General features: G+C 56.7%; 50 protein-coding genes and 1 pseudogene (2 of these 51 only partly in view). 24 read left to right on the plus strand and 27 right to left on the minus strand.

The window, feature by feature from the left end; all coding sequences use genetic code 11:
• The 6 genes from ACP2AU_RS00255 to ACP2AU_RS00280 all read right to left on the minus strand — a co-directional run.
• On the minus strand, positions 1–372 hold the 5' end (the start) of the coding sequence (locus ACP2AU_RS00255) for a sulfate/molybdate ABC transporter ATP-binding protein (RefSeq protein WP_426373764.1). 750 nt of this gene lie to the left of the window's left edge; only the first 372 of its 1,122 coding nucleotides appear in the window; its start codon is at positions 370–372; its stop codon lies off the left edge, out of view.
• A 1-nt stretch (position 373) separates the two neighbouring features.
• On the minus strand, positions 374–1,231 hold the full coding sequence (gene cysW / locus ACP2AU_RS00260) for a sulfate ABC transporter permease subunit CysW (protein WP_426373765.1): 858 nt from the start codon (positions 1,229–1,231) through the stop codon (positions 374–376).
• On the minus strand, positions 1,232–2,104 hold the full coding sequence (cysT, locus tag ACP2AU_RS00265; protein WP_426373766.1) for a sulfate/thiosulfate ABC transporter permease CysT: 873 nt from the start codon (positions 2,102–2,104) through the stop codon (positions 1,232–1,234).
• A gap of 8 nt (positions 2,105–2,112) precedes the next feature.
• Entirely contained in the window at positions 2,113–3,117 is a 1,005-nt protein-coding gene (gene cysP / locus ACP2AU_RS00270) for a thiosulfate ABC transporter substrate-binding protein CysP (protein WP_426373767.1), read from the minus strand.
• A 114-nt stretch (positions 3,118–3,231) separates the two neighbouring features.
• Positions 3,232–4,200 carry a beta-ketoacyl-ACP synthase III gene (locus ACP2AU_RS00275; RefSeq protein ID WP_426373768.1) on the minus strand — a complete coding sequence of 323 codons (969 nt, stop codon included), beginning with the start codon at positions 4,198–4,200 and terminating at the stop codon, positions 3,232–3,234.
• Positions 4,201–4,356: 156 nt separating this feature from the next.
• Positions 4,357–5,412 (minus strand): NAD(P)-dependent alcohol dehydrogenase, encoded by a 1,056-nt coding sequence (locus ACP2AU_RS00280; protein ID WP_426373769.1) that lies wholly within the window; start codon positions 5,410–5,412, stop codon positions 4,357–4,359.
• A gap of 124 nt (positions 5,413–5,536) precedes the next feature.
• Here ACP2AU_RS00280 and ACP2AU_RS00285 point away from each other — a divergent pair, with 124 nt between their 5' ends.
• Positions 5,537–6,118 (plus strand): hypothetical protein, encoded by a 582-nt coding sequence (locus tag ACP2AU_RS00285; RefSeq protein ID WP_426373770.1) that lies wholly within the window; start codon positions 5,537–5,539, stop codon positions 6,116–6,118.
• 17 nt (positions 6,119–6,135) lie between these two features.
• Here the strand turns inward: ACP2AU_RS00285 and ACP2AU_RS00290 are convergent, their stop codons facing one another.
• From ACP2AU_RS00290 to ACP2AU_RS00310, 5 genes are all read right to left on the minus strand, one after another.
• On the minus strand, positions 6,136–6,987 hold the full coding sequence (locus ACP2AU_RS00290; protein WP_426373771.1) for a peptidoglycan-binding protein: 852 nt from the start codon (positions 6,985–6,987) through the stop codon (positions 6,136–6,138).
• 244 nt (positions 6,988–7,231) lie between these two features.
• Positions 7,232–9,076: a protein kinase domain-containing protein gene (locus ACP2AU_RS00295; protein WP_426374405.1), complete on the minus strand. Its 1,845-nt coding sequence runs from the start codon at positions 9,074–9,076 to the stop codon at positions 7,232–7,234.
• 9 nt (positions 9,077–9,085) lie between these two features.
• Positions 9,086–10,672 carry a dihydrolipoyllysine-residue acetyltransferase gene (locus ACP2AU_RS00300; protein ID WP_426373772.1) on the minus strand — a complete coding sequence of 529 codons (1,587 nt, stop codon included), beginning with the start codon at positions 10,670–10,672 and terminating at the stop codon, positions 9,086–9,088.
• Positions 10,673–10,698: 26 nt separating this feature from the next.
• Positions 10,699–11,676 (minus strand): alpha-ketoacid dehydrogenase subunit beta, encoded by a 978-nt coding sequence (locus tag ACP2AU_RS00305; RefSeq protein WP_426373773.1) that lies wholly within the window; start codon positions 11,674–11,676, stop codon positions 10,699–10,701.
• Position 11,677: 1 nt separating this feature from the next.
• Positions 11,678–12,862, minus strand: coding sequence for a thiamine pyrophosphate-dependent dehydrogenase E1 component subunit alpha (locus tag ACP2AU_RS00310; RefSeq protein WP_426373774.1), 1,185 nt, complete (start codon positions 12,860–12,862; stop codon positions 11,678–11,680).
• A 276-nt stretch (positions 12,863–13,138) separates the two neighbouring features.
• Here ACP2AU_RS00310 and ACP2AU_RS00315 point away from each other — a divergent pair, with 276 nt between their 5' ends.
• Positions 13,139–14,593, plus strand: a complete 1,455-nt coding sequence (locus ACP2AU_RS00315; RefSeq protein WP_426373775.1) for a malate:quinone oxidoreductase — start codon at positions 13,139–13,141, stop codon at positions 14,591–14,593.
• Positions 14,594–14,637: 44 nt separating this feature from the next.
• Here the strand turns inward: ACP2AU_RS00315 and ACP2AU_RS00320 are convergent, their stop codons facing one another.
• Entirely contained in the window at positions 14,638–14,889 is a 252-nt protein-coding gene (locus ACP2AU_RS00320) for a hypothetical protein (RefSeq protein ID WP_426373776.1), read from the minus strand.
• A 395-nt stretch (positions 14,890–15,284) separates the two neighbouring features.
• On the opposite strand from ACP2AU_RS00320, the gene ACP2AU_RS00325 reads away from it, so the two are divergent.
• The 3 genes from ACP2AU_RS00325 to ACP2AU_RS00335 all read left to right on the plus strand — a co-directional run bounded on the left by ACP2AU_RS00325 (position 15,285) and on the right by ACP2AU_RS00335 (position 17,136).
• Positions 15,285–15,590: a hypothetical protein gene (locus tag ACP2AU_RS00325; protein ID WP_426373777.1), complete on the plus strand. Its 306-nt coding sequence runs from the start codon at positions 15,285–15,287 to the stop codon at positions 15,588–15,590.
• Positions 15,591–15,724: 134 nt separating this feature from the next.
• The gene (gene trxA, locus ACP2AU_RS00330; RefSeq protein WP_426373778.1) at positions 15,725–16,048 is read left to right on the plus strand and encodes a thioredoxin; all 324 of its coding nucleotides are present in this window, start codon (positions 15,725–15,727) and stop codon (positions 16,046–16,048) included.
• Between the two features lie 134 nt (positions 16,049–16,182).
• Positions 16,183–17,136 carry a LysR family transcriptional regulator gene (locus tag ACP2AU_RS00335; RefSeq protein WP_426373779.1) on the plus strand — a complete coding sequence of 318 codons (954 nt, stop codon included), beginning with the start codon at positions 16,183–16,185 and terminating at the stop codon, positions 17,134–17,136.
• Here the strand turns inward: ACP2AU_RS00335 and ACP2AU_RS00340 are convergent.
• Positions 17,087–18,007, minus strand: a complete 921-nt coding sequence (locus tag ACP2AU_RS00340; RefSeq protein ID WP_426373780.1) for a LysR substrate-binding domain-containing protein — start codon at positions 18,005–18,007, stop codon at positions 17,087–17,089. The genes ACP2AU_RS00335 and ACP2AU_RS00340 overlap by 50 nt on opposite strands.
• Before the next feature lie 30 nt (positions 18,008–18,037).
• Between ACP2AU_RS00340 and ACP2AU_RS00345 the strand changes: the two are divergent.
• A pseudogene (locus ACP2AU_RS00345) lies at positions 18,038–18,724 on the plus strand (BCCT family transporter); the annotation flags it as partial.
• Between the two features lie 202 nt (positions 18,725–18,926).
• Positions 18,927–19,619, plus strand: a complete 693-nt coding sequence (locus tag ACP2AU_RS00350; protein ID WP_426373781.1) for a pirin family protein — start codon at positions 18,927–18,929, stop codon at positions 19,617–19,619.
• Positions 19,620–19,663: 44 nt separating this feature from the next.
• Here the strand turns inward: ACP2AU_RS00350 and ACP2AU_RS00355 are convergent, their stop codons facing one another.
• Together ACP2AU_RS00355 and ACP2AU_RS00360 are read right to left on the minus strand one after the other, a co-directional pair.
• Complete coding sequence (locus ACP2AU_RS00355) at positions 19,664–20,932, minus strand: tyrosine-type recombinase/integrase (RefSeq protein WP_426373782.1); 1,269 nt, start codon at positions 20,930–20,932, stop codon at positions 19,664–19,666.
• 115 nt (positions 20,933–21,047) lie between these two features.
• Positions 21,048–21,509, minus strand: a complete 462-nt coding sequence (locus ACP2AU_RS00360) for a DUF1499 domain-containing protein (protein ID WP_426373783.1) — start codon at positions 21,507–21,509, stop codon at positions 21,048–21,050.
• A 237-nt stretch (positions 21,510–21,746) separates the two neighbouring features.
• On the opposite strand from ACP2AU_RS00360, the gene ACP2AU_RS00365 reads away from it, so the two are divergent.
• Both ACP2AU_RS00365 and ACP2AU_RS00370 read left to right on the plus strand, forming a co-directional pair.
• Complete coding sequence (locus tag ACP2AU_RS00365) at positions 21,747–22,949, plus strand: MFS transporter (RefSeq protein ID WP_426373784.1); 1,203 nt, start codon at positions 21,747–21,749, stop codon at positions 22,947–22,949.
• 374 nt (positions 22,950–23,323) lie between these two features.
• Complete coding sequence (locus tag ACP2AU_RS00370; RefSeq protein WP_426373785.1) at positions 23,324–24,742, plus strand: TrkH family potassium uptake protein; 1,419 nt, start codon at positions 23,324–23,326, stop codon at positions 24,740–24,742.
• Here the strand turns inward: ACP2AU_RS00370 and glgP (ACP2AU_RS00375) are convergent, their stop codons facing one another.
• From glgP (ACP2AU_RS00375) to glgC, 5 genes are all read right to left on the minus strand, one after another.
• The gene (gene glgP / locus ACP2AU_RS00375) at positions 24,743–27,247 is read right to left on the minus strand and encodes an alpha-glucan family phosphorylase (protein ID WP_426373786.1); all 2,505 of its coding nucleotides are present in this window, start codon (positions 27,245–27,247) and stop codon (positions 24,743–24,745) included.
• 77 nt (positions 27,248–27,324) lie between these two features.
• On the minus strand, positions 27,325–27,687 hold the full coding sequence (locus ACP2AU_RS00380; RefSeq protein WP_426373787.1) for a PilZ domain-containing protein: 363 nt from the start codon (positions 27,685–27,687) through the stop codon (positions 27,325–27,327).
• A gap of 103 nt (positions 27,688–27,790) precedes the next feature.
• Complete coding sequence (malQ, locus tag ACP2AU_RS00385) at positions 27,791–29,248, minus strand: 4-alpha-glucanotransferase (RefSeq protein WP_426373788.1); 1,458 nt, start codon at positions 29,246–29,248, stop codon at positions 27,791–27,793.
• A complete protein-coding gene (locus ACP2AU_RS00390; RefSeq protein ID WP_426373789.1) occupies positions 29,245–30,957 on the minus strand; it encodes a glycoside hydrolase in 1,713 nt (570 codons plus the stop codon). Before ACP2AU_RS00390 ends, malQ begins: the two co-directional genes overlap by 4 nt.
• Positions 30,947–32,212, minus strand: coding sequence for a glucose-1-phosphate adenylyltransferase (gene glgC / locus ACP2AU_RS00395; protein ID WP_426373790.1), 1,266 nt, complete (start codon positions 32,210–32,212; stop codon positions 30,947–30,949). Before glgC ends, ACP2AU_RS00390 begins: the two co-directional genes overlap by 11 nt.
• Before the next feature lie 144 nt (positions 32,213–32,356).
• Here glgC and glgB point away from each other — a divergent pair, with 144 nt between their 5' ends.
• Genes glgB through glgP (ACP2AU_RS00410) form a run of 3 tightly spaced genes read left to right on the plus strand, consistent with a single transcriptional unit; the run spans position 32,357 to position 38,300 of the window.
• Positions 32,357–34,252, plus strand: a complete 1,896-nt coding sequence (gene glgB / locus ACP2AU_RS00400; protein WP_426373791.1) for a 1,4-alpha-glucan branching protein GlgB — start codon at positions 32,357–32,359, stop codon at positions 34,250–34,252.
• A complete protein-coding gene (glgA, locus tag ACP2AU_RS00405) occupies positions 34,249–35,715 on the plus strand; it encodes a glycogen synthase GlgA (protein WP_426373792.1) in 1,467 nt (488 codons plus the stop codon). Before glgB ends, glgA begins: the two co-directional genes overlap by 4 nt.
• 32 nt (positions 35,716–35,747) lie before the next feature.
• Entirely contained in the window at positions 35,748–38,300 is a 2,553-nt protein-coding gene (gene glgP / locus ACP2AU_RS00410) for an alpha-glucan family phosphorylase (RefSeq protein ID WP_426373793.1), read from the plus strand.
• Between the two features lie 2 nt (positions 38,301–38,302).
• Here glgP (ACP2AU_RS00410) and ACP2AU_RS00415 read toward each other — a convergent pair whose 3' ends face one another.
• The gene (locus ACP2AU_RS00415; RefSeq protein ID WP_426373794.1) at positions 38,303–39,508 is read right to left on the minus strand and encodes a 1-acyl-sn-glycerol-3-phosphate acyltransferase; all 1,206 of its coding nucleotides are present in this window, start codon (positions 39,506–39,508) and stop codon (positions 38,303–38,305) included.
• Between the two features lie 168 nt (positions 39,509–39,676).
• On the opposite strand from ACP2AU_RS00415, the gene recQ reads away from it, so the two are divergent.
• Positions 39,677–41,554: a DNA helicase RecQ gene (recQ, locus tag ACP2AU_RS00420; protein WP_426373795.1), complete on the plus strand. Its 1,878-nt coding sequence runs from the start codon at positions 39,677–39,679 to the stop codon at positions 41,552–41,554.
• Here recQ and ACP2AU_RS00425 read toward each other — a convergent pair.
• A complete protein-coding gene (locus ACP2AU_RS00425; protein WP_426373796.1) occupies positions 41,538–42,092 on the minus strand; it encodes a YiiD C-terminal domain-containing protein in 555 nt (184 codons plus the stop codon). The two genes, recQ and ACP2AU_RS00425, sit on opposite strands and share 17 nt — an antisense overlap.
• A gap of 178 nt (positions 42,093–42,270) precedes the next feature.
• Here ACP2AU_RS00425 and ACP2AU_RS00430 point away from each other — a divergent pair, with 178 nt between their 5' ends.
• Positions 42,271–43,197, plus strand: coding sequence for a hypothetical protein (locus ACP2AU_RS00430; protein ID WP_426373797.1), 927 nt, complete (start codon positions 42,271–42,273; stop codon positions 43,195–43,197).
• A 23-nt stretch (positions 43,198–43,220) separates the two neighbouring features.
• On the opposite strand, the gene ACP2AU_RS00435 is transcribed toward ACP2AU_RS00430, so the two are convergent.
• On the minus strand, positions 43,221–45,107 hold the full coding sequence (locus tag ACP2AU_RS00435; protein WP_426373798.1) for a methyl-accepting chemotaxis protein: 1,887 nt from the start codon (positions 45,105–45,107) through the stop codon (positions 43,221–43,223).
• Positions 45,108–45,322: 215 nt separating this feature from the next.
• Here ACP2AU_RS00435 and ACP2AU_RS00440 point away from each other — a divergent pair, with 215 nt between their 5' ends.
• The 3 genes from ACP2AU_RS00440 (at position 45,323) to ACP2AU_RS00450 (ending at position 48,062) form a co-directional block, all read left to right on the plus strand.
• Entirely contained in the window at positions 45,323–46,843 is a 1,521-nt protein-coding gene (locus ACP2AU_RS00440) for a GNAT family N-acetyltransferase (protein WP_426373799.1), read from the plus strand.
• A 159-nt stretch (positions 46,844–47,002) separates the two neighbouring features.
• Positions 47,003–47,401 (plus strand): hypothetical protein, encoded by a 399-nt coding sequence (locus ACP2AU_RS00445; protein WP_426373800.1) that lies wholly within the window; start codon positions 47,003–47,005, stop codon positions 47,399–47,401.
• A gap of 43 nt (positions 47,402–47,444) precedes the next feature.
• The gene (locus ACP2AU_RS00450) at positions 47,445–48,062 is read left to right on the plus strand and encodes a helix-hairpin-helix domain-containing protein (protein ID WP_426373801.1); all 618 of its coding nucleotides are present in this window, start codon (positions 47,445–47,447) and stop codon (positions 48,060–48,062) included.
• 44 nt (positions 48,063–48,106) lie between these two features.
• Here the strand turns inward: ACP2AU_RS00450 and senB are convergent, their stop codons facing one another.
• Positions 48,107–49,165: a selenoneine biosynthesis selenosugar synthase SenB gene (gene senB / locus ACP2AU_RS00455; RefSeq protein WP_426373802.1), complete on the minus strand. Its 1,059-nt coding sequence runs from the start codon at positions 49,163–49,165 to the stop codon at positions 48,107–48,109.
• Positions 49,166–49,246: 81 nt separating this feature from the next.
• On the opposite strand from senB, the gene ACP2AU_RS00460 reads away from it, so the two are divergent.
• From ACP2AU_RS00460 to ACP2AU_RS00475, 4 genes are all read left to right on the plus strand, one after another.
• Positions 49,247–50,125: a putative selenate ABC transporter substrate-binding protein gene (locus tag ACP2AU_RS00460; protein ID WP_426373803.1), complete on the plus strand. Its 879-nt coding sequence runs from the start codon at positions 49,247–49,249 to the stop codon at positions 50,123–50,125.
• Complete coding sequence (locus ACP2AU_RS00465; protein WP_426373804.1) at positions 50,125–50,775, plus strand: ATP-binding cassette domain-containing protein; 651 nt, start codon at positions 50,125–50,127, stop codon at positions 50,773–50,775. Before ACP2AU_RS00460 ends, ACP2AU_RS00465 begins: the two co-directional genes overlap by 1 nt.
• Positions 50,776–50,793: 18 nt before the next feature.
• The gene (locus tag ACP2AU_RS00470; protein WP_426373805.1) at positions 50,794–52,260 is read left to right on the plus strand and encodes a PhnE/PtxC family ABC transporter permease; all 1,467 of its coding nucleotides are present in this window, start codon (positions 50,794–50,796) and stop codon (positions 52,258–52,260) included.
• A gap of 147 nt (positions 52,261–52,407) precedes the next feature.
• The gene (locus ACP2AU_RS00475; protein WP_426373806.1) at positions 52,408–52,995 is read left to right on the plus strand and encodes a hypothetical protein; all 588 of its coding nucleotides are present in this window, start codon (positions 52,408–52,410) and stop codon (positions 52,993–52,995) included.
• Here ACP2AU_RS00475 and ACP2AU_RS00480 read toward each other — a convergent pair.
• Together ACP2AU_RS00480 and ACP2AU_RS00485 are read right to left on the minus strand one after the other, a co-directional pair.
• On the minus strand, positions 52,988–53,281 hold the full coding sequence (locus tag ACP2AU_RS00480; RefSeq protein ID WP_426373807.1) for a hypothetical protein: 294 nt from the start codon (positions 53,279–53,281) through the stop codon (positions 52,988–52,990). The genes ACP2AU_RS00475 and ACP2AU_RS00480 overlap by 8 nt on opposite strands.
• Positions 53,282–53,321: 40 nt before the next feature.
• Positions 53,322–53,804 carry a hypothetical protein gene (locus tag ACP2AU_RS00485; RefSeq protein ID WP_426373808.1) on the minus strand — a complete coding sequence of 161 codons (483 nt, stop codon included), beginning with the start codon at positions 53,802–53,804 and terminating at the stop codon, positions 53,322–53,324.
• A 101-nt stretch (positions 53,805–53,905) separates the two neighbouring features.
• On the opposite strand from ACP2AU_RS00485, the gene ACP2AU_RS00490 reads away from it, so the two are divergent.
• The 3 genes from ACP2AU_RS00490 to ACP2AU_RS00500 are packed head-to-tail and all read left to right on the plus strand — an operon-like array spanning position 53,906 to position 56,103.
• The gene (locus ACP2AU_RS00490; protein ID WP_426373809.1) at positions 53,906–54,826 is read left to right on the plus strand and encodes an ABC transporter ATP-binding protein; all 921 of its coding nucleotides are present in this window, start codon (positions 53,906–53,908) and stop codon (positions 54,824–54,826) included.
• Between the two features lie 24 nt (positions 54,827–54,850).
• Positions 54,851–55,612, plus strand: a complete 762-nt coding sequence (locus ACP2AU_RS00495) for an ABC transporter permease (RefSeq protein WP_426373810.1) — start codon at positions 54,851–54,853, stop codon at positions 55,610–55,612.
• Positions 55,609–56,103 carry a DUF192 domain-containing protein gene (locus tag ACP2AU_RS00500; RefSeq protein WP_426373811.1) on the plus strand — a complete coding sequence of 165 codons (495 nt, stop codon included), beginning with the start codon at positions 55,609–55,611 and terminating at the stop codon, positions 56,101–56,103. The genes ACP2AU_RS00495 and ACP2AU_RS00500 overlap by 4 nt, the downstream gene beginning before the upstream one ends.
• Here ACP2AU_RS00500 and ACP2AU_RS00505 read toward each other — a convergent pair whose 3' ends face one another.
• Positions 56,104–56,687: the 3' portion of an enoyl-CoA hydratase gene (locus ACP2AU_RS00505; RefSeq protein ID WP_426373812.1), read on the minus strand. It continues 208 nt past the right edge of the window; only the last 584 of its 792 coding nucleotides appear in the window; the start codon falls outside the window, past its right edge; the stop codon is at positions 56,104–56,106. It lies immediately after the preceding gene.

The following is a 56,687-nucleotide window of genomic DNA, read 5'->3' on the forward strand; positions in this document are numbered from 1 at the left end:
GATCATTTCTAACAGTTTTTCGACACGCTGTCGGATTTCAGACTTTGACGGACGCTGCTTCCTGGGAAGAGACTCCAGGCCGAACGCAATGTTTTCGGCCACGGTCAGATGCCTGAACAGCGCATAATGCTGGAACACAAAACCGATATTTCGGTCCCGAACGTGCAGTTGGCTGACATCGTCGCTACCAAAGAGTATGCGACCTGCGTCTGACGACTCGAGGCCTGCAATAATTCTCAGCAGAGTGGTTTTCCCCGAACCCGAGGGGCCGAGCAGGGCGGTGAGTTGACCCTCGGGAATGTCCAGAGACACATTGTTCAGGGCCTTGAAACGCCCGAAACTTTTGTTGATCTGATCAATGGTGATACTCATGTCACGCACCTCCTTCTGTCGGCGTCTCGTGTTCGGCTCGGGACTGACGCCACTCCACGAGCGCCTTGGCAATCAGGGTCAGAATGGCAATGCCCGCCAGTAAAGAGGCGCTGGCGAAGGCTCCGACGATATTGTAATCCTGATAAAGTAGTTCAACATGAAGCGGTAACGTATTGGTTTCTCCGCGAATATTCCCTGAAACCACTGATACTGCACCAAATTCGCCAACGGCACGTGCGTTGGTCAGAACGACTCCGTAGATCAGGGCCCACTTGATGTTGGGTAACGTAATTTTCCGGAAAATCCGCCAGCCGGATGCGCCCAGCACCACGCCGGCCTCTTCCTCTTCGCTGCCCTGTTGTTGCATTAACGGGATCAATTCACGGGCCACAAACGGGCAGGTTACGAAAACGGTAACCATTACGATGCCTGGCCAGGCGAACATCAGCTGAACGTCGTATTCGCTTAACCAGCCACCAAGCCAGCCGTTACGACCATAGAGCAACAGGTACAGCAAACCGGCCACTACCGGCGAAACAGCAAATGGAATGTCGATCAGCGTGATCAGTAGTTTCCTCCCGGGAAAACGGAAGCGGGTGACTGACCAGGCCAGGGCGGTGCCGAACACCAGGTTCAGCGGCACGGTGAGTAACGCGACAAACAGCGTCAGGCCAATGGCATCCAGCGTATACTGGTTCAGCACATTTTCGGTGAACGTGCTCCAGCCAGCCCCCAGAGCCTCGGTGAAAATAATAACGACGGGAATGACCAGGATAACCAGTGTCAGCAACAGGGCCAGGCCGATCAGGCTGTTACGCACCCAGGGTTGATCGCCAATCCGGCGGTTGTGCGCTGCCATCTAGCGTCCCTCCAGCCGGCGCAAATACCGGCCTTGCCAGAGGTTGATCGAAAACAGCAGCACCAGAGATACCAGAAGAACCAGAGAGGCAATGGCGCTGGCGGCGGCGTAATCGTATTCCTGAAGTCGGATAAAGATCATCAGGCTGGTTACCTCACTGACGTACGGGGTGTTGCCTGCGATAAAGATGATCGCGCCAAACTCCCCGAGGCTTCGGGTGAACGACAAAGCCACTCCGGTCACCAGTGCCGGCCACAAAGAGGGAAAAATAACCTTACGAAAAACGCGACTGTCGGAAGCGCCAAGGCTGACCGCCGCCTCTTCATCGGCCGGTGAGAGTTCCTCCAGTACCGGTTGAACGGTACGCACCACGAACGGAATGCTGGTAAAAGCCATGGCAACAACAACGCCCAGCGGGGTAAAGGCGACCTCCAGCCCGATTTTGGCCAGCCATTGGCCGTACCAGCCGTTCTGGGAAAACAGTGTCGCCAGAGTGATGCCTGCCACTGCGGTGGGCAATGCAAAGGGCAGGTCGACAACGGCGTCTATCAGCCGTTTACCCGGGAACTTGTAGCGAACCAGGACCCAGGCGAGCAACAGACCGAACAGGCCATTGAACAGGGAGGCGGCCAGGGCCGTCCACAACGTGACCTTGTAAGACTCAACCACTCGGGGGTCGGTGATGGTGAACCAGAACTGATCCCAGGTCATGCCCGAGGTTTCAACCACCAGCCCGGTCATCGGCAGTAGCAGAACCAAGCTGACAAAAAAAAGGGAAATGCCGAGGCTCAGACCGAACCCCGGCAAAACCCGTTTGTTACGACGACCGAGGCGCCGCACGGGGGCGACGCCTGCTTGAGCGGAGGTAGCCATTACCTGCCTTACCGGCGCCGCTGCAACTGGTCAAGCTTGCCACCACTGCTGAAATGCGTGCCCATGGCGTTTTCCCAGCCACCGGCAATTTCGTCGATGGAGAGCAGTTTCAGTGAAGGGAAGCGGTCAGCCGTTTCTGCTTTCACCGTGTCGTTGTGAACGCGGTAGTTGAAGCCGGCCAGCAGTCGCTGGGACTCTTCGCTGTAAAGGTGTTCCAGGTATTCCTTCGCCAGTTCCGCCGTGCCGTTCTGCTCAACGTAATCATCAATCCAGGTTACCGGGAACTCGGCCAGAAAGCTGACTTTCGGGGTGACCGCCACGTATTCTGCATTTTCAAAGCGGTCGGCGATGTTCAGGACTTCGGATTCGAACGTCAGAAGCACGTCACCAATGCCGCGTTCCACAAACGTGGTAGTGGCACCCCGACCGCCGCTGTCGAACACCCGCACCTGGCCGAGCAGGCTGGCCATGAACTGGTCAATCTTTTCCTGGTCGTCGCCAAACTGGTCCTGGGCATAACCGAGGGCGGCCAGGTAGGTGTAACGGCCGTTGCCAGAGGTTTTCGGGTTGGGCATCACCAACTGGACGTCTTCACGTACCAGGTCGTCCCAGTTCTGGATGTTTTTGGGATTACCCTCGCGAACAAGGAATGCCATGGTCGAGTAGTAGGGTGAACTGTTGTTTGGCAGACGGTCTGCCCAGTCTTCCGGAATGAGACGACCGCGCTGGTGCAGAATGTCGATGTCGGTGACCTGGTTGAAGGTTGCTACATCGGCTTTCAACCCCTGAATAATCGCTTGCGCCTGCTTTGAGGAACCGGCGTGGGATTGTTTGATTTCCACAGTCTCACCGGTTTTTTCAAGCCAGTGAACCTTGAATTGGTCGTTGTAGGCGGCGAACAGTTCCCGGGCAATGTCGTAGGAGGTGTTGAGCAACTCCCGGTCTGCCGCCAGGGCGGGTTGCGCGGAGAGCAGGGCGGCGCCGAGTGCGATTCCCTTGAACAGTTGCTTCATACGGTACTCCTCAGAATATGGTTTCCAATCTGAGGAGCAATCTAACAAAAGGTTTTAAGAACTAAAAATATTAAAAATAAATATTGAAAGTCTTTTTGAGAATATAGCAAGGGATCAGTAACGCAACAGCGCGGACCCCCAGGTAAAGCCGCCACCGAAGGCCTCAAGGAGCACAACCTGGCCCCGCTGGATACGGCCGTCACGAACGGCTTCGTCCAGCGCGAGGGGAATCGAGGCGGCCGAGGTGTTGCCGTGTCGGTTAACGGTCATAACCACCTGATCCATTGGCATCTCCAGTTTGCGGGCTGTGGCGGCAATAATCCGCAGGTTAGCCTGGTGCGGAACCAGCCAGTCAATGTCGGACTTTTGCATGGAATTGGCTTCGAGGGTCTCATCAACAATCCGCCCCAGGGTATTTACGGCCACCTTGAACACTTCGTTGCCCTTCATTTCTACAAAGGCCTTGCCCGCTTTTACCTCATCGAAATCATTGGCGATGCCGCAGGGAACGTGCAGAAGCTCCTCGTACCGGCCATCGGCATGCAGATGCGTGGAGAGTATGCCGGTCTCTTCACTTGCCTCCAGCACGACCGCCCCGGCACCGTCGCCAAAGAGCACGCAGGTGGCACGATCTTCCCAGTTAAGAATGCGGGAAAAAACCTCGGCGCCGATGACCAGGGCCTTTTTGCTTGACCCCGTGCGAATAAATTTCTCTGCCGTACCCAGCGCATAAACAAAGCCGCTGCAGACCGCCTGAATGTCAAACGCGGGACAGCCCTGAATGCCCAACCGGGCTTGCAGGATGCAGGCACAGCTGGGGAATACTTTATCCGGGGTGGTTGTGGCAACAATAATGAGGTCTATGTCAGTTGCCTGAATGCCCGCCGCTTCGATTGCTTTTAACGCTGCCTGTTCGGCCAGGTCGACGGTGGTTTGCCCCGGGAGGGCTATGTGCCGTTGCTCGATACCGGTTCGTTCGCGAATCCACTGGTCAGAGGTGTCTACCCGTTGCTCCAGGTCGCGGTTGGTAACGATGTTGTCCGGCAGGTAGGAACCGGTTCCGGCGATGCGCGCAAAGGTCATGGACAAATTCCAGTGGTCTGTAAGGTAACGATAGACCCATGCTAACCCTTTGCAACCGGATTGGTTATTAGCGGATTGTCAAAGACCGCCGGGGCGAAATTTCTTTACCCCGGCGTTTTCGGGCGAGGCCGGCCAGATTGCCGGCCCCGCTAAACGTTATTCGCCTTTCAGCGACTTCATATCAATCACAAAACGGTATTTAACGTCGCCCTTTTTCATGCGTTTGTAGGCTTCGTTAATGTTCTGGATGTCGAGCATTTCGATGTCACAGGTAATGTCATGTTCGGCACAGAAATCCAGTACCTCCTGCGTCTCAGGCATACCGCCGATCAGCGAGCCGGCAACCACGCGACGTTTTGTTACCAGCAGCCCTGCCTGCAGAGCCGGTTCTACCGGAGTCAGCAGGCCCACCAGAATATGGGTGCCGTCATATTTCAGACACTTCAGGTACGGGTTGAGGTCGTGGGCGACCGGGATGGTGTCTAGCAGAAAGTCGAAGGAATCCGCTGCTGCCTTCATCTGATCTTTGTCGGTGGAAATGATGACGTGGTCTGCGCCCTGTTTTTTGGCTTCAGCCACTTTGGCTTCCGAGCGGGTAAATATGGTGACTTCAGCCCCCAGTGCTTTGGCGAGTTTTACCCCCATGTGACCGAGACCGCCCATGCCAAGCACACCCACTTTGTGGCCTTTGCCGACCTTGAAATGCTTGAGCGGGGAGTAGGTGGTAATGCCTGCGCACAGAATTGGCGCTGCGCTGGCAGGATCGAGCTTTTCCGGCACCCGCACGACGAATCGCTCGCTGACGACGATACGCTCGGAATAGCCGCCGTGGGTAACGGAGCCGTCATGCCGGTCCAGGCTACCGTAAGTCATGGTCGAGCCTTCGATGCAGTATTGCTCAAGGCCGGTCTCACACGCGGAGCAGGCGCGACAGCTGTCCACCATGCAGCCAACCCCAACCAGATCACCCGCCTTGTAGCCGCGAACGTCGGGGCCAACGGCAGTCACGCGGCCGACAATTTCATGACCCGGAATAACCGGATAGTTCGAGCCGCCCCAGTCATTTTCAACTGTATGGAGGTCACTGTGACAGACACCGCAGTAATCAATTTCGATGGCCACATCGTCTGCCCTGAGTTCGCGGCGCTCGATCGGATAGGGTGCGAGGCCGGAATCCGGGGCTGTCGCGGCGTAAGCTTTGGTATTCGCCATTTGTACACTCCTTTTCCAGTTTTAGAACAAGGATCACGGATCTGGCGCTCGAGTGCCGTTACCTTGTGTTACTCAATACAATCAGATTGTAACCTACGTATACCACTCCATCAGGGATGACCAGATGACAAACTCGCAATCTCTCAAAGCAGCGCTACTGTCGGCCTTCATCGGGCTTGGTGCAGGCCTGGCCGGTGGCTGTATGCCCGGGACCATTGCCACAGGCGTAGGCACAGGCTTCGTGTACGAGCAAAAACAGGACCACAAACATCGACATGAGGTTGAGAGAGCGGTTGATCGCTACGTTGAGGATCACTCGAATTCGCCTTGCACGCATGGGGAGGATCGAGTGATGGAGTCTGCCGCCGAGATTCTGAAAGAGTATCGCTTGACCGGCCTGAACGAAGTGCTTGGGCGGCTTGACAGCATTTACCAGGACGAGAGCCAGCCCCGTAAGATCCGGGCCGGTGCACTCTACAACATGGCGGTACTGCAGTCCCGCCGCAAGGTGCCCAACAAGGTGTTGGCCCGCGAGTACTTCAAGCGTTTGTACGTCGAGTTTCCGAGCGAGTACCGCTGCATTTTCGAGGCCTCTGACTGGCGCGACTCCATGATTGAGCAGCAACTGTTATTGCCTGGAGAGACGGTTGAGTCCTTCCTGAGGGATGCAAAAGCGGATGTAGAGCGTATGCAGCGGCAGGACTGACCCTGCCGCGGTCAAGATCAGGCCATCCAGCCGAAGAAGAAATCAAACAACCAGGAGAAGAAGCCGCCGCTGCTTTCAGGACGGGCCTCGTCTTTGTCCTTTGATACATCCTGTTCGCCCGCAACGGCGAGAGGCGCCGCAGGGCCCGACGCCGTGGGCTCGTCAGGCAGCCGGGCGAGCAGCTCTTCCTGGCTGGCCGTTTCTGACGCTGTGGTTTTTGGGAGCATCTCGGGCTTCACCGGCTCCTGAGGGCCGGGGTTAGACTCTGATAATTCAATTGAGATATCGTCTCTATTATCTTGATTTTTGGCGATTTCACGACCTTCAGTCGTGACGATATCATCGGAAGGCAGCGCTGGAGTTGTCTCGACAGCGACCGTGGGAGGGGCCGATTCCGTGGCCGGTTCAGCATCAGATTTTGCCGCCGATTGCTTGGGCTGTGCGTCATCCGGTGCCTTATCGACTGGCGGAACCGCAACGATAACCGCACGCTCTGGAGGCCTGGAGGTTTCCTTGAGCCCCAGTTGAGCCCGGGTTTCAGCCCTGGAAGCCAGCGTATTGCCCTTGATGGTGACAGCGGAAACCGACTCAATGCCGAGGGATTCAAGTGTGCCGGCGTCGAGATTTCCACTGGGCGAGAGCCCGGGATGCTCTGATTGATATTGTCGAAGACCTGCCCGGAGTTCCGCGTCGATCCAGCCATCGGCTTTTCCGATATCGTAACCGGCACCATAGAGCGCGTTTTCAGCGGAAAAAACCGTGTGCACGGGTGCCGAGGCTTCGGCAGTTCCCCAGATGACAAGGCTGCAGGCGAGAGCGAGCCTTTGAAATGACGCTTTCCGGCGTTCGAGTGTTGCTGGGCGTTTCATGGCGAGTCCCTCCGCAGGCGGGCTGGCATTCTTGTTTACATATTGTTACCAAGTAGCGTCAGCGTATCAGGGAAGGCCAGGCCCGCACAGGAAGTGGTTAACAACTTGGCCAGGCTCAGGTGGGGCCGAGAACAGGTTGCCCGGGTGCCGTCAGAGCACGATGTGAGCCCGGAAGCCGTTGCCTGCCAAACCATAAAACTGGTTTGCCGTGATTGGCGCTCGAATCGCATTCTGATGCTGAAGCTCAGCCTGAAGAGCTAGCCATCCTGGGATTCCGGGGATAGAAGCGATCAGGTAACCGCTCGATATGGGGGAAGAACCGGGTGTCTTTGTAGGGCATTTTCATGTAGCCAGACACACCAAGCCCGGTTATCTGCTCCACAGCGGAGAGGATCTCATCCAGCAGCGCCCGGAATTCCGTTTCCCGTTCCGGGTCGAGCAGCCGGTAGTGGCTGTGGATTTTGAGATGCCGGGGCAGGGCCTCGAAGATAATCATGCCGGTATGGTGAATGTCGTTCAGCCGCTCCAGGGCCCGAATAATGGTTTCCGGCAACACCAGGAACTCGTCCGGATCCGGCCCGTCCTCGAAGTAGGAGTGTATGCGGCTCTCGTCGTCCACCTCGGGCGCCGCACTAACCTCGTAATGCAGGCTCATGCCCGGCGAGACCCGGAACGGCTGGCCGGGGTCCTCACGATCAATGTGCAGGGTGTTGCGCGCGTTGAACAGACAACTCTTGAATATGCCTTTCCGGTAGATGGCCTGGGCCAGGTACACCATGTTATTGACGGCCTGGACGAAGGCTGATTTCAGAGCCGGATCATGCAGGTTTAAAGAGGTATCAATATAGACCCCGTCGGCCTCCCAGTGCACTGCCAGGCCACCCTCAACCGGGTAGCGGCCGAGCCGGCTGACGGCCGCCAGGAAGGCTTTTTCAGTTTCGCCCATACCCTGCATGAAGTTCTTGTAGTAGCGGTCCAGTTGCACGTCGTTTACATCACTCAGGGTTTCCGGCGCACCTTCTTCCCGCAGAAACGACTTTCGGGAGCTGTACACAACGGTATCGATTTCCTGTCCGGATGCCCGCACCCATACCGGTACCTGGGAAATGGCAGGCTGCGCCGGCAGGTCAAGCATGACCGTGCGTGCCATTCGTGGCATCTCTCGTAAGTAGTAATCACCCGCCCTGCGGCGGGTCTCGGGATCAGGCGACAGCATACCATCAAGCATTCGCGCAAATTCCATGGGCAGCCCCAGCGCAGTAGCCGGAATGGCGCGATGACCGAACCGGCAGGATTGCGCAGAGGCGAGGGCGTACAGGGTACCTGCCGCGCCCTGTTCATCAAATCTGGGGGAGGAAAGCCCGCCGTTGAGTTGTTCTTCACCGATAAAGTAGACGTCTCCCAAACGGGCATTCGTCTGCTGCAGGTTGTCTGACATCAGCTCCATGACATTTGAGGTGACAAACTGCTGGTTTGCATCCAGCTGAGCGAACACGGAGGATCCCCAGTCAATCAGGGCAACATTTTCGGTGCGGGCATCGAACACCAGGTTGGAGGGCTTGATGTCACCGTGAACAATGGGGCGCCCGGCCGGGCCATTTTCCTGCCGCAGACAGCGCAGAATATCGGCAAGCTGGTCAGCGATGCGCATAATGAGCCGGGGCTTCAGTCGCCCCTGTTGCAGTGAGAACTCCTCCAGATTGAGTCCGGCGGCCCGCTCCATCACCAGGATCGGCTGGTTATTGGCGCGCTGAAACGCAATGAGCCGCGGCACCCTGGGGTGGTGGACCTGCTCCAGAATAAAGGCTTCGTCTTCCAGACGATCCTGCAAATGCTGGGGCAAGTTGATGCGAGTGAACTTGAAAACGTGCTCCGGCCCCGGCGTGTCCAGCCCCGGAAACCGGCCGGAAAACACAAAGCCATAGGCACCTTTGCCAATCAGTTCGACATCGCGATAGCCCAGTTGGCGGAGCTGAGCGACGCAGAGCGCCACCCAGTCCTTGAGCTTTTTGGCATCGTCGTGGCTGAGCAGGTAAATCGACTGCTCTTCCGGTATGTAGAATTGCTGAAGGTGTTTTTCCTGCTCCATCACGACCCATTAGCCCATTTGCAACAGCATGGTCTGGGGGTTCTCCAGACAGTGCTTCCAGAGATTGCAGAACCGTGCAATGGTGCCGCCATCAATAATCCGGTGATCGCCGGCCCAGCTGATGGTCATGATCGCCCGCTCCACTACCTGTCCGTCCGCATTGAATCGCGGCAGCTTCTGGGTGCGGCCCAGGGCGACAATTGCCACTTCCGGTGCGTTAATGATAGGCGCGGCGTAGGTGCCGCCCAGCGCACCAATATTGGAAATGGTGATGGTGCCGTCTTTGAGATCGTCCGGGCTGACCCGGCCGGAGCGTGCGGCCTCTGTCAGCCGCGCGATTTCTTCGGCGATGCCCAGCAGGGTTCGCTGCTCAACGTGCTTGATGTTGGGCACCACCAACCCGGCCTTGCCATCCACGGCCATACCGATGTTGCAGTGGGGCAGGTAGTGGATTTCGGTAACATCCTGGTTTAACCGGCTATTCAGCACCGGATATTCCTGGATTGCCAGAGCCATGGCTTTCATAAAGAACGGCATCAGCGTCAGCCTTGTACCCTTGGCTTCGGCCTCCGGCTTCAGCTGTTCCCGCAGCTTGAGCAAGTCGGTCACATCAATATCCTCACTGTAGATAAAGTGAGGAATGGTGGTAGCCGACTGCACCATCGCCTTGGCCATAGCGGCTTTCATGCCTTTGATCGGTTCCACGCGCACGTGTTGATCGGCTTCGGCGTGGCGGCGAGACGCCGCGCTGCGTTCAGCCTGACGATCAGTAGTGCTGGAATCGGCTTTGGGCTGCTCCAGGTGCGCCAGAACATCGGCTTTCAGCACCCTGCCGTCCTTGCCGGAACCGGGAATGTCACTCAGGTTCAGTTCGTGCTCGCGTACCAGCCGGCGAACCGCGGGGCTCGCCGGAATCCGGGGGCGGTTGCCGGTTGTCACCGGTGCGGTTTTTGCCGGCGTGGTGTCCGCCGACGGCCTGGATTCGGCCTGTGGCTGAGGGGCGTCTTCACGATCCCGCGGGATGAAGGCAAACAGCGGTGAATGCACCCGCGCCATGGATTGCTGCCCGTGGTAGAGCCTGGTAATGCGCCCGGCTTTGGGCGCGGTGATTTCAACCATGGCTTTGTCGGTCATCACGTCCACAACCGGCTGATCTTCTTCAATCTCATCGCCTTCGGCCACGCGCCATTCGACCACCTCGCACTCGACAATGCCTTCACCGATGTCCGGCAAAATAAAGTCCTCGGTCGCATTATCTTCCCCGCTGTGTGCGGGTTCCGGCGAGGCTTCCGTTTCCGGCGCAATGTCTACCTGCGATGCATCTTCGGTGCCGGCTTGCGCCTGCGCAACGCCATCGTTGCTTTCTTCGACCAACTCAAACAGCGGCGCGTGCACTTTCGCGATGTCGCCTTCCTTATGGTACAGGCGGGTCACGCGCCCCTTGTAGGGTGCGGGAATCTCCACCAACGCTTTATCGGTCATCACTTCGGCCACCGGCTGATCCTCTTCGATTACATCACCCTCAGCCACCAGCCATTTAACCAGCTCACACTCCACGATACCTTCGCCGATATCGGGCAGAATAAAATCACTCATTGTTGTTCTCCTGTCCTGATATCCGCCTAGAATTCCACGCTTTCCCTGATGGCCTCGTAGACCTTCAGGTGATTGGGCAAGTGCTCTTTTTCCAGCACCAGGGGGAAGGGCGTGTCCATCCCGGTAACCCTCGCAATGGGAGATTCCAGGTACAGGAAACAGCGTGCCTGAATGGTTGCTGCGATTTCGCTGGCAAAGCCGCCGGTGAGGGGGGCTTCGTGCGTCACAACCAGGCGCCCGGTTTTGAACACAGACCTGGCCACGGTTTCTACGTCCCAGGGCAGGATGGATCTAAGATCGATTACTTCACATGAAATACCTTCTTTTTCTGCGCGCTCAACCGCCTGGTCAATGACTTCCATTTGGGCACCCCAGCCGAGAACCGTCACATCGGTACCTTCTTTGATGATTTCGGCTTCACCCAGGGGCAGGCGGTAGTCCTCATCGGGCACCTCGCCAACCGAGGCCCGATACAGGCGCTTGGGTTCAAAAAACAACACCGGGTTGGGGTCGTGAATGGCGGCCAGCAACAGCCCCTTGGCCTGGTGCGGGTTACGAGGCACTACAATCTTCAGGCCCGGTGTGTGGGCAAAATAAGCTTCCGGCGATTGCGAGTGGTACAGGCCGCCGGCAATGCCGCCGCCATAGGGCGCGCGAATGGTCAGGCCGCCGACGTTAAAGAGGTTGCCGGAACGATAGCGGAACTTCGCCGATTCGTTCACGATCTGGTCGAAGGCCGGGAAAATGTAGTCAGCGAACTGAATTTCCGCCACGGGCACGGAGCCCTGGGCAGCGAGACCATTGGCAAAGCCGATAATGCCTTGCTCTACCAGTGGCGTGTTAAAGCACCGGGATTTGCCGTATTTCTGCTGAAGATTACTGGTCGCCCGGAAGACGCCGCCAAACACACCTACGTCTTCGCCGAAGCACAAGACCTTTTCGTTCGCCGCCATCGCGGTATCCAGGGCATTGTTGATGGCCTGGAGCATATTCATTGTTGTCATTTCACGCTCCCCCTTTGGCGTGGCTGGCGCTCTTTGGATACTCATCGGGATGTCGACGGATGTGGGCTTTCAGTTTTTCAAACTGCTCAGCCAGCACAGGCGGCACTTCGTCATAGACATCAGAAACCAACGTATCGAGGGCAGGGGGCGGCCGCTTCTGAGCACGCTTCATGGTTTCGAGCACTTCCCGGCGCATGGTTTCCTGAAACTCCTTTTCGTCGTCTTCACTCCACCATTTCTTGCTTTCAAGCCACAGGCGCATTCGCAGAATCGGGTCTTTCTCGCGCCAGACCGCTTCCTCATCTTTGCTGCGGTAGCCAGAGGGATCGTCGGAGGAAGAGTGAGCGGCCAGCCGGTAACTCATGGCTTCAATCAAAACCGGGCGGTTGTGCTCCACCGCCAGGCCTCGGGCGGCCTTGGTGGCTTCATACATGGCCAGCACATCATTACCGTCTACGCGAATGACATCCATTTTGTAGCCATAAGCCCTTGGCGCCACACCGTCCGCCGCGAACTGCTCCGCTGCGGGTGTGGAAATCGCGTAGCCGTTGTTCCTGCAAAGGAAGATGACAGGCACACGATGCACAGCGGCCATATTCAGAGCCGCATGAAAATCCCCCTCAGAAGCCGCACCTTCACCAAAATAGGTGATGGTGCAGTGGCCGTCGCCCGCCAGTTTCTGGCCGTAGGCGTACCCGGTAGCCTGGGGAATCTGGGTAGCGAGGGGTGATGAGATAGTCATGTAATTCAGCTCTTTGGAGCCGTAATGCACGGGCATCTGTCGCCCCTTACCGTAATCGAGCTCGTTGCCGAACAGCTGATTCATGAATTCATCGATGCTGAAGCCCCGGTAGGCGAGGGCGCCCTGTTCGCGGTACTGGGCCATGATCATGTCGGCGTCATCCAACGCGGCGGTGCTGCCGACCACCGCGGCTTCCTCCCCGGTGCATTGCATATAAAAGCTCAGACGACCCTGGCGCTGAGCCGCCAGCATTCGTTCATCGAGTATTCGGGTGGTGAGCATGGCCCGATAGATTTTGAGCGCTTTTTCTTTGCCGAGATCCGGCTCTCTGGCGCTCTTGTAGAGCTTGCCGTCCTGCTTCAAAAGCTTGAACGTGGGAATGCGGAATTCCGCGCCGTCAGTAAACGAGGGAGAATATACAACGGTTGATTTTGTTGTTGTCATAGTCCTCTTCCTGGGATGTTGGCCTGAGGAAACAAAGCGCGCCTTTTGGGCGTGCCGTTCATGTCATTGTAGACAACCTGGCGCAATCCGGTGAGGATCACACCAAGACAATCTTTACCTTAACGTAAACTGCAGGGCTCGGGTACCCCTTGACCGGGTATTTTATCCAGCCCGTTCTGGCAGGCAGGTTTTCCGTGCCCGGCGGAAGCGTGCTAACGTCTTCGCAAACACCCTATTAAACCGTTTACACAAACAGACTCCGGCGGATAAACCATTATGAGTGTGATCATCATCGGTGCAGGTATCATGGGAACCACGTTTGCCACACTGGCGAAAGAACTGGCTCCCGAACTGGACATCACGATTCTCGAACGGCTGGATGGCCCGGGAGCAGGCAATTCCTGGGCGTTTAATAACGCCGGGACCGGGCACGAAGCCAACTGTGAGCTGAACTACACCCCGGTAGACGGAGAGGTGATTTCGGTAGACAAGGCGCTGAAAATCCATGCCCAGTTCAATGTGGCCAAGCAATTCTGGGCCTACCTGGTTGAAAATGGCGCGATCAAAGATCCGAAAACGTTCATTAACCAGACAAAACACTGCACGCTGGTGTCAGAGCCGTCCATTGAGGAACTGAAACTGCGATTCAAGGAAATGTCGGCCCACCACTTCTTCGAGCAGATGCGGTTCTCCGACGACTCTGAAGAGATTGAACGCTGGATTCCTTACACGATGGAGGGGCGGCCACGGCATGAGAAGATGGCCGCCACGGTTATTGAAACCGGCACCGACGTTAACTTCGGCGCGCTGACCGAGCAGATGGCTTCTTACGCGGTGAATAACCTAGGCGTGAAAATTGAGTATGGCGTACACGTGCAGCGCGTACATCGCAGCCCGGCCGGGAGCTGGCTGGTGGAAACCCAGAGCCGGGGCAAGCCCGTGCAGTACAAGGCGGATGCGTTATTCGTCGGGGCTGGCGGCGGAGCCTTCCCAATCCTCAAGAAGAGCCACCTTCCGTTTGCGAAGCGATTCACCGGCTTTCCGGTCGGCGGGCGTTTTCTGCAGGCTGAAATCACCGAAGAGCAGGCCGAACAGTATCGGGCGAAAACCTACGGCAAAGCGGAAGTCGGCGCGCCACCCATGTCTGTGCCGCATCTGGATCTTCGGGTTGCTGACGGGCGCCATTACCTGCTGTTTGGCCCCTTTGCGTCCTTCAAACCTGTTCTGGAAAAAGGGCGGGGGCTTCTGGATTATCTGATGGCAATGCGCCTGCACGATATACCCGGGCTTTTGAATGTAGCGATGGAGCATTTCCCGCTGGTGAAGTATCTGGTGTCGGAAACCTTTAAAGGTGAAAGGAGTATGCTGGAATCGCTCGAGAAGTTTGCCCCCGGCTTGAGCACCCGCTTCAACTGGAAGCCGGTTGAGGCCGGTCAGCGTGTTCAGATCATCAAAGACGGTGATCTGCAAATGGGCACTGAAATCATTGTTTCAACAGACAAAAGCTACGGTACCCTGTTGGGCGCTTCGCCTGGCGCATCGGTATCACCCGAGGTAATGTTGCGTGCCCTGGAACAAATGTTTCCGGAGCTGCTTGCCAGAGAGACAGCCGTTGCAAAGCTGAAGAAGATATTCCCGGAACAGGATCTGGAGACGCTGATTGCCAGCCCGGACCGTTACCGGGAGGTTCGGGATGCGGCCAACGCCGCTCTGGGTATCCAATCAACGTAAAACGCACCCTCCCTGGTGCCAAGACGCAAATGAAATAGGTGGGTTTAGCCGTGGCTTGAGGTTTGTACCTCGCCACGGATAACCATTTGACCGCTGTAAGGTGCGGGTTCTGCCTCGCTGCCTTTGATTTCGCGCTCCTGAATCTCCCCACGAATCACCATGTGGCCGCTATAAGGGGCAAGCTCTGCGTTTTCGAAATGGGTTTCGTCGGATTTTCGGTCTGCCAAAGTAGCGTTTGCGGGCAGGGCGGCGACGGCAAACAAGGAAGTTAGTGTAATCAGTGCAAGTTTACGCATTATAAGATCTCCGATTTCGTTCAGGTGTGAACTCATGTCGGCATCGGCAAGCGACTCGACATCAGATGCGGCGAATTATGCGGCTCACCCCCTGCGGTTGAATAATTTGCAAACGGTATAGCCCACATCACGCTGAGTGATGTGGGCTTGAAATCTGGACAGCTTTTCCCGGGCTGCAGCCGATACATGATTGGCGATGCCATCGACTGGCCCACCGCGATCCTGATGCCAACTGCTGGTGCACACATTCGGCCAATGCCAGAAATTGGCGCATGGTCAGGCTTGTGCCATGGATTGGCATCACTATAATGGCCCGCCTCCAGTCACCCTGAGTGCCAGTTTGTGGCATGGGTGTTTTCCTGTGCCAGAACTTGGCCTATGCCCGAAGAGCCCCTATGTACCGCGACTTCAAGACCACTCTTGAACTCATTGTTGCCGTTCTCGATAACGCCAACCTGACATCAGAGCAGCTAAGAACGCGTTTTGGTGAAATGCCGGACCGAACACTCAAACGGCACATGGCTATTGCCCGCAAACACGGGGCGCAGATGGAATGCCAGCCAGATCGCCACGGCCGTTATGGGTGGGTATGTCGAAACCGGCGCCAGGTTGAAAGCCGCGTTCGAACCTGGCTGGTATTCGAGCGTGAGCGAACACTGGTGGGCGAATCGCAGCTCGACCTTTTGCACCAGTCGCTGTGAGGCGCGGGGTAGTTTCGATCGCCCGCACTGCGACTCATCACCTCTGAAAATATGACGTATACAAACCCGCAATTGGTTTTAAAGCTTCGGCGGCTGCAATGTGTGTGGCACTAAACCAATTGGGGGATAGATTGATGAGCCATATAATTGAAGTCACTGACGCGAATTTTGAGCAAGCTGTGGTACAAAGCGACCGTCCGGTGCTGGTGGATTTCTGGGCGCCCTGGTGCGGGCCGTGCAAAACGGTTGCACCGATGCTCGAGGATATTGCCGATGAATTTGGCGATGACCTTACCATTGCCAAGGTGAATGTCGACGACAGCCCCGAGATCACCGCCAAAATGAGAATTCGGGGTATCCCCACGCTGGCGCTGTTTCAGAGTGGCGGCGTTGTTGCCCAGAAAACCGGCGCGGGCAGCCTCAGTGAGCTGCGCACATTTGTGAAAGGCAACCTGTAAAACACGTCGAGCTCCGGCTGCAAAAAACTCCGTTGGCACATAACTCGCTCCAACTTGAGGTCTCGGCATATCGCCATTGCGGCCGGAGTGTTCGCCCGCCAGACTGATCGGGATCTGACCATCAGGGACATGACATGAAAACGCACGAACTGCAGTTGCTGTATATTTTTGACGCGATTATGACTGAGCGGTCCGTCACCCGCGCTGCAGAGCGGCTCGCCATGACCCAGCCAGCCGTATCCAACGCCATATCCCGGATGCGCCAGATCTGGAACGACCCGCTATTCGTGCGCAAAGGCCGCAATATCGAACCGACATCCTATGCTCTCAGCCTGTGGGATCAGGTGGGCGATCACATGTACGCGCTGACCAATGCCGTGAGTGCCACGCAGTTCGACCCGGGCACATCAAAGCGTAAGTTCCGGATCGCGGTTACGGATGTGGTTGTCGAGATGGTCTGGCAACAGGTGATTGAGCTGCTGGAGCGCGAAGCCCCCGGGGTTGATATTCACGCGGTACCGTATACACCGGAAGGCACCTACGCCGACTTGCGGGAGGCTCACGTGGATCTGGCGGTGGGGGTGCTCAATCAGCACGACCACAGTCTGCGCAGCACCTGGTTGTTCGAAGGTGGATTTATGTTGGCCATGCGTGCCGACCATCCGCTGGCAGGCCGGCCCATTACCATGGATGAATTTCTTGAAGCCCGGCATTTGCTTGTGACCATGTCCGGCGATGCTCATGGCTTTGTCGACAACTACCTCGACCAGAAGGGGCAAAGCCGGCGTATCGCAGCCACAGTGAACCACTTCTCAATCGTTCCGCAACTACTGAGAAATTCCAACCTGATTGCAGCGGTCCCGGAGTTGATCAGTCAGGATTGTGGCTTCGTTAATGACCTGTGGATGGGGCCGCTACCCTTTGAAGTCGACCCCACCAGTTTGTATCTCATCTGGCATGCCCGTCACGATCGGGACCCCGGCGTGGTCTGGCTGAGAAATCATTTGGAAAGACTGCTTCAGGAGCGCTGGCGCGAGATTATGACCAGCTCGCCTTGCGACCCGCTGCATCGGAGGGCGATTGCTTGAACGGTACGGCTCCTTTGATGTGAGCCTTGAGTTGAAGGGCGAGCTGTCGGGAGGCGTCAGAACCTTGGCGCGGGCTGCGATGTAGTGCAATCTCGATGCCTGGCAATGACGGCAGCCCGGCCTCGGCGCCGAGCGCCCGCATCTCTGAACCCAGCATTGATGGTGTCAGTACTGTGATCGCGAGCCCGGCACGGACGGCAGCGGAAAGCCCCGACAGGCTTGCACTGGTATAGGCGATTCGCCAGGGGATGCCGGCGGCGTCCAGGCTTGCAATCGTTCTTTCCCGAAACACGCATACGCCCTGCTGCGATACGGCCAGCGGCAGCGGTGACCGCCACTGCGTGTCATACCCTATGGCACCTGCCCAAATCATGGGTTCCCGCTTCAACACATCACCGCCGGGGCTTCTGGGTTGACGGGTGGTAATGGCCAGATCCAGCAGGCCGCTCTTCACGTCTTGAACCAGATCGACACTCAGCCCGCAGTGCACCTCCAACTCGACGTCGGGAAACCTTGCTTCGAATTCGGAAAGCGCGCTTGGAAGATAGCTCAGATAGTCTTCGGGAATGCCCAGCCGCACGACGCCCGCCAGGCGTTGATTGCTTATGTCCTGCCAGGCCAGCGCGTTTTGCCGAAGCATTTGCCGTGCATGCATTAGCAGTCGCTCGCCGGTCGCGGTGGGTATGGCGTACTTTTGCCCGCGCTGCAGCAGTGGTCGCCCAATTAACTCTTCAAGCCGCTTGATGTGGGCGCTTACGGTAGATTGAGCGAGGTTCAGCTCTTCAGTTGCTGCGGTAAACCCCCGTTTATCGACCACGCCAACAAAGGTGTTGAGGAGTGTGAGGTCGATGGGTCTGTGTGGTGTGGCCATAGGTCATCACGTTTCGTAATAGCTTTACCGATGCTGTTTGTGATTGTGGTAGGGCCCACCGCTCTTATTCTGACCGGCGCGCTCGAAAATCTGACCGCTTACCTTGGCAGGCTGCCCGAGCTGTCCAACCCGGCAGGGCGAGACGATCAGGCGTTTATTCAGGGGTGGACGGCATTTTACTGGGCCTGGTGGGTGAGCTGGTCGCCGTTTGTGGGGATGTTTATAGCCCGGGTTTCACGGGGGCGCACCGTCCGCGAGTTTCTGATTGCGGTGCTTATTGTACCGACTCTGATTTCAGTCTTCTGGATGACATCGTTTGGTGAGACGGCACTGTATCAGCTGGTAAATGGCTATGAAGGGGCAAAAAACGCTGCGCTTGAGCTGCAATTATTTGCCATGCTGGACCAGTTACCGCTGGCGTCCATCACTTCTCTCGTGGGTATTGCGCTGGTGATGGTATTCTTCATCACGTCATCCGATTCGGGGTCTTTGGTGATTGATTCCATTACCTCCGGCGGCAAGGTCAGTTCGCCTAAAACGCAGCGGGTATTCTGGGTTGCTGTCGAGGGCGCGCTAGCAATTGCGCTGTTACTGGGCGGTGGGCTGACTGCACTGCAAGCTGCCGTTCTGATTACCGGGGTACCATTCATGCTGGTGGTGCTCATCTGCGGCTATTCCGCGGTACACGGCCTGCGCAGCGAGCCTCGGGCCTTATAACGAGAAGCGCACGGAGAATGCTCCGGGCGCTTTCGGGCGCCCGTCATGTTTTTACTGGAACTAATGAAAAATCAGTACAAAAAAACTGAACAAAGCGGTTCGAAAAATGATCTTTATCGCAAGTCTGGTGCGCCATATATTTGCTCTTCAGGTCAGCAGGCTGATATCCGCAAACTGAAGGCTCATTAAGTCAGGAGGGGCGATGATTACATTACGGCGCTCATCGGAGCGGGGACATGCCAAGCATGGCTGGCTCGAGTCCCGCCACAGCTTTTCGTTCGCCGACTACTACGATCCGGGATTTATGGGCTACTCCGATCTCCGGGTGATCAATGATGACTGGGTTGCCGGTGGGGCGGGCTTTGGTGCGCACCCGCATAAGGACATGGAAATCATCACCTACGTTCTTGAGGGTAGTATTGCCCACGAAGACACCATGAATAATGCTTCAGAATTAAAGGCTGGCGAAGTTCAGGTGATGAGTGCTGGCACCGGGGTTTTTCACAGCGAATTCAATGCATCAGACAGCCAGAAGCTCAACTTTCTGCAAATCTGGATACTGCCGAATCAAAAGGATGTGGCACCGCGCTATGCGCAGAAAGACTTTTCCGGCACCAAAGGTATTACACTCGTGGTTTCTCCGGACGGGCAGGATGGATCAATCCCGATTCACCAGGATGCGCGGCTGTATCAGATCAAACTGGATACCGAAGCTTGCATCTTCTCCGCTGCCGAAGCGAAAGTCTATTATATTCATGTCGCGGTTGGCGGGCTGGTTCTGAACGGCATTTCGCTGCAAGCGGGCGACGGAGCCTATATCGCTGACGAAGCGATGCTCCGGATTGAGGCTCAGAAAAATGTAGAAGCGCTATTGTTTGAGCTCCGTGGCCACTGATGACCGGGGAAACCGCCTGATCAGTGCGGCCGCGCCCGAACATTTCAAACACGGCGCCGGCGGCCCTCGGTCCGGCGCCGTGCCTGTTCTGAATTGACGTAAACCGATTCGGTGAACGTCGCATTCGCGTGCCCCAGCTCTTCACTGATGTGACGAATATCGGCGCCAGCCTCAATGGCCTGGCTCGCGCCTGTGTGGCGAAGGTAATGTGTCTCGGAGCGAATCGCCAAAACCTGTCTGGCTTCATCTGCAAAACCCTGGCTTTCCATGCGGCCTGCTGTTGCAACCATCGCCTGCTCATAGATGCGCTGCACTTGCCGCTTGCCGATAGCGTCACCTTTTTTCGAAGGCAGTATGGGCGTTGATTCGCCGGGAACGGGCAGGGGAGACGTAAGCTGCAAATGATTACGCCATCGCTTCAGGTACTCAATATAGGCATCCGGCAGTGTAACCTGCCGTGTTTTGTCGCCCTTGCCGAATACTGAATAGACCCAGTATGGTTCGCCATCAATAATGGTGCGCCTGAAGTCGCCAAATGTGGGGGTTCTCAGTTGGCCGCGGTCCACGGGCCGGGGAGCCAGCTCGCTGACCCGCAGAAACAGGCTTTTCATGGTGACGATCACGAACAGGTGGCGCTCGTACTTGCTGTCGGTGCTGGCCAGTTCCGTGAGCGTCTCTAAAAGGTACGACCATTGCCAATCGGTCAGCCGCCGAACATCTGCATCTTTGTCCTGATTCAGATTCGGTTTGGCATTGCGATCCCGCTTTCGAACATCCAGTAAGGGATTTCGCTGGAGATAATCCTGCAGGAGAAGGTATTTGAAAAAGGTCTGCAATGCGGTGCGGCTGGCATTCATGCTTGCCTGCGTGACAGAGTAGGGGGTGCTAGAGTCTTTCGAGCGCAAGGCCATGGGGCGCCAGTATCGGTTGAATCTTCGCAGGTCATTTTCACTGACAAACCCCGAATAGATGCCGTGGGACACCCACTGCGCCGGGGGTGTTTTGATAAAGGCAAAGTAACTGGTGACAAGATCTGCATCGGCTTGGGCGAGATGCCGCTTGGCAATGAGCCAGGTGTAGTTCAGAAACCGTTGGATCTCGCTTCGAAAGCGGTTATAAGTGCCGGCCACATCACTGTATTTCATCAAAAATTTATGACTGATATAAAAATCGTCCAGCGCCGCCTGGCGATCAACCGGGAGTGACGCCAGAGCGGCCTGCAAATCGGGATAAAACTCGAGATCCGCCTGTTCCTGAATCAGTTCGGCGGTATCAAACAAAGGAAAGCCGGGGAAGATGGCTCTGGAATTCATGCGGCGCGCCTGTAATGCAGTCTGGAGGATATACCTGTTATGTCCAATACTCCCAAATATTGGACATACTGTAAACCCCTGTAAATACGCGCTTATGAGCAAACCCTGGGCCTGCTTACTCTACGGCAATCCCTCGTTCCACCAGCCGACTGCGAAGCAGCTCAACCCGCTGGCGATTCACGCCCATGTCATAGAAACCCAACAGCGACTGAGATCTCACATTCAGCTTCTGCTGGTCCGGGTCGATGAGGATTTCGAGGTAATCCGGGAAACCAACGATATCGCTGTAACAGGTGATGTCAGCATAGCCATACCGGACATGGTTGAGTGACGCGCCGGGCAGTTTGAGAGCTTCAGCCCGAATCATTTCCCAGGATGATTCATTCAGAGGCTCAACCAAACGGATAGGCTCGATAGCGTGACGTTGCTTGTCGGCTGACGTTGATACGCAATTCATGAATGGCGGGCAGCCATCTAAAGTAAACTGAGTTCCATTGGGCGGGACATCGTCGGTCGAGGCGCATCCTGAGAGAATCGCGAGTGTGGCTATGGGCAAAATAAACATAAGATGGCGCATTCTGTGGCTCCAATGAGGTTTCTGGTTGTTGTTCGATAATGCTCGCTGCAGGGTTCTCTACGACCGCATTCGGAATATACACCAATTCGGACAACCCAAGACTGCGCATAATGTATATTATGTTAAATTAGGTGTGTGAGCGATAAAGCCAGAACAGCCATCAAATGGCTCCATTCCAATTTTCAGGAATAAGCTTAGAATAACCGGCTCGTTCCATCGCACCGAAAAGGCCTTTACATGAACCACGCTGATGCCCTCTACCACCGGGAAAAAAGAAACGTTGCCATTCTGGTCGTCAGTCAGGTGATGTTTATGGTTGCGGCGATCACGGTCATGACGTTAAGCGGTGTGGTTGGCCAGGAGCTGGCCCCAAATCCGGATCTGGCGACGGTCCCCATCGCGATCATGATGCTGGGCACAGTCTTTTCTACATTGCCGGCATCGCTGTTCATGAAAAAAGTCGGTCGTCGGCAAGGCTTTATTGTGGGCGCCGCCATCGGCGGCGCTGGTGGCGGCGTGCTGAGTTTTGCCGGCATTGCCCTGCAGTCTTTCGGTATCTTTTGCCTGGGCAGCTTGCTTATGGGGCTGTACCAGGGGTTTGCCATGTACTATCGCTTTGCGGCGCTGGATGTGGCCAGCCCTACCTTTCGCAGCCGCGCCATTTCTTTTGTTCTGGCCGGTGGTGTGGTCGCGGCTTTTCTGGGGCCCTGGAATGCCAGTAAGCTGGTGAATGTGGTTCCCGGCGTGCCGAATGGCGGTCCGTATCTGATGATTGCCTTACTTGCGCTGGTTGCCATTACGCTGCTCAGTCAGCTGCAGGTGCCGTATCCGGGCGAGCCCCACGAAGGTGAGTCGTCGCGGCCGCTCAGGACAATTGCAAGCAATCCGGCCTTTGCCGTGGCGCTGGCATCCGGCGCGATCGGTTACGCCGTTATGGTTCTGGTCATGACGGCAACCCCGGTGGCCATGCGGGCTGAGGCCTTCGGGATGGACGACGTTGCTTTTATTATGCAATGGCATGTGCTGGGAATGTATGCGCCCTCCTTCTTTACCGGCAGCCTGATCGCTCGATTCGGCGTTGGTCGCATCCTGTTTGCCGGCTGCGTGATTCTCTTCGGGACCGTTGCGACCGCCCTTTCGGGCGCCAGCCTCGAACACTTCTGGGTTGCGCTGGTTTTGCTCGGAGTGGGCTGGAATTTCTTGTTTATCGGGGGCAGCACGCTGCTTGCCAGCCTCCATACGGAGTCTGAACGCGGAGCCGTTCAGGGCGTCAATGATCTGGTGATCTTTGCGCTCGTGACCATTGGCTCGCTGCTCTCAGGTGCGCTCTTGCATCACCTGGGCTGGGCAACTCTCAACGCGTTGATGCTGGGGCCCATCGCCATTGTTCTGTTGTCGCTACTGTGGACCCGCCGTACACCCATAAGCGTATTTTCATAGTTAACTACTTTTGTGCCATGAGGCGCGGAGGTCTAAAATCATGGGCGTCTCTTCCGGCGGTTCCCGCGAACTGCCTTCTCTTACCCCTTGGTTCAGGATTTCGAGATGCCGGTTATTGACACTGTTCTAATTGCTGTTGCTTTGATGGCGCTGCTGGGCGTGATTGTCCTTGGAGTTTTCATGGGCAGTTAGGGTATGCAAGGCACCCCGCAGGCTTTGCCGGGGCGTCTGATGGAATCCGCGGTCAGCGCCCCTGAACCGGTTGGCATTCCTTGCGGTTCCGGGGGGGCGCGGGTATCCTGACGCCGTCGTTGGTCAGCTGGCTTGAGCGTACTTTGAAAAATCTATCCCCTGTCGTTTTCATTGTCAGCGTCATGTTTATTCTTCTTAGCCTTTTCATGACGTTACCGGTTTTATTGTTGGCGGCCACTCCCGCAGGCGCACCCAATGCCGTGGCGTTCGCCGAGTCCGCTGTGATTGTCTGCGTACTGGGCGTGCTGGGGCTTCTGCTGACGTTCCGGGAGTCGCGGGATCTCAAACCCCGCTATATGTTCGTGCTGACCGTCTCCAGCTGGTTTGTCATCGCCCTGCTTTCGTCTCTTCCCTTCTATCTGAGTGACAACAATATTTCCGCAGCGGATGCCTTTTTCGAGGGCACATCCGGTATTACTACTACGGGCGCGACCGTGCTGACCGGCCTCGATAATCTGGATAAAGACCTGCTGCTTTGGCGCTCCATTCTTCAGTGGCTCGGCGGCATCGGGATTATCGGAATGTTCGTTGCCGTACTGCCCTTCCTGCGAGTGGGCGGGATGCGCTTGTTTGCGACGGAATCTTCTGAATGGACTGAAAAAGCGCTGCCCCGGATGAAAACGCTGAGCCGTGGCCTTTTGTTTGTCTATCTGCTGTTTTCAGTCGTCGCGGTTGTGACCTACTGGCTCTCTGGTATGTCCCTGTTTGATGCGTTCAACCATGGTTTGACGAGTATAGCCACCGGTGGTTTTTCAACCTCCGACCTGTCGATGGGTAAGTTCAACGACCTGATTCTGATGGAAGCCACCTTTTTCATGATTATCGGGAGTCTTCCTTTCTTCCTGTTCGTGCGGGAAATGCATGGCCAGCATGGCGTTCTGTTTCGCGATCAGCAGGTCCGGTTGTTTCTCGGCATTCTGTTTGCCGTGCCGGCCATGCTTACGCTCTACCGTTGGTGGGTGTCTCCCGTTCCGTTTGACCCTATTCATAATTATGCGGCTACGCTCTTCAACGTAACGTCCGTGGTGACCACAACCGGTTACGCGTCAGAGGATTATTCGGCGTGGGGGCCATTGGCGTTCGTTGTGTTCTTTTTCCTGATGTTTGTCGGTGGCTGTTCGGGCTCAACGGCCGGCGGCATGAAAATTTTCCGGTTCCAGCTCTCGTTGATCATCTTGCGCGAGCAGTTAATGCGGCTGCTGCACCCCCGGGCTGTGTTCACACGAAACTACAACGGTCGGGCGGTCAGTGACGAAATCATTTCGTCGATGATCGCTTATACGTTTATCTTTCTTCTGTGTCTGCTGGTGATCACCGTGCTGCTGGCATCGCTGCAGCTGGACTTCGTAACGGCACTGTCAGGCGCCCTGACCTCGCTGACAAACGTGGGGCCGGGGCTTGGCGACATCATCGGTCCTGCGGGGAACTTCTCTCCGCTGCCGGATGCCGCCAAGTGGATCCTTTCCGTGGGTATGCTCATGGGGCGCCTGGAAATTCTCAGCGTTGTGATTGTGTTGTCACCGGGTTTCTGGCGGGGCTGATCAACGAAGCCAGAGAATGTGGCTGTCTTCGAGGGGCAGATTCAGCCTTGGCTCCTGAACCCGGATGCGGGGCGTAAAATGATCGACCGGTCGCTTCGGCACGCTGCATTGATAACGGTAGGTTTGCCCGGATTCAGGCAGTGGGCCTGATAATTCCATGGCCTCTACGAGGCGCGGGCCATAGTCTGAGGCTTCCGCCACCAGTTCCAGGGCGACAAGCTGTGGTGGCAAACCATCCAGATACACGTCCAGGTCAACATGGACTTCACCGCCCTCCTCCCGGATATCCATCCGCCCGAATCTCAGTCTGGGCCAGTGGCGGGCAATGGTTTCTAGCAGGGAAACCAGCTCCTCGACGGCCCCGCCTTCTCGTTCCGCGCCCTGCGCTGCCATGGGCAGATAGAAGTCGTTCACGTACTCGCGGACCATTCGGTTTGCCGAATAGCGCGCGGTAAGCTCATTCATGCTGGACCGTACCCGCCCCAGCCAGCCTTCCGGAAGCCCCTGTTCATTGCGCCGGTAGAATTCCGGCACCACCTGTTGTTCCAACAACTGGTAAAGTTCCTCGGCATCGGCATCATCGTGTTTGTCTGTCTGGCTCAATTCCTCAAAACTTGCGCCCGGTCGAATGGCCCAGCCAACATCCGGCGTCCAGGCTTCAGCCCACCATCCATCGTATTGAGACAGATTAAGCCCACCGTTAACCAGCACTTTCATGCCGCTGGTGCCACACGCTTCCCAGGGGTGCCGCGGGCAGTTAAGCCACACATCCACGCCCTGAATGAGCTCGCTGGCAACCGCCATATCGTAGTCTTCGATAAACACCACCCGACCTTCAACTTCCGGCCGGCGGGTAAATTGCTTCCAGCGCTTGATGATGGCCTTGCCGCGAAGGTCGTGCGGGTGAGCTTTGCCTGCAAGTACAATCTGCAACGGCTGGTCACGATTCGCCAGCAGGCGCAAGAGGCGTTCAGGGTCTGCGAGCAGCAAGTCCGGGCGCTTGTAGTCGGTGAACCGGCGCGCGAAGCCGATGGTCAAGGATTCTGTATCCAGCAGAAGTCCGCAGGCGGCATCCTGGCTGTTGCCGTAGTTGTGCTCGCAGTGCTGGTTTTGCAGGCGTTGTCGTAAAAAATACACCAGCCGGTGCCGCTGTTTCCGGCGCATTTGCCATAAATCGTGGTCGCTGGTCTCGCGCAGGGGGCGGGTATCCGTCATCGGTTGTCGCCAGCGGTCCTGGCCACAGGCCGCCGTCCAGAGCGCATCGGCTTCCGGAGAATCCCAGGTTGGTGTGTGTACGCCGTTGGTTACGAAGTCCGCGGGCACATCAGCCGCTGGCCATCGGCCGAACCAGGGCTGAAAAATCGACTGGGTAACGTGCCGGTGGATCTGGCTGACCCCATTGAAACGGCTACTCATGCCCAGCGCGAGCCCGGACATATTGAGATCATCCGTGCCACCATTCGCCACAGACAGAACCGTGCTCAGGGATAGGTCGATTTCCTCCAGCCAGGGTGTCAGGTAAAGCCGGGTCAATGGCAAAGGAAACTGATCAAAACCGGCGGCTACCGAAGTGTGGGTGGTAAAAAGATTCGTGGCCCGGGTTGCCAGTCGGGCCGTATCAAAGTCACTGTTGTTCCGTTGCTGCCAGTGTGACGCCCGCTCGACCAGGGCCAGGGCGCTGTGCCCTTCATTAATATGGCAAACGGCCGGGTTTCGTTCGAGTAACGCCAATAAGCGCCAGCCGCCAATGCCCAGCACCATTTCCTGCTGCAGGCGTTTTTCCGGATCGCCGCTGTAAAGCTCACTGGTGATGCCACGGTCTCCGGGCTCATTTCGGGGGTCGTTGCTGTCGAGCAACAACAACTCACAGCGCCCTACCTGGCCTTTCCAGGCTCTCAGGCGAACCGTTCGCCCCGGAAAAGGCACTTCAACCCTCGCCCACTCACCGGCGTTGTCACGCAGTGGCATAACCGGAAGCATAGTGGGGTCATTGTAAGGATGGAATTCCAGTTGCTCGCCCTCGGCATTCAATGCCTGGCGAAAGTAACCCTGCTGGTATAAAAGGCCTACTGCACTCACCGGCACGCCCAGATCACTGGCGGCTTTCAGAAAATCGCCCGCCAATACGCCCAGGCCTCCACTGTAAAGTGGAAGCGATTCCGAAACGCCATACTCCATACAGAACCAGGCGACGCCGCCGGCCAGTTGATCCTCACAGTTCCGGGAGTACCAGGTTACTGATTGGCGGAACGCCTCATGGCGCGAAAGCTGTTGTTGATAGATAGTCAGGAACTCCGGGTCTTCCGCCAGTTGCTGCAATCGTTCGAATGAGGCGCTGTTCAGCACCAGCCAGGCGTTGTGGGTGGCGTCCCATACGTCTTCTTCCAGCCAACGCCATAGCTGGTCACTGCCATGATGCCAGCTCCACTGAAGGTCCAGGGCCAGCGCCATCAGCCCGGTTATCGGCGCCGGCAGCGCTCGCATGGTGTAGGCAGCCAGCGTCATTGGCTACAGCATCCGTGTGAACACGCCGTTTCTGGTGCAATCATCCCGATTTCCCTGACTAGAGTTTGTTTTTGTTGCTAATGCCGTTTTTTCCGGCTGCAGCCGGCAAGCTGGTTATCGGCGGTTTGTCTTTCCAGCGTTGCTATCAACTCAGAGATCGACAGGGCATCGTTGTCTGCCCCGTCAAAATCGACTCCTAGGCCCCGGTTGTCGGTGCGCACGACGTGCGCGCTAAGCGAGCAATGGCCCTGCTCCGCGCGTCCCGGCAGCCGAAACGCCAGTTCAAGGGTCTGGTTCAGTCGTACATCGGCATAATCCGTGTCGATGAACAGCCCGCGCCGGGATGCGTCCCGGATCACACCGGTGGCAACCGGAACACCGCGTTTATAGACCAGAATAGGCAAGCCGCCTTCAACTCTTTGACTCAACCGATGTTCCATAGAGACACCTCCTGAGATCAGACCAATGGGTAATCCATACACCCACTCTACCTTTGATCAAATATTGATCATTTTGATCCAGATCAAACCCGGAATATTTCCTCTAGCGACCATAAAGCTCCAGCATGGCTTTCAATCGTGCGGTATCCAATTGCTCCCGATAGTTGTCGGGCAACGCCCAGAGCCAGTTGCCTTCGATCGTTCCCGGAGTATTGAAGCGGGCTTCCGGCCCCAACCCAAGAAAGTCCTGTATCGGCACTATGACAAGCCGCGATACTGACCCCATGGCAGCCTGAATCATAGACCACGGCATATGTGCGCCCTCTATTCGCAAGTACCGGTTAACATGATGTCGGGTATGCTCATCAAGGCTCTGGTACCAGCCCAGCGAGGTGTCGTTGTCATGGGTGCCGGTATACGCCACATCCCACTCCTTGTGGTTGTGGAGCAAGTGAGGGTTGTTGGCGCTGCCGTCAAAGCCGAATTGCATGACGGTCATGCCGGGAAGCCGAAAACGGTGCCTGAGTGCCTCCACATCGTCACCGATAATTCCCAGGTTCTCGGCCACCAGAGGCAAATTCGGCAGAGCCCGGAAACAGGCCTCCAGAAAGCCGTCTGCCGGGCCCGGCATCCAGTAACCATGCACGGGGCTTGGGCGATCGGCGGGTATTTCCCAATACGCCTGTAATCCCCGGAAATGGTCGATCCGGAGGAGATCAAAGCGCTCTTGCTGGCTGGCGAGGCGATCAATCCACCAGCGATAACCGTCCCCGGCCATTCGGTTCCAGTCGAATATCGGGTTCCCCCAGTGCTGGCCGTCCGGCGAAAAGTAATCTGGAGGAACACCGGCAACGACCCTGGGATTGCCGGAATCGTCCAGTTTGTAGAGTTCGGGAGCGGCCCATACGTCAGCGCTGTTGTGGGCTACAAAAATCGGGATATCACCGAACAAAAACACACCACGCTCGGCCGCATAGCGCCGAAGCGCGGACCACTGCACGAAAAACAGGTACTGTTCCAGATAAACCCGCTGCAACGTGCCCAGCTTCGCCTCTTGCTGTGCCGCCAGGGCTGCTGGCTCGTGATTGCGCATAGCTTCGGGCCACTCCAGCCACGAGGAGCCCGGGAAGGTTTCCACGTTTGCCACAAACAGGGCAAAGTCGCGCAGCCAGTGATGATGGGCCAGGAAATCCTCGTAGGCCTGATGATTGAAAACTTCGGATTCCCGGTAATTTCCGGCCTGAAAGCGCTCGCTGGCACGCTCCATGGCCGCGCGCCTGGAACAGGCTGTCAGTTCGTGCTCCTCCAACAACCCCGGGGCCAGCAACTCTGCCAGATCAATGAGCATCGGATTGCCCGCATGGGCAGACAAAGACTGATAAGGCGAGAGGTCAGCATGGGTCGGGCCCAGAGGCAGGGTCTGCCAGACGGTAATTCCAGCCTGCGCCAGCATATCGACAAACTGCATGGCGGCCTGGCCCAGCTTGCCTGATGTGCCGGGCAATGCCGTTGGATGCAACAGCACGCCAGCCCGACGCCTCTCCAGAACCACATTCGTCATGGCCCTGCCTCGTGCCCGGGTCGCATCGCGCCTCCCTTGGTAGGCTCACCTCCGCCCTGGCTCAGTGGCTGAAACAGGCTCGGGGGTGCCGGGTAGCCTATGCACCCATACAGATTAGCCAGGTGTCGGCGGTACAGATGCTCAAAGTCCCGAACCACCAGGGCGGGATTGTAATCGCCAAACCACCAGAACCAGTCGGATCCCTCGCAAAGCCCCAGCTGACGGGTCGCGGCCAGTTCCTGCTCGGTGCTCAGAGAACCGTTATCCAGGGCGAGATCAAAATGCTGTTTGGCTTCACACAGCAGATCCCAGGCTCGATTCTTGTCCGGGTCGCCTATCCAGGTGGAAAACGTGCCGTATATCCAGCTGCCAGCCACCAGTTCCGGCAGTGATACTGGCTCTATCACGGGATTCTCCAGTAACTCTGAATAGGTGGTCAGGCGAAGCTTGGAGTGTTTTCCCAGTAGCCGGTAAAGCTCGTCCAGAAAATGGAAACCGTTTTCCGGGTAGTACTCCCAGGCATTCTCACCGTCAAGAATCACAGAGATAACCGGGTGATTGCCCTCCTTTGCGATGTTTTCCATGTGGTGAACCAGGTCCCTCACGGCATCCTCGGCGTGCCAGTCGGCATACGAAAAACCGATCAGATCGGACAAACCATCGTCCCGAAAAAACAGTGTTATATCCGCATCGGCACATCGATATGGCTGATGGATGCTGGCATTTTCGGGCGCTGCGCGGTCAGCCTTGGCCCGGTTCAGGGAGTTGTTTATGACCGAATCTCCCGAGGCCGTCCAACGAAACCCCTGTTCCCCAAGCAGGGCCAGTGTGGCCTGACTCAGCCCACCTTCGGAGGCCCAGCAGCCTGCTGGTTCGCTATCAAAAAAACGTTTGAAGGTGCGCTTGCCTTCGGTCAGATGCCAGGCGGCGCGCTCATGTCCGCCGGGGTAAACCGGGTGCTCAGGAAGGAGAATGCCAGGCATCGCCTCCCGTGCCGCGTCGAAAGACAGAAGCAGCGGCAGAATGGGATGGGCCCAGGGGCTCATGGCCAACTCCACTTGCCCGGCCTGGGCAAGGTGCCGGTACCGGGGGGCAATGCCGGCCATCAACTCAGCAATAACACCCAGTAACGCCTGCCGATCTTCCAGTGTGTAATCGTGAGCTTTTTCCTGCAGGCTCTGAATGACGCCATTGTCGCGACGCACCGTTTCTGCCATCCAGCCAAGGTGATACCACACCAAAAGATCTGCCAGAAATTGCCGGGACAAATAGCGCTGGATATCCGGCCGGGTGCGATAAAGCTCTGCGATGTCTGCCAACTGTGTGTAGGCGGGAAACCGTTTGATAATGCGCTCATTGTTGGCTTTCAGGCATTTTTCCATCAGTTCCAGAAAAGCTGGAGAGCCGGCCTCCGGAAGTGACTTTGCGGGCAGCGCGTTCAGGAGAGGATCGCCCATGGGCTGGCCGTCATGGCGCCAGCGTTCAATATCACAAAGGTAGGTTTCGATTTGCTCCAGCAGCACCGGGGCGAAATTTACCACGGCACGGGCTTCGGGGTGGGCCTCAAGGTGGGCGGCCATATCCACGTAATCCTTGATGCAATGCAGATACACCCACGGGAACAAAAACTGTCCGTTGCTGTGGTCCTGATAATCCGGCTGATGCATATGCCAGCAAAGCACCACGGGTATGCGATTTTCAGAGTCCATGGGGGTAGTCCTGCCCGAGCATTTCCGGGGTCACCAGAACCACACCCCGCGGGGATACATGAAACCGCTTTTCATCTGCTGAGCGGTCAACGCCAATGCGGGTACCCTCCGGTATGCGGCAGCCCCGGTCGATGACGGCTTTGCGGATATGGCAATCCCGGCCGATATCGACGTCCGGAAAGATCACCGAGTCCTCGATGTTGCTGAACGAATGCACTCGCACCTGGGAGAACAGAAGCGAGTGGCGCACACTGGCACCGGAAACAATACATCCGCCGGCCACCATGGAGTCTACGGCGGTGCCTCTGCGGTGTTCGTCGTCGAACACGAACTTGGCCGGAGGGAGTTGCTCCTGATAGGTCCAGATTGGCCAGCCGGAGTCGTAGAGATTCAGTTCCGGGCTGATGTCGATCAGTTCGAGATTGGCCTGCCAGAGAGAATCAATGGTGCCAACATCGCGCCAGTACGCTCCCCGGTTATTGACAGGATCCCGGAATGGAAAAGCGGTGACCCGCAATCGTTTGATCACCGAGGGAATAATGTCTTTGCCAAAGTCGTGGGAGGAATTGCCATCCATTTTGTGATCTCGCAGCAGTTCATCAAACAGAACTGCCGTGCTGAACACATAAATGCCCATGGAGACCAGGGCGGTGCCCGGCTTACCCGGTATCGCTTTGGGGTGTGCCGGTTTTTCTTCAAATTCGGTGATGCGGAATTCCTCGTCCACCGACATCACCCCGAATGCTGAAGCTTCTTCCAGCGGCACTTCAATGCAGCCCACAGTAATGTCTGCCTCCTGCTCAACATGGGCGGCCAGCATGGTGCCGTAATCCATCTTGTAAACATGATCGCCGGCGAGTATCAGCACATACTCCGGCCGATGGCTGCGGATAATGTCCAGGTTCTGCAAGACCGCATCGGCCGTGCCCTCGTACCAGGAGGTTTCAATTCGCTGCTGGGCCGGCAAAAGTTCCACAAACTCATCAAGCTCCCCACGCAGAAAGCCCCAGCCACGCTGGATATGCCGTATCAGTGAGTGGGATTTGTACTGGGTAATCACGCCGACCTGGCCGATGCCGGAATTGATGCAATTGGATAGCGGAAAGTCGATGATCCGGAATTTACCTCCGAATGGCACCGCTGGCTTCGCGCGCCATTTGGTCAGGTCGTGAAGCCTGGAGCCGCGGCCTCCGGCCAGAACCAGGGCCAGTGTCTGGCGTGTAAGACGGCTGACGAAACGCTTGGCGGTTTGCATAGCAGCTTCCCTGTTTAAACCGGATAGGCGCCAACTCGGATTGGGTGTTGTCTGTCGTATAGTTTTTAGGTCAGTTTTTGCACAAACGCAAAGGAGTCTTATGGTCTAAACTCAGGTTTGTATTTTTTCGGGAACCTGTGGTCTATGGAAAGCCCTGCCCTGAGTGAGTTTGACCTGCACCTGTTCGCCGAAGGCCGGCACTGGCACATTTACAACGTGCTCGGGGCCCACCTTGTCAGCGAGTGGGGTGTTGAAGGCACGCGTTTCGCCGTGTGGGCGCCGAATGCGGCCTCGGTCAGTGTCATTGGTGATTTCAACCACTGGAATGACCACAGCCATACCATGGAGCAAAACGGCGGCTCGGGCGTCTGGTCCACCTTCATTCCCGACGTAAAAGCGGGTGCTCTCTACAAGTTTGCCATAACCACCGCTGCCGGCCCGCAGGTGATCAAAACCGACCCATACGGCCAGGCTTTCGAGCACCGCCCCTCTACGGCCGCCGTCGTGACAGAGCGGGGGCGCTACGCCTGGGGCGATGGCGACTGGCTGGAGCGGCGCAACCGGTTTGATTGGCAACAAAACCCGATATCCGTATACGAAGTGCATCCGGGTTCCTGGCGACACCATGGCTCCGGGCGATGGCTGAACTATCGGGAGCTGGCTGACCAGTTAGTGCCTTACGTGCTGGACATCGGGTTTACCCATATCGAGTTACTGCCGATTACCGAGCACCCGCTGGATGAGTCCTGGGGCTACCAGACCACCGGGTATTACGCGCCGACGCGCCGGTACGGAAGCCCGGATGATCTCAGATACTTTGTAGACCAGTGCCACAAGCACAACATAGGCGTGATTCTCGACTGGGTGCCCGGCCACTTTCCGGACGACGAGTTTGCCCTGGCGCGGTTTGACGGCACCGCGCTGTATGAACACGAAGACCCGCGGCGCGGTCGTCACCAGGACTGGGGTACGCTCATTTACAATTACGGCCGGCACGAAGTTCGCAATTTCCTGATCGGCAGCGCTTTGTTCTGGCTGGACGCCTTCCACATGGACGGTTTGCGGGTGGATGCGGTGGCCTCCATGCTGTACTTGAACTATTCACGCAAAGAAGGGGAATGGTTGCCAAACGAGTACGGTGGGCATGAAAACCTGGAAGCCATCCGGTTTCTGCAGGACCTTAACCGGATCTGCCAGAGCCGGTTTCCCGGGGCTTTGATGATGGCGGAAGAGTCCACCTCCTGGCCCAGAGTGACCCGTCCTCCTGAAATTGGCGGGCTCGGGTTCAACCTGAAATGGAACCTGGGGTGGATGCACGACACCCTGAACTATCTGCAGCAGGATCCGGTGTATCGGCAGTATCACCATGAAAAACTGACCTTCGGCCTGATGTACGCGTTTTCTGAAAACTTCATGCTGCCACTGTCCCACGACGAAGTGGTACACGGGAAGTCGAGCCTGCTGCAGAAAATGCCTGGCGACGATTGGCAACAACGGGCCTCTTTGCGCTTGCTGTTCAGCTATATGTTTACCTACCCCGGTGCGAAGCTGCTGTTCATGGGCGGGGAATTTGGCCAGCGGCAGGAGTGGAGCGAAAGCCGGGAACTGGACTGGTCATTACTGGAGCATCCTGAGCATCAGGGGCTTCAGAAGCTGATTCAGGACCTGAACCGACTCTACCGGTTGCACCCGGCGCTCCATCGAAAGAACTACACCTCCGATGGCTTCGAATGGATTGATTGCCACGACTCCACCCAGTCGGTGATCAGTTATGTTCGCAACTCCGGGGCAGCCGATCACCACTCGCTGCTGATCATCGTTAACTTCACTCCCCAACCCAGGCACCACTATCGGGTTGGGGTTCCGGTGGGTGGCTCCTGGCAGGAAATCTTCAATTCCGACTCCACCTGGTATGGCGGAAGCAATCTGGGCAACCCCCTGCCCCTGCAAGCGCAATCTGCGCCCTGGATGGCGCGCCCCTGCTCTATTGAATTAACCCTGCCACCGCTGGGGCTGCTGATTCTGAGGCCAGAGCCATGACCCGGATTCTGTTTGCCACCAGCGAGGTCTTCCCTCTGGTCAAAACCGGAGGGCTGGCTGATGTCTCGGCCAGCCTTCCGGAGGCGCTCTGCCGGCTGGGCCATGACTGTCATATCCTGTTGCCGGGTTACCCTGCAGCCTTGAAGGCCGCGAAAGCGGCAGGATCGCGGAGAAAAACCCGTTTCCGGGAGGGTCATTATGACGTTGCCCTGTGGCAAACACGCCTGCCGGGAACCGCGGTAACGCTCTGGTTGGTAGACAGCCCGGCGCTTTTCGACCGGGTGGGCGACAGTCCCTACCAGAACGAGCAAGGTGAGGACTGGTGGGACAACGCTCACCGCTTTCATCTGTTCGCCCGCGTTGCCGCCAGAATGGCCCTGGGCCAGCTTGGCCTGAGCTGGCGCCCGGACATTGTCCACTGTAACGATTGGCAGTCCGCGCTGATTCCCGTATTTCTGGCCGATAGCCAGAACCCACCGAAAACGGTGTTCACCGTTCATAACCTGGCCTATCAGGGACTGTTTTCACACGAGACCTTCCAGGCACTGGGTCTGCCCGATACCTTGTGGCACTACGAGTTTCTGGAGTTTCATCAGCAGCTTTCCTTCATCAAGGGCGGGCTGGTGTTCAGCGACGCTGTTACCACCGTCAGCCCCAGTTATGCCGACGAAATCCAGACCCCCTGGTTTGGCTGTGGGTTGGATGGGCTTCTTCGCCACAGGTCAGCCCGGATCAAAGGCATTCTTAACGGCATTGATACCCGGCTCTGGAACCCCGCAGATGATCCATACCTGGACGCCCATTACGGCGCCGATTATCCCGCCAACAAAGCCCTCTGCCGGGCCAGTCTTCAGCAGGAACTGAAGCTGGATGTGTGCGATGCGCCGATACTGGGTTTTGTCGGGCGTCTGGTTGAGCAAAAGGGGCTGGACTGGATACTGGGTGTCATGAAGCCCCTGCTGGAACAAGGCTGCCAGTTCGCCCTGCTCGGTTCAGGTGAACACCACTACGAGGACAGGCTTGCGTCCATCGCACAGGCATGGCCGGCACAATGCTCACTCACTCTCGGTTACAACGAAGGGCTGGCTCACCGGATCACCGCAGGCGCTGACATTTTTCTGATGCCTTCCCGGTTCGAGCCCTGCGGCCTGAATCAGATGTACAGCCTTCGCTACGGCACAGTGCCGGTTGTGCATGGCGTGGGCGGGTTGAACGATACGGTGTTTGACCCGGAGGAAGAAGCCCCGGTACATGCCAACGGCTTTGTATTTCGCGACGCAAACCCGGATGGGTTACTCAGCGCCATAAACCGTGCATTAACGGCTCGCGAGCACCGGAAAACCTGGCGCAAACTCCAGCACAACGGGATGCAAGGGGATTATTCCTGGAAAAGCCGGGCTTGCGAATACGTAGCACTCTATCAGTCCCTGATGAACAGCGGCGGCCGGATGCATGACGACTGAAACGGCACCCTTGGCTCAAGGAGATCATCATTATGCACAAGGCCACTGAATTCAGGCTGGAAGCTCGCCCCAGATTGCCCGACGCCCTGGCCCGGCTGGATGTTCTGGCCAATGATTTGTTCTATAGCTGGGATCACGGCGTGCGAAGCCTGTTCGCCAGGATTGATTTGCGTTTATGGCAGAAGGTCGAGCATAACCCCAAGCTGTTCCTGCGGCGGGTGGCCCAGGCCCGGCTCGAACAGGCGGCCGAAGATCGCGCGTTTCTTGCGGAGTACCGAAGAGTGCTGTCAGCTTACGACGCGTATCTTGATGCCGGGCCCGGCGCCGAAGTTCTGGAGGCTCTCGATCCGAAGCGAAGCCTGGTCGCCTATTTCTGCGCGGAATTCGGCTTTCACGAGAGCTTTCCGATTTATTCCGGCGGGCTGGGTATACTGGCGGGCGACCACTGCAAGGCCGCCAGTGATCTTGGGCTGCCCTTCGTTGCCGTTGGGCTGCTGTATCAGCAGGGCTATTTCATTCAGACCATCGACGCGCAGGGGCATCAAATAGCTCGTTATAAGTGCCACCCGAGCGATCAATTGCCGATTACACCGGTAGAGAAAAATGGCCAGCCATTAACGGTTTCTGTGCCGTTTCCCGGCCGTGAAGTGCACGCACGGGTCTGGCTGGCTCGCGTAGGACACATTTCGCTGTACCTGCTGGACACCAATACGCCGGAGAACAATGCGGAAGACCAGCAGCTCACGCTGCAGTTATATGGCGGCGATTCGGGCACGCGCATCAGCCAGGAAATGCTTCTGGGCATCGGCGGAACGCGGGTTCTGGCCGCGCTTGGAATCCGGCCAACCGTATGGCACATCAATGAAGGCCATGCCGCCTTCCAGATTCTGGAGCGATGCAGCATGGCGATGGCGGATGATCTGCCGTTCGGCGCCGCCCTCGAATCGGTTGCGGGGGCCACGCTGTTTACCACCCACACGCCGGTTCCTGCAGGCCACGACATCTTTCCCCGGGATCTGGTCGAGCATTTTCTGAGGCCTTATCTCGACTCGGCCGGCCTTGATTTCGACAGCGTGTTTGGTCTGGGCAGCAAAAATGGGGATCACAGTTTCAATATGACCAGCCTGGGATTGCGGGGGTCGCGCTTCCATAATGGCGTCAGCCGGATTCACGGCGGCGTTGCTTCTCGCATGGAAGGCGATATCTGGCCCCAGATTCCGGCCGAGGAAAACCCGATTGGCTACATCACCAATGGTATCCATGTGCCCACGTTCCTGGCACCGGAATGGGCAAGCCTGTTCGATATGCAGGCGCCGATGTGGAAAAGCGAACTGAGAAACCCGGCGTTCTGGCACTTCATCGATAACATTCCGGACTATCACTACTGGAGCGTTCACAAAGCGCTCAAGCAACAAATGGCAGAGTTCATTGTCCGCCGGCTAAAGCGCCAGCATCAGCGCAACGGTACCGGGCAGTCGGTTACCGAGAGGATGGCCCGCGAGCTGGTGTCGCCGGAGAAAGACGCATTGATCATCGGCTTCGCGCGCCGCTTCGCCACATACAAGCGGGCAACTCTGATTTTTTCAGATCTGCGCCGCCTCGAGCGCCTGTTAACCAATCCCGATCAGCCGATTGTGCTGGTGTTCGCCGGCAAGGCCCACCCCCAGGACACGCCCGGACAACAACTAATCAAGGTGATTCATGACCTCGCCATGCAGCCCACTCTGATGGGACACATCATCCTGCTGGAGGACTACGACCAGGCCATGGCACGGCGACTGCTCAGCGGCGTTGATGTCTGGCTGAATACCCCTGAATATCCCAAGGAAGCCAGTGGTACTTCCGGCGAAAAAGCCGCCGTGAACGGCGCGTTGAATCTCAGTGTGCTGGACGGCTGGTGGGGCGAAGGGTTCGACAAAACCAATGGCTGGGCAATAACCCCACGGGATACTGGGCTGGACGCGGAATTTCGCAACCGGGAAGAGGCAAGGGATTTGCTCGATCTGCTGGAACATGAAGTCATTCCCCTGTACTACGATCGTGCGTCCCAGGGCTACTCGAGAGGCTGGGTGACAAAGTCGAAAGCCTCCATGAAGACCATCACCCCCCGGTTCAATGCCCAGCGCATGGTGATGGATTATGTGCGGAACTATTATGAACCGGCAACGCGCCATGGCGTTGGCTTGCGGGAGAACGATGCCGAAGCGGCCAGGCAGCTGGCAGAGTGGAAAGGGAAAGTCCGGGAGGCCTGGCATGGAGTTTCCATCGAAATGGAGGGCTGTGTATCGGACCGCTGCCACTGGGATGAATCGGTAGAAGTGCACGTGACCGTTGCACTGAATGGTCTTGGGCCGGAGGACGTCCGGGTTGAATGCCTGGTTGCCCCGGACTGTACCGGAACCCATTCAGGGCCAGGGCCGAATGCTTTTGTTCTGGGGGCGAGCGGAGATAAAGAAGGCAAGACGCTTTTCTCGGCCCGGATTCAGCCGCCCTACCCGGGTTTACAAACCCTGCGGATACGAATATATCCGCATCACCGAGCGCTTGCCCACTCTCTGGAAATGGGTGCCATGCTATGGGTGTAAATTCAGTCTGAGGTCGGGTTCAGTGGTGCCTCGTGATGGCTTGCGGCCAGGGCATTCACCACCGGATTGGCATACATATCGAGCAGATACGGCCTGATTGCCGGTTCGCAGACGCCCAGACGACGTTCCATTTCCGAATGTGCAGCCTCCATATCGGCAGGCGACCAGGTTTCCGCGGTTACCACGCTCTCACCTACACTGCCCGGAGTCTCGTGGGCGCCCGGGTGCACGCCCCGCATCTGGTATGCCACCAGGTTAGATGCGTGCAGGTGGTAGTTGGCGTGCATCTCGCGATCGATATACGCGGCCAGCGCTTTTGGGTTATCCGGTGAATCAGCAATCGGAGTGCCAAAATGCACATGGACATGGCCCTTGTAGCCAGTCAGGCCTTTTACGATTTGTTCTGTGTCCTCGCCTTCGGCTTTGCGATAGGTTCCCGTACGAGAGCGTATTTCCAGTTCTCTGGCTTTATCGGCGTCACAGGGGTCGTATTCGTAAGCAATCGAAACCGGAACGATATGCAGCCGGTTTATGGCCTCGCCAAATGCCAGCCCGCTTTTTTTCCGGCTCATGTAGAACATTTTGATAATGGCGGGATCGGTTGCATCAATGCCGTCTTTTGCACGGCCCTCGCGCTGGGCAATCCAGATGCTGTGGTTGGTATCAATGCTGTGATTGATAAAGCTAGACAGCGTCAGATAAGCATCTCGCATTTCTCGGGGACTGGTCATGTTACGGCGCACCACAAAACTCTTGTTGAGCCGCATCATCTCGGCAAACACCCGGTTGGTCAGCAGGTTGTCGCCAATGGCGATTCGCGTGGTGGGAAAGCCGTTACGGAACAGCAGATAATTGACAACCATCGGGTCGAAGACAATGTCCCGATGGTTGGAGATAAACAAATGCGCCGTGTTCTTGTCGAGATTGTCCAGCCCACTGTGGGTAATGCGGCACGTTGTGCGCTCTACCAGATCCCCAACGTGCTGGGAAATACCGGCCTGCAAATCATCGACCCTGGTGTAGTGGCCAAAGCGGCTGGCCAGCCACCGTCGTGTAAACATCCTGAGAGCAGCCGGGGCCCATTTTGCGAGCCTGGGCGATTTGAAGCGGCCAACCAGATCCAGAAACTCACGATCGTTAACCAGTCTCTGGATGGTGGGTGCGGTTTCTTCATCCGAATAGGGTCGGATTGCGTCGAATTCCTGCATGCAAGACCTGTTGTTATGCGCAGCGTTGATCACAGTGAGTGGAAAGGGCGCTATTGTACCCTTTCGACTGCCTGTTTGCCTCCACCCCGAATGGCCAGTTGACCAAAGGCGAGGCAGGATCTGTTAGAATCGCCCGCGTTAATTACTCTGCCACGGGCCGACCGCCGAATGTACATGAATCAGGACTTCGATCAACTCGCCAGCGAGCCGCCAAGCGCGGCAGACCGCAACCCGGAGCAGGTGTTGCACGAAGTGTTCGGCTACGAAAGCTTCCGGCCATTGCAGGGCGACATCGTTAATGAGCTGGTAAGCGGCGGCGATGCCCTGGTACTGATGCCCACAGGCGGGGGTAAGTCTCTGTGCTATCAGGTTCCCGCACTTGTTCGGCCGGGCACAGCCATTGTGATTTCACCCCTGATTGCGCTGATGCAAGACCAGGTGGCTGCGCTTCGGGAGCTGGGCGTGAGGGCCGCCTTCCTTAATTCCACCATGGATTTCGAGCAGGCACGGGCTACCGAATACGCGCTTTCGACTGGCGAACTTGACCTGCTTTACTGTGCCCCTGAGCGACTCATTCAGCCACGTACCATCGAATTACTGCATAACGCCTCTTTGTCGCTCTTTGCCATTGACGAGGCCCACTGCGTGTCCCAGTGGGGGCACGATTTCCGGTCTGATTATCTGGGCCTGAGTATGTTGGCCGAGGAATTCCCCGGAATCCCGCGAATCGCGCTGACGGCAACAGCCGACGAACGCACCCGCAAAGAAATTGCCGAACGGTTGTCACTGACAACGGCTCGCCATTTCATCAGCGGCTTTGATCGCCCGAACATTCAATACCGGATAACTCCTAAAACAAATGCAAACAAGCAGTTGCTGGACTTTATTAAAGCCGAGCATGAAGATGACTGTGGCATTGTCTATTGTTTGTCCCGAAACAAAGTCGATGCCACAGCCCGCTTATTAAGCAGCAAAGGCTACACGGCACTCCCCTACCATGCCGGCTTGAATGCCGAGGAGCGCGCGCGCAATCAGGAACGATTTCTGCGTGAAGATGGCGTCATTGTGGTCGCAACCATTGCCTTCGGTATGGGCATCGACAAACCGGATGTGCGTTTTGTCGCCCACCTGGATCTGCCCAAAAGCCTGGAAGCCTATTATCAGGAAACCGGGCGCGCCGGCCGCGATGGCAAACCTTCCACGGCTTGGATGGTGTATGGGCTTCAGGATGTTATCAAGCTCCGGCAAATGCTGGAGGCCTCCCAGGGTAACGATCAGTTCAAACGAATTGAGCGTCAAAAGCTGGATGCCATGCTGGGGCTATGTGAAGTTACCCAGTGCCGGCGGCAGGTGCTGTTGAACTACTTCGGAGATGCGCTTGAAAGCCCATGCGGAAACTGCGACACCTGCCTTAACCCGCCAAAAACCTGGGATGGCACGGTCGCTGTTCAGAAAGCGCTATCGTGTGTGTATCGCACCGGCCAGCGTTTCGGCGTCAACTACGTCATTGACGTTCTGAGGGGGTCGGAAAACGAGCGCATTCTGCAATCGGGCCATCAGGCCATAACCACTTATGGCATCGGGCAGGAGCTGTCCGCGAATGAGTGGAAGTCGGTATTCCGGCAACTGGTGGCGAATGGCTATCTGCGGGCAGACCCGGAGGGTTATGGCGCCCTGCAATTAACCGAGCAGTGCCGGCCGCTGCTCAAGGGTAAGCAAGCCATTGAGCTACGGAAAGACCCGGTTGCCCCCAAAGCCTCCGGAACCCGAGCGTCAGGCAATCGGCGCAGCGGGCAAGACGTGCGGGAGCAGATCACAGACCAGGAGGGCTGGGATGCGTTGCGGGCCTGTCGAAAGGAGCTGGCAGACAAACAGGGCGTGCCACCCTATGTGATTTTTCACGACACAACGCTGTTCGATATGCTTGAGCGCCGCCCCGCCAACCTGGAAGAGCTGGCAGAAGTCAGCGGTGTCGGCGCTGCGAAACTCGAGAAATACGGTGAGGTTTTCCTGCAGGCGCTGAAATCTCTCAGCTCCGGGGCGTGAACCCTTTCTTGCGCACCCGGTAGTGAGCTGTTGATGTGGCAACGTGATTGCCTTCTTCGTCTTTCAGAATACCCTCAAGACTGAACCTGGCCCGGCCCGTGGCATCTGCGTCCGCAAGAATGGCTGCCACGGCTTCAGGCGACAAAGAAAACTCCACGGTAACGTCCGAATTGGCGGGCTGCAAAAACTCCAGGGTCATTTCCTTGAGAATCGGCGTGTAGGCGGGGCCCAGATCAAACAGGGTGAGCACGCCGCCGGGGATTTCTGCCACCAGAAAATAGGCTCCCGCGTATAAACTGCCAAAATGGTTCTTGTTGCCTTTCAGGCGCACCCGGGCTTTGACATAACCGGGCCGGAGCTCTTCAACACTGAAATGATTGCGGGGGGCAAACGGAATTGCCATGCCAATAACACGATTAACCGCCGCATAGCTGCCGGTTTTCTTCAGCCATTCCAGAGGCTGCAGCAGGGTAGCCCTGGGGTCACTGGAACTCACCCATTGGCCGGCAGTGCCAATCAAAGAATCAATAAGAGCCATAACGTCACATCCTGAAATAAAGAAAGCGCGATATTTGCAGCCGTATCGGGCCAGTTCAAGCATCTTTTACGTTTTTTTTGAAATCGTTATGTTTTGGGCGGCAGATTATGATTTAAGCTATCTTGGTAGTTTTCACCGCACTGCCGCGCTCGGCACCGGATAGCATGGGAGCTTGCGATTGACCGCGTACAAGACCATCCGAAAGTATTTGTGGCCGGCTCTGGTGTTTTTGGCCGTTTTTCAGCTGCAACCGGTGTCTGCATCACAAGGGGAGCAGGCCTCTGCCCGGGAGTACATCCTCTGGTACCGTAATTATGACAATCCCGCCGTTCGCGCCCTGGTAGAGCTCGCCCTTCATAAAACTCCCGAATTCGACGATTTCCGGATTGTCCGCAGTGCAGTCATCAGCCAGGGGCGCGCTTTGCGGGAGCTCGCCAACCCCCGAAGAAAGCTGCTTGATATTGCCAATATGGCCACTTCGGCGGAGCGGGAATCCTACGTGAAAGCCATTCCTGTGCCGCTAGACGGTGGTTTGTTGGGGTTCAGGGTGTGTCTTACGCTGCCAGAGCACCTGGCCCTGTTTGACGGAGTCGAGACCCTTGAGGACTTCCGTCAGCGCAATATCCGGATCGGCCAGGGATCGCACTGGCCGGACACTGAAATTCTGAAGGCAAACGGTATAGGCGTGGTCACGCACGCCCGCTACGAAATTCTCTTCGGGATGCTTAGGAATCAAAGGTTCGAGTGTTTTGCCCGCAGCGTCAGCGAAGTGCTTTTCGATATTGAGCACAACAATGCCGAAGATCTGGTGATCGAGCCCGACCTGCTTCTGGCTTATCCGATGCCCTCTTACCTGTTCGTGGCACGCGGGGACCATGAAACAGCACAAAGATTGCGGCTGGGGCTGGAACGGGCCATCGCAGATGGAAGTTTCGCCGTGTATCTCGACACCTGGTTCGGTAAGGCGGTTTCAGAACTCGGGCTGGATCAGCGGACCATTCTCACGCTTGCCAATCCCTATTTGAGCGAGGAATCGCGGCACATCGGGCGGAAGGCGCTGGAAAACCTTATCCGGCTGCGAAACACACTTGAACAGTCACAATAACAGGCCGTCCGTGGCACGGTATGCTAGACCTTGAAGCGGGTAACCCGATCGCTCAGAGTGCCGCCAATGGTTTCGATATGTCCGCTGTAGACATCGTTCTCACTGGCTGACCTGGCCGCCTCCTGCCCCTGATCGGCAATCCGGGTGATGGACGAGTTGAGCTCCTCCGTCACTGACGTCTGTTCCTCTGAGGCGGTGGCAATCTGGGATGTCATCTGACTGATTGCCGTGATCGCGTCGACAATACGATTCAGCGACTCCATGGCATCCTGGGCTTTCTCCATACTGACATTGGAGACTGCTGTAGACGCCTTCATCACCTCGACTGCATCATTGGCACCCTTCTGCAGTCGCTCAATCATATTGTTGATTTCTTCGGTAGACGACTGCGTGCGCTGGGCAAGATTTCTCACCTCGTCGGCCACCACCGCAAAACCGCGGCCTGCATCCCCCGCCCGCGCTGCCTCAATGGCCGCGTTCAGGGCCAGCAAGTTGGTTTGCTCGGCAATACCCTGAATAACTTCAAGTACGGTGGTAATTGAAGATACATCTTTACCCAGCGTATCAATTACTTCGGCAGCCCCGTTAATCTCGCCCGCCAGCTTTTGCACCGCATCCCGTGATGCGGTGACGGTCTCAAGCGACCCACGGCTTTCCTGGTCTGCATTCTCGGCAGCCTCGGCGGTTTGCTGTGCGTTCTGGGCGATTTCTCCGGCCGCTGCCGACATTTCATTAATGGCCGTTGCGATCATGTCGATTTCATGCTGTTGGCCTTCGACGCTGTTTCTGCTGTCGCTGGATGTTTGGCGCAGAGATTTTACGTTCTCCTCAAGCTCGTCACTGCCCTCTTTTACTTGCCGGACCACCTGCTGGATGTTGGCAACGAACGTGTTGAAGCTGGAGGCCAACTGGCCGAACTCATCCGATGTGGTGTCGTCCAGGCGCTGCGTCAGATCCGCCTCCCCCGAAGCAATATCCGACAGGGCTTTATTCAGGCGGCGAACCGGGGCCATAAGCGTGCGAATGCCGAAATGCAGAATAACCAGTGCAATCAGCAGGCCCACAACGGCAATGGTCATGCCGGTTGCACGGGCAGCAACCACAGGCTCCTGGATTTTGTCCCAATTGACCACTGACCCCATATACCAGTCGACGCTACGGGCTTCAGAAATCGGGAAAAATGCCGCACTCCAGGTGGTATCCTGACGCTCGAACTGCCTGGGCGTGCCGTCAAGCGATGGAGCAAACCCAAGAAGATCGTTTACATTCTGCCCCACCAGCGATTCGTCCGGGTGGAACAAAATCGTTCCCTGCCGGGTGACCAGAACCGCATAACCGGCATCGCCGAGCGTGATGGTGGAGAGCAGTTCCTGAATGGCATTCAGCGTAATATCCATGCCCGCTACGCCCCGGAAAGCGCCGGAAGACACCGGCGCTATTGCAGACAACAGCGTCTCGCCACTCTGGGCATCCTGGTAAGTTTCCGTAAAGGAAGCCCTGCCCTCATTCATGGCCTGTTGATACCAGGGGCGCTGACGGGGATCAAAGCCGGCAGGCAGGGAGTCTTCGATTTCCTGGGTGCGCATCAGCATCCGGCCGGTACTGGTTCCAACGTAGACGTCTTTCGCGCCGCTGGCCCGGGTCATACCATTTAAAATATTGCGAGCCATCGCCTGGGTTCGAACATCTTCAAGCGACGCTGCGACCGCTTCGGTCATGTCCAGGCGTGTGTTGAGCCAGTCGGCAATGCTGGCCGTACTTTGTTTCACCGCATCATCGAGCATTGCAGTGACATAGGTATTCGTGGTTTTCTGCAGTCGTTGATCTGCCGAGAACGTAAAGACAGACATGATGACCACAACCAGAACGCCAACGGCGAGCAGTAATTTTTGGCCGAACGTTAATTTCACGTGGGAATTCCTCCTGTAAGCGCCCGACGATGATACCGCTCAGGCTGCTGAAGCGCAGTTACTGTTCGTATCGGCCAGAACAGCAAAGGCTTTAATACCTATTTAGTGCATAAGACAACGTTGTCGGCTTGGGGGTCGAGTGGTTCAAACGCTCGTCTGCTAGAATGCCCGGGCAAGTCTACCTGACAGTCACAGTTAAACGATGGAGAGCGTTAATGGCCCATGAAGAGCTGCACCTTAATCTGCGCAACCTGAACCTGGATGACTATAGCCAGCTTCAGGAGCTAATGGATCGGGTTTATAACGATATCGGTGGTGCGTGGCCGAAGGAGACGATCAAAGCGCTGGTAGAACAATTTCCAGATGGCCAGATCTGCATCGAGGAAAGCGGCCAGCTGGTCGCAGTGGCCCTGACCGTCAGCGTGAAATACGAGCGGTTCAGCAACCCTCACGCCTACGACGACCTCATCCTGCGCAACGAGAAGATCTGGCATAACCCCAACGGCGACTCACTCTATGGGCTGGATGTGTTCATCGACCCGGAATACCGTGGCTACCGCCTGGGCCGGCGACTTTACGAAGCCAGAAAAGAGCTCTGTCGTTCCATGAATCTGCGGGCCATTCTTGCCGGCGGGCGCATTCCAAACTACTTCAAGTACGCCGAACAATACACGCCGGAAGAATATATCCAGCGGGTAGACCGGAAAGAAATCTATGATCCGATTCTGACCTTCCAGCTGTCCAACGATTTCCAGGTTACCCGGCTGATGCATAAATACCTGCCGGAAGATCAGAAATCCCTGGGCTATGCCACGCTTCTGGAATGGAGAAACATCCTCTATACGCCGCCTTCCCCGGTCCTGAGTGTCAAGAAAACCCAGGTGCGCATGGGGGCGGTTCAGTGGCAAATGCGGGAATTTACCTCCGTAGAAGAAGTACTCGAACAGGTAGAATACTTCGTGGACGCACTCTCTGATTACAAGAGCGACTTTGCCCTGTTTCCGGAGTTTTTCAACGCCCCGCTGATGGGGCTGACCGACCAGATGGACCAGACCCGCGCGATTCGCTTTCTGGCCGGATTCACCGAACAATTCCGGAATGAAATGTCAGAGATGGCGGTGAGCTATAACATCAACATCGTAACCGGCTCGATGCCATTGATTGAGGATGATCGCGTTTACAACGTTTCCTACCTGTGTCACCGGGATGGCCGGGTGGACGAGCAGCGCAAGGTGCATATCACCCCGCACGAGCGTCGAGACTGGGTCATAGAGGGCGGTGATCGTTTTCAGGTGTTCGATACAGACGCTGGCCGCGTTGCGATAATGATCTGTTACGACATCGAATTCCCGGAGCTGGGCCGGATTGCGGCCACCCAGGACGTCGATATCATTTGCGTTCCATTCTGGACCGACACCAAGAACGGTTACCTGCGGGTTCGTCATTGCGCCCAGGCCCGGGCTATTGAGAACGAATGCTACGTAGTGATCACAGGCAGCGTGGGGAATTTGCCGAAGGTAGAGAACCTGGATGTTCAGTACGCACAGTCTTCGGTATTCTCACCGTCCGACTTCGCCTTCCCCCACGATGCGGTGATGGCCGAGACCACGCCCAATACCGAAATGATCATGTTTTCAGATATGGATCTGGAAAAGCTCAAACTGGTCAGAAACGAAGGCTCTGTGACCAACCTGAAAGACCGCCGGGTTGATATGTACGAGCTTAAAACCCGTTAACCAATGCTTGTGGCCCCGGCAGACGGGGCCAATTCCTGATTATTTCCATGAACGAGCCAGGGTAGATGGCTGACAGCATTGCCAAAAGTTTTTTGCCCGTCTATTGTTTAATTACTGTTCAGAAGATCTGACCGACTTCACTTTCAGAGCAAGTGTTTCATGAACGAAGAATTACCCGATCTGGTTGCGCGATTCCGGGTTCGACACGGGATTTTCCGCCGGGAAACCGTGGAAGCCAGGCTTTACGAACTCGACAGCTTCGGTTGCGTGATGAAAACGGATAAATTGTTTGAGCCCGGCGACACCGTGGTGCTGGAGTTGGTCATGGATATGCCCTTTGAAGAGATTCGCGCCGGTGGCTTGACTGCACTTGTTACCGAGAAGAGAAAGCACTGCAGCAATTTCTTCTACTCGCTTGATTTTGTAGAGCTTAATAGTCGTGACGGCTCACCGACTTCAGACAAGCTGAGGCGCATACGTGAAGTGTTGCTCAAGAAGCAGAGCCTCAAATCCAGGCGTGGCTCCAGCCCGCCTGCCAACACGCAACAGATGGCCTGATACCCACTTTTTTCATTTGCCAACTCTCGTAAGGAGACAGTCTATGGCCAAGAAAGCCAAGCCAAGCGTTGATAAAATCGTCAAAAAAGTAAACAAAGAATTTGAGAAAACCTCGGCACAAATCGAGGGTTTGATCAATGATGCCCTGAAGCAGTTCGATAGTTTGCAGAACCAGGTTCAGGAACCGGTGCGCAAGCTACTGAAAGATATGGATAAGCTGCGCGACCGGGAAATGAAGCGTTTCAATGACGAGTTTGAGCGCCGCATGGATGAGTTCCATGAGCTGCAGTCCGCCCTGCTTGAGCGACTTGGCATGGAAGGCAAAGGTAGCGACCAGGCGCCCGAAAAACGCCAGGCGGACACTCAGGACAGCAAGCCCGCCGCCGCGAAGAAGACGGCGCCCAAGCCTGCGGCCAAGAAGAGTGGCGCGACCAAAACCAAGGCCGCAAAGCCCAAAAAGGCAGCCAAGCCGAAAGATAACAGCGACCTGACCCGTATCAAGGGCATCGGGCCGGCCACGGCCAAAAAGATGCAGGACGCTGGCATTACCACCATCGAGCAAATTGCCCATCCCAGCGATGAAGATCAGCAGAAGCTTGAAGCCTTCAAGAGTGTAAAAGGCTTCAGCGAACTGCCAGCTGAAGCCCAAAAGGTGTTATAACACCCTGAAACCGGCTCGCTGTCACGGGTAGGCTATTTATCGGCCTACCCGTCTCCATAGCATCTTGCAAGAGCAGTCAATAAGCTCTCGCGCTCTTTTTCGGGCGTGAACGAGGGAGCCAGTTCCAGAACTCTTCCGCGCAATTCTGCCAAAAATTCGTTATCCGTTTCTGCGCGCCACATCAGTTCAGCCAACGCATGATCATCTTTCGCCGGGAAGTATCCGGGATAGTCATCCCCAAGCAGCCCCCGGTTACCCGGAATGTCAGAGGCAAGAACAGGCAACCCGGCGCGGCACGCCTCAGACACCACGTTAGCCCCGCCTTCCATTACCGAACTGATCACCATCAGGTGGCTGACCGCCATCAGGTTGTCCAGCTGGGCGCGCTCCAGCTGCCCCAGATAATGAAACCGGGGATTGCTCCGGCTCTCATCCAGTGCTTTTTCATGCCATTCCGGGCTATGGGCCTTGCCTGCGCATGACACAACAATACGGGAATCGTCCGGCAGATGCCGGCAGGCCCAGGCCGCTCGCAAAGAATCCTTTTCATCGCGCAAGTGCCCAATCACGCAAATGTGGAACTCACCAGGCTCTGTGCGGGACGCGCCCGTTACAGCGGGCCTGGGTGCTGATTGCCGCAGGCACAACAGTTTTTTGTGATAACGCGGGGGGATATCGGCCGCCACCTTGTCGTGAAGGCCAATCAGCAGATCGGCGGCATCCATTGAACAGTGGGTGGTTTGTGGGGCCTCGTGCTGGTAACGGTAGATATCCGTGCCGGTAAGTACCACGATTAACGGCCGTTTTGGCCACAATTCGCGATACCGCGCAACAGCCGCTGCGCTTCGCCAGGCGTGCAGGGCGATCAGGCAGTCCGGCTCCCCGTTGTGGTAATCGGTAACCACTTCAACCTGATGGCCCGCAGACTCGAGCAACTGCTGCCAGCGCTTGGCTGTGGCCCGGTTGCCCGCCTTGGAGTCCGGCCCGGCCGGCGTAACGATGGTCAGTTCCATGGGGTTCACTGTTTCGGATTTGGCAAAATTCTGCCTGCGACATGGCGCGGGGTAAAGCCCGGTCTCGTACAGCGGTTCAGACTTGACCAAAATCACGGTATCCTTAACCGGTTTTCAGGCACATGGCAACATTTCATAAGAAACCACACCCCCGCAAAGGAATGATTCGTTATGACAATCCGTAATCTCAGGAAATGGCTGGCAACCGGTATTATTTCTCTGGCCGCAGCGACCACGGCGCAGGCGGACACTTTCGTGTTTACCGCCATTCCAGATGAAGATGAAACCAAACTGGTGGAGCGCTTCCGGGGTGTGGCTGATTACCTGGAGCAGCAACTGGATGTCGAGGTGCGTTATATCCCGGTAAAATCCTATGCTGCGGCTGTGTCTGCTTTCCGAAACAACCAGGTGCAGCTCGCCTGGTTCGGCGGCTTGTCCGGCGTTCAGGCACGCCGCCTGGTGCCTGGCTCCGAGGCTATTGCCCAGGGCGTTGAAGACCAGTCCTTTGAGACTTACTTCATTGCCAACACCAGCACCGGCATCCAGCCCGCCGATAATCTGGCAGATCTGGAAAAAGGTTTTCGCGGCAAAAACTTTACCTTCGGCTCCAAAGGCTCTACCTCCGGGCGGCTGATGCCGGAGTTCTATCTTCGTGACGTGTTCGGTGAAGCGCCGGAATCGTTTTTCTCGCGCGTGGGTTTCAGCGGCAATCATACCCGGACATTGCGCCTGGTTGAGTCCGGAACCTACGAAGTTGGCGCACTGAACTTTAAAGTCTGGGAGAAAGAACTGGAAAATGGCAACGTCGATCCCGACGCCGTCCAGGTTGTCTGGAAAACCCCGGGCTACCCGGATTACCAGTGGACCATTCGCGGCGATGTGAACGAGCGGTTCGGTGATGGCTTCAAACAGAAAGTGGCTGAGGCCCTGTTGAACCTTGAAGACCCGGCCCTGCTCGAGAGTTTTCCACGTTCCGGCTTCATCCCTGCCACGAACGACGACTACGAGCCCATTCGCGCAACGGCGGAAAACATCGGAATTCTGGATTAATGTCAGGGTTTGATTTCAAGGGCCTGACCGCCAGTTTCGGAGGAGAACGGGTTATTGGCCCGCTCTCCTTCCGCGTTAATGAAGGTGACCACATTGGCCTGGTCGGCAAGAGTGGTGCCGGCAAATCCACACTCATTCGCCTGCTATATGACAATCTGCTGGGCCAGGCGTCGCTAGTACCTCAAGACTTGGGGCTGGTCAATGCGCTGCCGGTGTTTCATAACGTGTTTATGGGGCAGCTTGACCAGCATTCCGCCTGGTACAACACGCTAACCCTGTTGCGGCCTTTCCAGCGAGACAAGAGTGCTGTCAGTGCCTTGTTAGCGGAGATGAGGATGCCCGAAAAACTCTGGACGCCCGCGGCCACCCTGTCTGGCGGCCAGCGGCAACGGGTTGCAATTGCCAGGGCTCTCTACCGGCACGCGCCTACCCTGCTGGCTGACGAACCCATTTCCGCACTCGATGGCCCCATGGCTACGCAGGTGATGACCTTACTCACAAGCCGGTTTAACACCAGCGTTGTTGCTCTGCATGATATCGATATGGCGCTCGCGCATTGCTCACGTATTATCGGCATTCAGAATGGCCAGATTGCCCTGGATCAACCTTCCAGTGAGCTGACCGCAACCGACATTTCCGCACTTTACTGACAGGCATCGATCCAGAGAATGTTCGCCTATCCGACCGTACGAGCCAGCCTGATCTTTGTAGCCGTGGCGTTGCTCGGGCTGTTGTTTGCCGACATCGCCATTACCACCGCCAATCCATGGCAGGATCTCGGTCGTTTCTTCCTGGGCGTGGCTACGCCAAACTTTTTCAGCACCGAAGGCTTGATGACCGCGCTCTTGCGGACCGTGGCGTTCGCCTTTGTTGGCGTTACCCTCGGCAGTCTATTTGGCTTTTTACTGGCACTGATTTATCGCTTCTTGCCGGTGCGATTATTTTGCGCCTTTATCCGCGCTATCCATGAACTGTTCTGGGCTCTGATCTTCCTGCAATTTTTCGGGTTTCATCCGCTCACCGGCGTGCTGGCCATCGCCATCCCCTACGCCGGCATTTTCGCCAAGGTTTATTCGGAAATTCTGGAAGAGGCGGACCCGGAACCGGCGCGTATTCTGCCGCCGGGCACCCCCTCTCTGGCGGCCTTTCTGTACGCAAAGATCCCGGATTGTTGGGTGCAGATGAGAACCTACACGGCCTACCGCCTTGAATGCGGCCTTCGCTCTTCCGCGATTCTTGGCTTCGTGGGGCTGCCAACCCTGGGGTTCTACCTGGAGTCCTCGTTTTCCCAGGGCCTCTATTCCGACGCCGGCGCCATGCTGATTTTGTTCTATGTTCTGATTGCAACCATGCCGCTCTGGTTGCGGCCGAAACTGCTGCCGATCTATGTGCTGGCTGCGCCGTTTTTCCTGGGTGAAGGCCTGCCAATCGTGTGGGGTAATGTAGAACGATTCTTCACCCAGGACATTATCCCGTCGCCCATTCGAGATGGTGAGGGCATGGCAGAAATCTGGGCTTGGCTGGCCGACGTCATGGTCACCGAGGCTGGGCCGGGCATCTGGAATACGGTGGTGCTAACCCAGATAGCCCTGGTAGCGACAGGGCTTCTGTCCCTTCTGGCTTTTCCGCTGATTTCCAGGCACTTCGGCGGCCCGGTCCGGCGTACGTCTGGCCATGTACTGCTTGTTATAGCCCGGTCTACTCCCGAGTACATTCTCGCCTATATCCTCCTGCAACTCTGGGGGCCTTCCATGTTGCCTGCGGTGGTCGCTCTGGCACTGCACAATGGCGGGATTATTGGCCACTTGATCGGGCGGCAGACCAACAGCCTGCATCTGCGCCCGGATGCGCCCACCGGCTTTTCCCGATACAGCTGGGAACTGGTACCAAGGGTCTATCGCTCGTTTCTCGCGTTCCTGTTTTACCGCTGGGAGATCATCATGCGCGAGACTGCAATACTCGGTATTCTGGGTATTTACACGCTGGGCTTCTACGTCGACAGTGCTATCCAGAACATCCAGTTTGATCGCGCGATGATCCTGATTCTGATTACCGCCCTGCTAAACATCGGAGTCGATATCCTCGGGCGCCACATCAGGCGCAAACTCGCGCTGCAGACCATGCCCACCTGTTGATCGCCTGTGTGCGTTGTCACATTTCCTGAATGTGGCAACGCACACAGGTCTTATTTTACGCCTTGCGGACTGCGCTTCCCGGTTACACACCGTTACAATCTACCCGAATTGCTCAATTTGTCTTTTCGTTGCAAGAGGAAGTTCAGGATGATCAGTGGATTGATCGCCTTCACAGAGTTTGGGTTGCTGGCATTATTGGCGGCGTTGGCTGGCCGGGTGGTTCGGCTCTATCGCGAAGAGCCTTTTATGGTTGCAGGCGCCTTAGCTGCCTCCGCCTCCCCTTCACCCACCGCCTCTCGCACACGGCCGCACTCTCGGGCCGGTGAGCCGGGAGGCCCGGGCACGGCTGATAGAACCGAGTTGTTTACGCAGTTGCATATCCTGATCGGCTTGCAGGAACGGGATTGTCGGGTTCAGGGGTTATTGCTTTGTGAGTCGCCGATGGCGGTTCGCCTCTATGCCGCCGCCTGGCTGTATGGTGCAGCTTGCGCTCTGAGCCTGAAATCCAATCGGCATTCCCGTGCGCTGGCGGCCATGGTCGCCGGCATTATCAGCCGCAAGACGGGCATCCGGCAAACCGAGGCCCAGGAGGCTCTGGGTGGGCTCACCCACAGTGCGGTGTTACTGGCGTGTTATCGGGCGGGGCTCGAAAGTGCTGAATTCTGGCAACGCCATCAGTTTGTGCCCCGGGAATCAAGCCTGTACGAGGCGATCACCAGCAACGCATTTATTTAGCGGTTTCCAGTGTCCAGTCGTTACCGAGGTTAACGGTCTCTTCACTGGATTCGTTGGCCGGTACGCCGGTGATTGCCGGCTTGGTGAAGCCGCCGTCATCAGTGTGCTCCATCGATTCAACATCAACCGCCCGCACCACCCACGACTGACCATCCGCCAACACGGTCGCCCGGTGGGTAAGGCCGAATACGAACCGGCAGTAATCCAGCTTCAGCTGAACAAGGTCCTGCTCGGCCTTGCGGATTTTGCGCACCAGCACCTTCTGAACACTTTCCCCGTAATCCATCACTGTTCCCTGGAAATCATGACAATTTGACGCGATTTAACTATTTCTCAGCGCGGAAAACCAGTGTCAGAGGCACATTTTCCATTACCTTCTGGCCATCCTGAAGGTCTATGCGCCAGATCATGTCTCCGCCGGTTGTGCAAAATGGCGCGGTAAACGTTGCCTGGTAGAGTGTTGGCGCTTTCTGAGACAAAGGCACCGGGTATTCGCCCATATACATCGACTGCCCCCTGAGTACTGCCAGAAACCGCTCAGGCGGTGCAGGCGCCTGCACCGTCAACCGGTACTCCATGCCCTGGTCGCCCGCCTTCAGGGTGGTCAGTTCGGCCCGCCAGGTGCCTTTGCCGGTTTCCCAGCGGCATGGTTCCGAAAGCAGTTTGCACTCAGGCCGATCGCCGGCTGGAGTGGCACTTTCCTCCCACCCGGGCCCCAGGGCCAACAGTACAATTGCACCAACAACTAAACCCAGAACCCCAATGGCTCGTACCATACCCTGCCCCACAGCCAGACGTTTAGCGGGCATTATGGGGGTAATTCCCGACGCAGCAAAGGTTTCTAAAGTATTGCCAGCATGAGAAAATGCCCGGCTTTTCTGGTCGACCATCAACAGAACAGGACACGCCCGTGCAACCGGACATCTCCGTAAAGCACCTGAACAAGGTCTACGAAGACGGCTTCCAGGCCCTCAAAGACGTGAATCTCGATATCTATCCAGGTGAGATTTTTGCGTTGCTCGGCCCCAACGGTGCCGGAAAGACCACGCTCATTTCCATTATTTGTGGCATCGTCAACAAGGGCCAGGGCGAGGTGAAAGCGGCCGGGCACGACATTGTGAAGCAGTACCGCAAAGCCCGGGAAGCGATTGGCCTGGTCCCCCAGGAATTGAATACAGATTCGTTTGAGACGGTTTGGGACGCAGTGTCGTTCAGCCGTGGTCTATTCGGCAAGTCGCCCAAACCCGCCCATATCGAAAAGGTACTCAAAGACCTCTCACTCTGGGATAAGCGTGACAACCGGATCATGTCGCTCTCCGGAGGCATGAAGCGCCGGGTGATGATCGCCAAAGCCCTCTCCCACGAACCGCGCATCCTGTTTCTGGATGAACCGACAGCGGGTGTTGATGTAGAGCTCCGGCGTGATATGTGGGAAATGGTGCGCAAACTTCGGGAAAATGGCACCACTATCATCCTGACCACCCACTACATCGAAGAAGCCGAGGAGATGGCCGACCGGATCGGGGTCATACGCCAGGGCGAAATCATCCTGGTGGAAGACAAGGATCGGCTGATGTCCAAGCTGGGCAAAAAAGAACTCCGGCTGCAGCTCCACCAGAAACTCGATGAACTACCCGGAGAGTTGACGCTGGAGCCCATCGAGCTATCGGACGACGGCTACGAACTGATTTATACCTTCGACTCCCAGCAGCAACAAGCGGGCGTGGCCCGCCTTCTGCGCACTTTGGGCGATCTCGATATTGAATACCGTGATCTGCAAACCCGGGAAAGCTCCCTGGAAGAGATATTCGTGGGCCTGGTGCACGAGTAACCACCCGCGCAAACGGAGAGATCCATGAATCTTTACGGTGTAAAAGCGATTTATAAATTCGAGATGGCACGCATGAAACGCACGGTCATGCAGAGTGTGCTGTCGCCGGTTATTTCCACGTGCCTGTACTTTGTGGTCTTCGGCTCGGCCATCGGCTCGCGTATGGGAGACATCGACAACATCAGCTATGGCGCGTACATCATTCCCGGGCTGGTGATGCTGTCACTGCTCATGCAGAGCATCTCGAACGCCTCGTTCGGCATTTATATGCCCAAGTTTTCCGGCACCATCTACGAGGTGCTGTCGGCCCCCGTCTCATACGTCGAGATTGTGCTCGGGTATGTCGGTGCCGCCACCACCAAAGCCGTTATTCTTGGCCTGATCATTCTCGCCACCGCGAAACTGTTCGTTGATTACTCGATTCTGCATCCGTTCTGGATGCTATCGTTCCTGATTTTAACAGCGATGACTTTCAGCCTGTTTGGCTTCATTATTGGAATCTGGGCTGACGGCTTCGAAAAGCTGCAAATTGTTCCTATGATGATTGTCACCCCCCTGGTCTTTCTCGGCGGTACTTTCTACTCCATCGATATGCTGCCGGAAGTCTGGCAAACCATCAGCCTGTTTAACCCGGTGGTATACCTGATCAGCGGGTTCCGCTGGGCATTTTATGGCGTCTCGGACATTCACGTTGGGATCAGCGTCGGGATGACCCTGGTGTTTCTGACCATGTGCATGACGGCGGTCTGGTGGATTTTCAAAACCGGATATCGACTGCGCTCATGATGATCCGCTGGCTGATTGTATTCGCGACAACGACTGCCCTGACCGGCTGTGGCCTGGCCGACGCGAAAAGCCCCGAGCCTCTGCCCAAAATTGAAGCCTGCTTCGTGACTGACGACCAGGCCCACCCTGTGATACTGGAAACAGCCAGTGACAGCAAAACCCGCCAGAAAGGCTTGATGGGGCGCCAGGCGCTCGCGGAGAACGCCGGTATGCTGTTCAGTTATGATTATGAACGCCGACCGGAACAGGGCTTCTGGATGTACAAGACCATGATTCCCCTGGACATTGCTTTTCTGGATAAGCGAGGCACGATCGTGAGCATCCGCCAAATGCACCCCTGTGCGTCCTCTCGCAGTAACGACTGCCCCGGCTATCCCGCCGGAGCCGCATACTGGCACGCGGTTGAAATGAACCTGGGGTATTTCAACCGGCGGAACATAGCGATTGGTGACCACCTGACCCGGGGCGAGGCCGCGGACTGCTCACCCTGATCAACGGTGCTGCCAGTCTGGCGCGCGCTTATCCAGAAACGCGGAAATCCCTTCCCGGGCGTCGTTAGCCTGCATATTTTCAGCCATCACATGGGCGGTGTAGTCGTAGGCCTGGTCAAGCGACATCTCCAGTTGCCGATAAAAGGCTTCCTTACCAATTCTCAGTGTGTGGCCGGATTTTCCTGCGATGGTCGCCGCCATGCCATAAACCGTTTCATCCAGGGCTTCTGATGCCACCGCCCGGTTAATCAGGCCTATCTGTTCCGCACGCTCTGCGCTTATCAGTTCACCGGTCAACAGCATTTCCAAGGCATGTTTGCGGCTGATGTTGCGCGATAAAGCGACCATCGGCGTTGAACAGAACAAGCCAATATTGACCCCCGGCGTGGCGAACCGTGCGCCCCGCTCTGCAACCGCCAGATCGCAGCTGGCCACCAACTGGCAACCAGCGGCAGTGGCTACACCGCTAACCCGGGCAATCACCGGTTTCGGCAGGTTCACAATTTGCTGCATGACTTTGCTGCATTGCTGAAACAACTTTAACTGAAAGTCGTGACTATCAATCTGCTCGTGCATCTCCCTGA

The sequence above is a fragment of the Marinobacter sp. VGCF2001 genome (genome assembly GCF_049943275.1).
Taxonomy (GTDB): Bacteria; Pseudomonadota; Gammaproteobacteria; order Pseudomonadales; family Oleiphilaceae; genus Marinobacter.

What these genes read in the sequence shown, in the direction of transcription:
- ACP2AU_RS00320 (WP_426373776.1), bottom strand. Translation starts at nt 14,889, where the DNA reads ATGCGTAAACTTGCACTGATTACACTAACTTCCTTGTTTGCCGTCGCC.
- ACP2AU_RS00370 (WP_426373785.1), top strand. Translation starts at nt 23,324, where the DNA reads ATGTTTATTCTTCTTAGCCTTTTCATGACGTTACCGGTTTTATTGTTG.
- cysP (WP_426373767.1), bottom strand. Translation starts at nt 3,117, where the DNA reads ATGAAGCAACTGTTCAAGGGAATCGCACTCGGCGCCGCCCTGCTCTCC.
- cysT (WP_426373766.1), bottom strand. Translation starts at nt 2,104, where the DNA reads ATGGCTACCTCCGCTCAAGCAGGCGTCGCCCCCGTGCGGCGCCTCGGT.
- ACP2AU_RS00450 (WP_426373801.1), top strand. Translation starts at nt 47,445, where the DNA reads ATGGCCAAGAAAGCCAAGCCAAGCGTTGATAAAATCGTCAAAAAAGTA.
- ACP2AU_RS00475 (WP_426373806.1), top strand. Translation starts at nt 52,408, where the DNA reads ATGATCAGTGGATTGATCGCCTTCACAGAGTTTGGGTTGCTGGCATTA.
- ACP2AU_RS00325 (WP_426373777.1), top strand. Translation starts at nt 15,285, where the DNA reads ATGTACCGCGACTTCAAGACCACTCTTGAACTCATTGTTGCCGTTCTC.
- ACP2AU_RS00470 (WP_426373805.1), top strand. Translation starts at nt 50,794, where the DNA reads ATGTTCGCCTATCCGACCGTACGAGCCAGCCTGATCTTTGTAGCCGTG.
- glgA (WP_426373792.1), top strand. Translation starts at nt 34,249, where the DNA reads ATGACCCGGATTCTGTTTGCCACCAGCGAGGTCTTCCCTCTGGTCAAA.
- ACP2AU_RS00350 (WP_426373781.1), top strand. Translation starts at nt 18,927, where the DNA reads ATGATTACATTACGGCGCTCATCGGAGCGGGGACATGCCAAGCATGGC.
- ACP2AU_RS00465 (WP_426373804.1), top strand. Translation starts at nt 50,125, where the DNA reads ATGTCAGGGTTTGATTTCAAGGGCCTGACCGCCAGTTTCGGAGGAGAA.
- ACP2AU_RS00335 (WP_426373779.1), top strand. Translation starts at nt 16,183, where the DNA reads ATGAAAACGCACGAACTGCAGTTGCTGTATATTTTTGACGCGATTATG.
- ACP2AU_RS00355 (WP_426373782.1), bottom strand. Translation starts at nt 20,932, where the DNA reads ATGAATTCCAGAGCCATCTTCCCCGGCTTTCCTTTGTTTGATACCGCC.
- ACP2AU_RS00485 (WP_426373808.1), bottom strand. Translation starts at nt 53,804, where the DNA reads ATGCCCGCTAAACGTCTGGCTGTGGGGCAGGGTATGGTACGAGCCATT.
- ACP2AU_RS00310 (WP_426373774.1), bottom strand. Translation starts at nt 12,862, where the DNA reads ATGACAACAACAAAATCAACCGTTGTATATTCTCCCTCGTTTACTGAC.
- trxA (WP_426373778.1), top strand. Translation starts at nt 15,725, where the DNA reads ATGAGCCATATAATTGAAGTCACTGACGCGAATTTTGAGCAAGCTGTG.
- ACP2AU_RS00480 (WP_426373807.1), bottom strand. Translation starts at nt 53,281, where the DNA reads ATGGATTACGGGGAAAGTGTTCAGAAGGTGCTGGTGCGCAAAATCCGC.
- glgB (WP_426373791.1), top strand. Translation starts at nt 32,357, where the DNA reads ATGGAAAGCCCTGCCCTGAGTGAGTTTGACCTGCACCTGTTCGCCGAA.
- ACP2AU_RS00280 (WP_426373769.1), bottom strand. Translation starts at nt 5,412, where the DNA reads ATGGCGAATACCAAAGCTTACGCCGCGACAGCCCCGGATTCCGGCCTC.
- ACP2AU_RS00290 (WP_426373771.1), bottom strand. Translation starts at nt 6,987, where the DNA reads ATGAAACGCCCAGCAACACTCGAACGCCGGAAAGCGTCATTTCAAAGG.
- ACP2AU_RS00440 (WP_426373799.1), top strand. Translation starts at nt 45,323, where the DNA reads ATGGCCCATGAAGAGCTGCACCTTAATCTGCGCAACCTGAACCTGGAT.
- ACP2AU_RS00445 (WP_426373800.1), top strand. Translation starts at nt 47,003, where the DNA reads ATGAACGAAGAATTACCCGATCTGGTTGCGCGATTCCGGGTTCGACAC.
- ACP2AU_RS00275 (WP_426373768.1), bottom strand. Translation starts at nt 4,200, where the DNA reads ATGACCTTTGCGCGCATCGCCGGAACCGGTTCCTACCTGCCGGACAAC.
- ACP2AU_RS00295 (WP_426374405.1), bottom strand. Translation starts at nt 9,076, where the DNA reads ATGGAGCAGGAAAAACACCTTCAGCAATTCTACATACCGGAAGAGCAG.
- ACP2AU_RS00285 (WP_426373770.1), top strand. Translation starts at nt 5,537, where the DNA reads ATGACAAACTCGCAATCTCTCAAAGCAGCGCTACTGTCGGCCTTCATC.
- ACP2AU_RS00365 (WP_426373784.1), top strand. Translation starts at nt 21,747, where the DNA reads ATGAACCACGCTGATGCCCTCTACCACCGGGAAAAAAGAAACGTTGCC.
- ACP2AU_RS00495 (WP_426373810.1), top strand. Translation starts at nt 54,851, where the DNA reads ATGAATCTTTACGGTGTAAAAGCGATTTATAAATTCGAGATGGCACGC.
- ACP2AU_RS00415 (WP_426373794.1), bottom strand. Translation starts at nt 39,508, where the DNA reads ATGCAGGAATTCGACGCAATCCGACCCTATTCGGATGAAGAAACCGCA.
- malQ (WP_426373788.1), bottom strand. Translation starts at nt 29,248, where the DNA reads ATGACGAATGTGGTTCTGGAGAGGCGTCGGGCTGGCGTGCTGTTGCAT.
- ACP2AU_RS00460 (WP_426373803.1), top strand. Translation starts at nt 49,247, where the DNA reads ATGACAATCCGTAATCTCAGGAAATGGCTGGCAACCGGTATTATTTCT.
- glgC (WP_426373790.1), bottom strand. Translation starts at nt 32,212, where the DNA reads ATGCAAACCGCCAAGCGTTTCGTCAGCCGTCTTACACGCCAGACACTG.
- ACP2AU_RS00425 (WP_426373796.1), bottom strand. Translation starts at nt 42,092, where the DNA reads ATGGCTCTTATTGATTCTTTGATTGGCACTGCCGGCCAATGGGTGAGT.
- ACP2AU_RS00500 (WP_426373811.1), top strand. Translation starts at nt 55,609, where the DNA reads ATGATGATCCGCTGGCTGATTGTATTCGCGACAACGACTGCCCTGACC.
- ACP2AU_RS00340 (WP_426373780.1), bottom strand. Translation starts at nt 18,007, where the DNA reads ATGGCCACACCACACAGACCCATCGACCTCACACTCCTCAACACCTTT.
- cysW (WP_426373765.1), bottom strand. Translation starts at nt 1,231, where the DNA reads ATGGCAGCGCACAACCGCCGGATTGGCGATCAACCCTGGGTGCGTAAC.
- ACP2AU_RS00315 (WP_426373775.1), top strand. Translation starts at nt 13,139, where the DNA reads ATGAGTGTGATCATCATCGGTGCAGGTATCATGGGAACCACGTTTGCC.
- ACP2AU_RS00305 (WP_426373773.1), bottom strand. Translation starts at nt 11,676, where the DNA reads ATGACAACAATGAATATGCTCCAGGCCATCAACAATGCCCTGGATACC.
- ACP2AU_RS00360 (WP_426373783.1), bottom strand. Translation starts at nt 21,509, where the DNA reads ATGCGCCATCTTATGTTTATTTTGCCCATAGCCACACTCGCGATTCTC.
- ACP2AU_RS00390 (WP_426373789.1), bottom strand. Translation starts at nt 30,957, where the DNA reads ATGGACTCTGAAAATCGCATACCCGTGGTGCTTTGCTGGCATATGCAT.
- recQ (WP_426373795.1), top strand. Translation starts at nt 39,677, where the DNA reads ATGTACATGAATCAGGACTTCGATCAACTCGCCAGCGAGCCGCCAAGC.
- ACP2AU_RS00380 (WP_426373787.1), bottom strand. Translation starts at nt 27,687, where the DNA reads ATGGAACATCGGTTGAGTCAAAGAGTTGAAGGCGGCTTGCCTATTCTG.
- glgP (WP_426373793.1), top strand. Translation starts at nt 35,748, where the DNA reads ATGCACAAGGCCACTGAATTCAGGCTGGAAGCTCGCCCCAGATTGCCC.
- ACP2AU_RS00300 (WP_426373772.1), bottom strand. Translation starts at nt 10,672, where the DNA reads ATGAGTGATTTTATTCTGCCCGATATCGGCGAAGGTATCGTGGAGTGT.
- glgP (WP_426373786.1), bottom strand. Translation starts at nt 27,247, where the DNA reads ATGACGCTGGCTGCCTACACCATGCGAGCGCTGCCGGCGCCGATAACC.